Source organism: Prevotella sp. oral taxon 317 str. F0108 (assembly GCF_000162415.1).
In the GTDB taxonomy this organism is placed as follows: Bacteria; Bacteroidota; Bacteroidia; order Bacteroidales; family Bacteroidaceae; genus Prevotella; species Prevotella conceptionensis.
On sequence record NZ_GG740074.1, the window covers coordinates 17630 to 75300 of the forward strand.

A 57671-nucleotide genomic window follows, 5' to 3' on the forward strand; every position below is an offset into this window, starting at 1 on the left:
GCGTTACGAGCAACGCCGACCCGGAAGGCAAGGGCCGCGTGCAGGTGCGGATGAACTGGCAGACGGGCAACATGCACACCGACTGGATACGCGTGATGACGCCCGACGGCGGGGGCTGCCGCGACGGCGTTGAGACCAACCGCGGTTTCGTTTTCATTCCCGAGGTGGGCGACCACGTGCTGGTGGGTTTCCGCCATGGCGACCCAAACCGCCCCTACGTGATGGGCAGCCTGTTCAACGGACGGACGGGTAAGGGAGGGTTTGCCGAGAACCATCTGAAAAGTATCCGAACACGTAGTGGGCATGCCATAGAGTTGGATGACGCCCCGGAATCTTTGGGCATTACCATTAAAGACAACAAAGGGAACTCTGTGCATATTGATTCTGCCGAAGACAGTATTGTCGTCAATGCCGAAAGGGACATAACGTTCAACGCAGCCGAGACGTTTACGGTGAATGCAAAAAACTTGAATCTGAATGTAGAGGAGAATGCAATAGAACGTGTGGGGAAAGACAAAGTTTCGACCATAGGGAATAAAGTCTCTTTGGAGGCAACTGAAAAGGAAGAGGAAATTAGTAATGATTCAAGCATTAACATTGGTGGGCTCTCTTCTCAAACGGCAGGAGAAATTGTGCAATCGGCAACTTCTGGCGATGCGGCAATAACTGCAGAAGGCAAGGCTTTGCTCCAGGGAAAAGACGATGCCCGCATCTGTAAAGGATAAAAATATTATGAGTGGAAAAGCATTTAACAGTTTTGTATACGATCTCGCAGCCAGAGTTCCGGTACAGAAGACAGGAGCCAAAGTTGTCGTTCAATTCCGTACCTCTGGCAGCTATCTGGGTGAGTATGGCTTTGATTGGATTCGCATGGGCGACTCTGGACGTCGAGGGGACACATGGTATGCCGACATTATGGGCGACAAATTTATTACAGTCATAGTTAATGACAAAAAAAAGAGACTTGTATTAGTAGATAAGACTAAGAGGGTTTATAACGCGTATGCTTTTCGCTATTTTAGATCTAGGCGTTTTTCTATACCTTGGAAACGGCAGGGGGCTAATCCTTATATCTATATAGCCCCTGTTATGACATTGTGGAAAGGTGCGAGTGCAAAACTGTCCCTGAAAGTAGAGGTAAAAGAGCCTGCGGTGAAAATTGTGTATCAATGCCAAACTGATGGAATCTTTAGGCTAAGCAAGGAGTCGGTCCCAACACTAGGCAAGGGGAAACATACCCTACCAGACGAACTTGTTATTACTTGTTTAAAGGAATTTTCTAGAGATCAGGAGATAAAGGTCTACGCCTATGATGAAAACAATGTGAAACATCTTGCAGGTAAGCTCATCGTAAAAGCTAATGACAAGAAACACCAAAGAACGATCAATGTGGTTGCTGTGCAGATCAAATTTAACAAAATAGAACCTGTTCCTAACACATCAAACAGTGTAACGAAATTGAATAAAATATTAAGGCAAGCTTATGTCAACTTAAATATACGCAATGTAAAGCTAGACATTGAACAGGCGTTAAAAAATAAAGAAACAAGTAATTACTTTACCCCAGATGGAGGGATCTATGGTAGTTCGATAATTAATAATGACTTATATATGTTTCTTAATGCAGAATTTTCCAAGAAATTTCCACAGTACAATAGCTATTTTAAATTGTATTATATAAACCGAATGTGCTTTGATGATGCATCAAGGGAAGAAATGAAGATATACGGGAAAGCCCGCCACCTGCCTTCCCTTGAGGTAATTATTCCCTTTAGAGGTTTGAAAGACAATACGGCTGCTCATGAGTTGCTACATTGTATAGGTATTCCACACTGTTTTAGTGAAGAAAATCAAAAAAGGTTTCATGTTGCCTTTAAAGAGAATCTCACAGACAACATAATGGATTACTCGGATATAAACAGCCATATTCCGACAATCGCGACATGGGAATTTCAATGGAACGAGATACAGAATAAGTTGTCTCATTAATACGTAGGGAAATGATAAAATTGTTTTTAATAATCACATCGGCCTTTTTTACTGCATGCGTGTCGCGTGCACCGCAAAAGGCCACTACGAAAAAGAAGAATCGTATGACTTGTTTTGAAAGGCTTGATACGGCTGAGGCCAACAAAAGAATACTTGAATGTAGTGAAAAGGAAGAGATGGAGTTTCCCAAAGAACAATTTCTGAGTCCGTTCCGCTACTGCCAACACATCGATTCTATGGGATGTACTATATCTGTGACAAATAATATAAGGAGGCAGAGAAAAGGAAATCTATTTGGGAGATATGGACGTTGTTTTTACGAGTGACAACATTCAAGGCATGGACGAACATTACTTTGAATATGTTTGTACAATGCTTAGGAGTAAAAGACCGTTTGCGATTTTTTAATAAGGCCTATCATATAGTTAAAGAAAAGTTGGTGCGTATGGAGAAAAACATACAATACCTCAATGAGGTGCGTCTAAGGGTATATTCTGAAAAGGAAGTAGTCTCGGAAAATGCTTTCTCCATTGAGAGTTCACTTCTTATTCAGGAAGATGTTCCACAGTCTTCACTTGTGTCAAAGAGCCGGGTGTCTTTAGAAATGTCGACATCCAATGTTGTTATGGACTTAAGCAAATCTCTAGTGAAATCGACTGATTTACTTCAAAGGTGCGCCTACCGATATGATGGGTTACAGATTGGTGTAGATGATGTAGGCGGCGTTGAAATTAAGAATGGACAGGACCTAGCCAGGCAGTGGGCAGCCATACGTTCGTTGTTGCAGTCTGATTACAAAGGATGGGTTGTAGATGATTACCTCATGAGAATCAGCAACGCAATGGTTTCCCCCGAAGTATGTGGCACACCGATAAACAATTATTTCTATTACGGCCTGATGTTTGTGGGCACTCCCTATGATACGTCGGCAGGATGGAGTAGAACACAACAGGTAATGCTGTCTGATTTTGATGACGTCATATTCGAGGAGACGCTACGGCATGAGAAGAATTTAGGCAACAGCCGCTGTTTTTCCATCACAGGAAAATCTTTGGGTGAGCCAAACCATTGTAAGGTGAACAAGTATTACGGTCGGACACAAATACCCACGGGGAGTCTTTTCCCCGATTGGGTGCAACTGGAGGTTGACTATACGAAAGAAGACCGCAGTGTGTATTGGAAATACGAACTAACACGACAGGAGGAAGAATAGCTTATGGATTTCGATGTGAACAAACCTGCCAACCAAGAGAACCTCGCTGAAAACGAAAATCAGCGGCAGGAGGAGAAGGAACGCAAATGGCGCGATCCCAATGAAGATGTGAAATATGTCTGCGAGGGGGCAAAGGTTCAGTGTAGATATTGCAGCTCTCCCTTGGCCTCACTTAAGGTTACGGCAGAGAGCGTGATGCTGCAAGACAAGCCTTGGGCAACAGTAGGCGACAATAATGGGCAGGCAAACTTGGGCTTTACGGGCATTTGCACGCATCCCAAATGGGGAAACCACAAGCCACCCTGCAAAGCCGTCATCAGTTTGGGACAATGGGCGAACTGTTCGGGAACCATCATTGGCAACCATCACGCACTTTTGGTCAAATCTACCATTAGATGTATGGTTAGTGGAGAGAATTTAAAGATTGTTCATAGCGGGCAAACAGCGACTTTAAGTAAAATAAATCCTCTTGATAAAAGAAATGCTGTTATGGAAATTAAAGTTATCACTCCCCTTGACAAGGGCTCGCATAACGACGGAACAAACAAAATAACCAATTTAGGGTTTGTTTATGGAGAAACTTATACATTAGAAGCTACTGCATTTTCTAATGGAATCCCAGATGACAAGGACATAAAATGGGAAGCGGGGTTTATATTCTCCAATGGAAATACGGGAACCGTCTGTTATAAAGGAAAACCCGACAGGTGGCATGCCACAGGTAGGAAAGTGGAATTTTCTGTAACCGAATTGAGCCTGCTCGGTGGCACCATAGTTTTTTATGCCTACATAGGTAGTCCAAAGCAAGAGGCCTCCTTGGAGATATGGGTGCATTACAGATTTAGATATTTTGATTTTGCAACCGTAAGTGACGAAATAGAGAAGCGTATAGCAGATCCTTGGCTGGTAGATCAAAACAGTACGTCCCTTTGTGGAATGGCTGCCTTATTCTATGTCTTCATTAAGAACAACCCTACGATGTATAAAAGCCTCGTAACCGACATTCACCATAAAGGAGTTGCAACTTATAACGGTTACGTAGTAGAGCCTTATGGCGAATCAAAGGAATTTATGTACAACATGAACCCCTTTGGCAATGATTATCCTCACCAGATAGAGCAAGTAAAAGATAAGGGCAGTGGTAAGTTGAAAGACACGATTAAGCGAATGCCCATGGCAGATTGGCTATCTTTGGCGGTGTTACGTTCACATGAAAGTTTGCGTTGGGAAATCCTTTCCCCCAATTCATCATCTAGAGGATGCGAATATATAGAGAAAGTCATTCCATATAGTGGCGAAATGGAGCAGTCTAGCATGGACAGTCTCGCTGCAGTTAATTGGCCTTCCATGATGGAACGGCTGTGCAAGCAATTTCTCGGCTATCCTGTGGTAAATTCCGTTGGACTCTCTTTGTTTCTTTTGCTGCAAAAGAAGCATCCTTTGCGTGGTCGGCTCAATGATTGTTTCTTTGATTCAGACTTAGAGCATCTACAGGATATGGAAAATGCTTACAAGAACGGGGCAGAGATCATCATGATGATTGATTCGCAGATGTTTGACGATATTGTATCCTATTCATACAATGACTTGTTTACCACATCGCATTGGATAGTATATGAAGGAAATCTGAAATTTTATGATAAACAAGGCAGAGATACCACTAGTATTAAGGATGCGGCCAGTCTTTCATTTGATTTCTTTACGTGGGGAATGGAGCCAAATGGCATTATGGCAACACTCCATCACCCTAAGATTTCCATAGATTGCTTTAAAAGTACATTTTACGGCTATGTACGGCTATGTCGTTTGTTTTTAGCTCATAATTAAAAACAGAAGCTTATGAGAAATATATTATGGTGTCTCCTAATCCTAACGTTGATATTAGGATGCTCCAAAGATAAGTGCAGCTATGACAGAGAGATTAGCTTTATTTTCATCAATGGATGGTACGCGCCACAGGTTCCACATCACGGGATTGTCTACTCGTATGAGAAAGGCTCTGGATTTGTCAATCCCATTGATTCCGTTTCCATCACTTCGTTTGAGAAATCAACCCGACCATCAATCTTCGATAAAGACACTGCCGGCTTTTCTTGTTTGGTGTGCAGCCTAATCGAAACGGAACAAATCGACCACAACCATGAACTCCGCATAGTTGTGGATGATACTTTGTTTTATGATATTTCAAAGCAGAAGCTATCTATGGTAAAACTCTCGTATTGGACTATGGGTGGTCCGATGGAATGGAGTGTTGTGTCATCACTATCCGTTAATGGACATGATGATGAAAACCCAACACCTGAGGGTTCTTTGAGCATATCTAATAAGTACGTAAGAATACAAAGGAAATGAAAAGTCTAATCCATCAACACATACACGCATATCTGTTGCATGTTTAAAATACACTTTCTATGGGTAAATTACTGCAAGTAGTAAAAACAATTTAACACTGAGGTACGTGTAATAAGCAGTATAAAAAGAATGTAATTATGACAAAAAACCAACGACAAATAAATAATTTGAAATACGGCATAATGATACCCTTTCTCTTTTTGATAATCACTAATGCTGTAGGGCGGCAATTAAAGGGTAAGAACATGAAAGGGATAGTTCCTAAGGGATATGTTGTTACAGCGGTAAAGGTGTTACCTCAAAATCATTATTTACTAATTACTGAACAACAACAAAAGGTAAAAGATTACTTTCATTTTCAGATTCCCATTATCCTAATTAAAGATAGTGTTGGATTTGTCATCAATAAAGGTCAATATGTAACATCAGGTCTTGTCCCTTGTGGAAATGAAGGTTTTAGAGAAGTGCGTGTAAAAGGAAATGCCTTTACCATAGTAGATGATCTCTGTGGGGATGGGCTGCATATTTATTCTTATGTTACCTTTCGCTATAATTATCAATTAAAGAGTTATGTGTTGTCGGATTATAGAAAAACATTGACTTCTGGTGGAAATGATGATAGCAGCTCTTCTGTTGATGTCCTGTATATAATAAAAAAGGGTTTAAGATTTGGTAAAGTTACCGCCGATACCCTACTTTCGTTCAAATTATCTCCTCAGAGTGAGGGATTGTATAAGCGATTTGTAGGAAAGAAGTAAAGAAATGCTGTTATGGAAATTAAAGTTGTCTCTCCCCTTGACAAGGGCTCGCATAACGACGGAACAAACAAACCAACCAAATTAGGGTTTGTTTATGGGGAAACTTATAATAAATAAGTATCATTAAAAATATAATTCGAATGAAAAGATGTCTCTTTGTCTTAATTTGCTTATTGTTGCTTTCTGCATGTATAAAGAAGCAATGCAAGTATGAATACCCAATTGCCGAAATATACGTATTGAATTGGGGGGATCGACCGATACCCAACAAAGGTGTTGCTTATATATATAAGAAAGGTACGAATTTTGCAGAACTTATTGATACCGTTAGATTCTATGCGCTAGCAAGAGGGATTACAGACTCAACAAATTTGGCCTGTATCTTAAATTCTAAAAAACTAAATCATCTGAACGATATCCGGGTTGTTTTAGACGACACGTTGGTATATGACATTTCTAATATTGAAATAGAAAAATTCTTAGATACAAGACGCTGGGGAATGTGTGGACCCATAGAACGGGACATCATACCATCACTGCTTGTAAATGGATACGTCACTAGGGACACGACTGTTCCAGGCGAACTTGCTTTCCCCCAAGAATGCGGGCGTATCATTAGAAAACGCTGATGTGTATAGAAACTGGGAATGTGTTCTTAACACGAGTAACGTACAATGGTAAAGAATCGTGTGCAGGACAGAGCTTAGACGGATTTGGAATGGGCATTGTTTTTTTTGCGGAGCTGCTCTAATGAACAGTTGATTGTACATAAAGGACTACAATTAGGAATAACATAAAACCTAACGACAATGAAGAGTATAATTTTTGTTCTTATTACAATTGCTGCACTATCTTCGTGCAAGGGAGAATGTAAGTATGATGAACCAATTGAAGGTTTCTTTGTAACGCACTGGGAAGAGGCTCTTCCAAGACAAGGGAAAGTCTATTCTTTTAAAGCAGGGACAAACTTCACTGACCCCATCGATTCTTTTAATCTTCCTGTCATTGAAAGGATTCATGGATATCCAGATTGGACATCTTGCACTTTAAGAGGAAAGAAACCTACCCATAGGAACGACATTCGTTTGGTTTTAGACGATACATTAGTCTACGACATATCAGACATAACTCTTTCGTGGCTTGTCGATCAAAGGCATTGGACAATGGGAGGCCCACGAGAATACTGCATTGTTTCTTCACTAAAAGTGAACGGACGTATAGTAAGAGGCACCATTGATGTTGGTTATTTGAGGTTTCCACGTGAATATGCACGCGTACTTAAAGAATTGCTACGCCTACAAGAGCAATACAACGTTCCAATAAGGCACAAAATGGTGAAAGAGTGAAAGAGGATCGCGACTATCAACTCGTTAACTCATCCACTCGTCAACGGGTTAACTGGTCAACTGGTTAACGGGTTAACTCCTTAACTTGTCAACTTGTTCTCTTGTCAACTCAATCAACTCCGCCGCCCCCCTCTCTGCATGAAGAGAGGTTGAGGCGACGTTGGTTGTGTCTGCCGGGCAGAAATCGAAGCGACTCTTCACCGCATCAACTTCTATTGTCCGAAGCAACCAAGGAGGAAAGTTCTTTTTTCTTAACACACGTACAGCTCGTTAGAAAAGCGAACTGGGGAGCAAGCATTCGCCACAACGAGGTTAACAACACGCTTGCAATATTGCAAAAACCGTTAAGAATGCGAAAGACTGGGCGAAAAAGGCAACGGACAGCCGAAAAAAGAGAACATAAAAACAGGCTGATGCGGACAGTTTATAGAAGGCGAAGTTTCTCCGTTTTGCACATTCTGCATGAATATACACTGTAAGAACAACGCCCAAACAACATCCTTAATAATGTTAACGCGCCAATATTTATGTCCAAGCAAGAGTAACAAATGTTAATAAAAACTAACCAAAAACATTACAAATGCACCGCTCTTTCGCGTGTTACAAAGGGATTGAAGGAACAGGTCACATGTTGTTAAGCATGTTAATCAATACTGAAAAAATAGCGAAACATGATGCCGTTAGATAAAAATTCGCTATATTTGCATCGTCTTTTGATAAACACCTATCATCAACCATGCAAAAATGGTTTAACAAGCGAATGTATATACCATTATTTATTCGCCCACGTTGTACCTAAAAAAAGTAAAATGGAACTGAAAAGAACAATTAAAACGATTGCTTTTACAGCATTTCTCTCAATGTGCGCCACACCAATGGCCGCGCAAGACCTACTCGCCAGACAAGCACCTGTAGACCGAAAGATGAAATCGGTAGACACTCTTGCCCTACAAAGCATCCTAAAAAGGGAGGCGGCCCAATCGCCGGCTGCAAACCTTTACGAGACGTGGGACAACACACACACGCACCACATAACGGCTTTGCCCGACTCGTTCCTCATCAACCTACGTCATTTCTGCATGCCAACACCCAGCCGAGTTGTAACAAGTAACTTCGGAAGTCGTTGGGGCCGCCAACATAAAGGCTTAGATATAAAGGTTTATATTGGCGACACCATACGCGCAGCATTCTCTGGCAAGGTGCGCATCGTGAAATACGAGGCTGCGGGATACGGAAAGTACATCGTAATTAGGCACCCCAACGGATTGGAAACCATATATGGACACCTTTCCAAACAATTGGTAACTGAAAACGAGGAAGTAAGGGCCGGCGAACCAATTGGACTTGGCGGAAACACGGGCCGAAGCACGGGTTCGCACTTGCACTTCGAAACACGACTGTGCGGTGTGGCACTAAACCCTGCACTTTTCTTTGATTTCAGGGCACAAGACGTGGTGGCCGACAACTATATGTTCCGCCGCTCCACCTACGAAATGGCATCGTCTGAGGCCACCAGGCTACGCGGCGTATCGGGAAATGGCGGATATAACCGCGAAGACGTGTACGGAAAGGTGGGCCGAGACAGGGACGACAACCCACAAACACCTCAATACAACGCTGCCGAAAAACTCTATCATAAGGTGGCATCGGGCGAAACACTGGCATCTATCGCCGAAAAGCGTGGCGTCAGCATAGACACCATCTGCCGTCTCAACCACATGCGCCGAAACGACAAGATTAGGCCAGGCCAAATCTTACGCTATTCGTAAAGAAAGATAACACATTAGATTTAAGACACTATAAAAACGCAACAATGGCGGATAAGCAGTGATGTTTGTCCGCCATTGGCATTTCGGTCTCACCCACAGCCCCTCCCCAAGGGGAGAGGGGAGTAACATGTATGGCGTATTTAACCGCTTAAACAACAGGAATGGTTTAAACCGAAATCGGCCATTACGAATTTTCAAAAGCAAAGTGTTAGCGAAATCTCCCTCTGATATTTGAAATACGACCCGCGAGTTAACCCTTTGCGCGTGTTCAGTTATTCCTTTTCCAAAATGAAAGCAGATTTTTCTAACAACCGATTTGGGTTAAAATGCCACACCACATTCATCTTCACATCTCGCCTTTCTCCACCCTCTTTCATCTTTTGCCACCCCCATTAGCCCATCGGCTTATCTTTCGAAACACACCTTATTAATATAACGCTGCAACAGATGAAGCAACATCCAGCTTGGCCCGTCCATCAGCAGGGCTAAGGCTTTTTCGTTTTCTTTCTTGTAAAATCACTAAGTTTACACTACCTTTGCATATAGAAACACAATCGCATCAATATGGCAAAACGTAACATCGCCGTCGTTTTGGCGGGCGGAGTGGGAAAAAGATTGGGCATGACCACACCCAAACAGTTTTTCAAAGTGGCTGGAAAGATGGTTATCGAGCACACGGTAGATGTGTTCGAGCGCAATGCGCACATCCACGAAATAGCCATCGTAAGCAATGCCATGCTCATTGCAGACATCGAAAACATCGTATTGAAAAACGGATGGACCAAGGTTAAGCGCATACTTAAAGGCGGAAACGAACGCTACGAGTCGAGCCTCTCGGCCATCAAAGCCTACGAAAACGAGCCGGTAAACCTTATTTTCCACGATGCCGTGCGCCCTTTGGTTAGCCAACGCATTCTGAACGATGTGGTGGACGCGCTGCAAAGCTACTCGGCCATCGACGTGGCCATGCCGTCTGCCGACACCATTATCGAGGTGGATGGCGACTTTATCAGTCATATCCCCGACCGTTCGCGCCTTCGTCGCGGACAAACACCGCAAGCTTTCGCGCTCGAAGTCATCAAAGAGGCTTACGAAAAGGCACTGCTCGACCCCAACTTCAAGACCACCGACGACTGCGGAGTGGTGAAAAAATACCTGCCGCAAACGCCCATCTACGTTGTAGAAGGCGAAGAAAGCAACATGAAACTTACCTACAAGGAAGACACTTACATGCTAGACAAGCTTTTTCAGCTGCGCAACAACGAGGCCGAACGCATCGACCTATCCCAAGTTTCGCTTGCGGGAAAGGTGGCTATCGTGTTTGGAGGAAGTTATGGCATCGGTGCAGACACGGCTAAGATGTTAGTTGAACGAGGTGCAAAGGTGCATTGTTTCTCGCGCAGCAGCAACGGCATAGACGTTGGGAACAAAGAAGACGTGGAGCGAGTCTTTGCAGAGGTGGCGAAAGAAGAAGGACGAATAGACTACGTGGTGAACACGGCAGGATTGCTACAAAAAGAGCCTTTGGCCACGATGAACTATGCCGACATCGCTTATAGCGTGCAAACCAACTACATGGGAACGGTTAATGTGGCTCTCGCCGCCTATCCCTACCTCAAACAAAGCGGTGGGCGCTTGGTGTTTTTCACCTCTTCATCGTACACGCGCGGTCGTGCTTTTTACAGCATTTACTCGTCCACCAAGGCCGCCATCGTTAACTTTGTGCAGGCTGTAGCGCAAGAGTGGGAGGCCGACGGCATTCGCATCAACTGCATCAACCCCGAAAGAACGAAGACGCCCATGCGCGTAAAGAACTTCGGCATCGAACCAGATGACACGCTGTTGACTTCTGAAAAGGTGGCCGAGGCAACCTTGCGCACCCTGCTTTCAGACGATACGGGACTGGTGATAGACGTTAGGAGGGCGCACGATGACCGCTAACACGCCCCTCGAACGTTTCAAACAACGCCATCTTCGCGCCTGTCAGCTTAAACAACTGACCATACTCGAAGCCATACACGACATCTGCCAACGCCACACCATACCCTATTGGCTAGACGGCGGCACGCTGTTGGGGGCGGTAAGGCATGGCGGTTTCATCCCTTGGGACGACGATATAGACATAGCCATGCACAAGGCCGACTTGCTACGCTTTGTGGAAGTGGCGCAAAAGGAGTTGCCTAAGGGCCTTATTGTGCAGTCGCCACTGATAGACAAGCACCTGAAAGAGCCCATAACCAAGGTGCGCGACCTCAATTCGTTCTTCGTTGAACCAGGCGACGACTTCTCACACAACTACGAAAAGGGGCTCTTTGTAGACATTTTTCCATTTGTTGCCTACCCCACCCTTTCGCGTAAGCTTGTTAAAAAACTAACGCTTGGCATCTCGCGCAGCTATTCCATCCTGCACAAAGCCCACCATTACAGCCTCCGTTCGTTTACCGAATTCTTTTGGTTCGGCGCAAAATACGCCGTCTGCCGCTCCGTCTGGGCCCTGCTATGTGCCCTAAACCGCAACCGCGACACTTACATTTCCAACATCCTACACAACAACGGCTACGGCATCATGCACCGCCAAGACAGCATTTTCCCCCTAACCGAAATCACTTTCGAGGGCAAACGATTCATGGCTCCCTGCAATCCCGATGCCTACCTGCAAGACCTCTACCGCAATTACATGGACATTCCACCCGTAGAGAAACGCAAAATCCACGCCATTTTTGTGTTAGAAACGCTGGAAGAAGAGGGTGAAGAAGGGATATAACACCGTTCAATATATACAACACTAGCAACCAATCTCTAACTAAGGCAGGCTCAATACGCATTTAAACCATACAAAGAAACGATCTGCTACAAGCATGCCGCGTTTACAATAATTGAGTCTATGTACATCTTAATAATATACAACACAAAAGAAGTAGGAAATGGATACCCCAAAAATACAACAATACAAAAATGCCTTTGATTTAATAGCCAAAGAAATCAAAGACGATGCTAACAATACCATTGAGGTTTGGTACGCGCGTGAGCTACAACAGGTGTTAGGTTACACCCGCTGGGAGAACTTCGTTGTCGCTATTAGCAGAGCAATAGAATCTTGTAAGACATTGAAAGTCAACGTTGACGATCATTTTCGTGAGGTCACGAAAATGATACCAACAGCCAAAGGGGCGCACCGCGGGGTACAAGACTTCATGCTAACTCGTTATGCCTGCTATCTTATTGCCCAAAATGGAGACCCCAAGAAAGAAGAAATAGCCTTTGCACAAAGCTATTTTGCACTTCAAACACGAAAAACAGAGCTTATTGAAGAAAGGCTACAGCAAATTGCCCGACTAGATACCCGCGAACGTCTGCGCTCATCCGAGAAACAGCTAAGCAGGAACATATACGAACGAGGCGTTGACGAGAAGGGCTTTGCACGAATACGTTCAAAAGGAGATCATGCCTTGTTTGGTGGACTCACTACCGAACAGATGAAGCAACGATTAGGAATCAAGAGTGGTGCATTGGCTGATTATCTCCCAACACTAACTATCGCGGCTAAAAACCTTGCCACAGAAATGACCAATTACAATGTAGAGCAGAAAAACCTTCATGGCGAAAACCGTATAACAGCAGAGCACGTTCAAAACAACCGCAGTGTTCGAGGAATGCTTGGACAAAGAGGTATCAAGCCAGAAGAGCTACCACCGGCCGAAGACATTAAGAAAGTGGAGCGGCGTGTTGCAAAAGAAGAGAAGAGTATAATTAAGAAAACACCCAAGCTACCCAAAGGGAATAGTTAACACTAATGGATTGAACGCCTTGCAGTTTCTTTACCGAACAAGGCATAAACACAAAAAAATATGATCATAGAAAATATACTTCAAGTTGGAGATGCATCTGACAACGGGCAGGTAACCATTGTAGACGAAGACAGACTGTGCTATCTTGTAAGATCGGAGAGTAGAGGAGCCATTGGACTTCGCACTATTTCAAAGGCCTTACTCAATGAATATGTTGCCTTTTTCGGCGAAAATCCCGACGCGACTCCAACCGACGCAAGGGACTTATTATGTGGTAAAAGCGACATAGACAAATATGAATACGGCTATACCTCCACCTTATCTACAATGGCAAAGATGGTTATTGCCAACTCAGGAAAGACACCTTCAACCATAGACAATAGGCGGAAAGCTCCCAATGTCTATCAACAGATTTTCTATGGTGCACCTGGCACGGGTAAATCTAATACTATCAAACGGAATGTAGACAATGAAAAGAAAATCTGTTTCCGCACAACTTTCCATCCTGATAGCGACTACTCAACCTTCGTCGGAGCCTATAAGCCCTCAATGAAACCAACAGGAGCCGCTCTCGCCTCTGGCGAAAAAGAAGAGATTATCACCTACAAGTTTGTCCCCCAAGCCTTCACTAAGGCCTACGCAGCTGCGTGGAACACCACCGAAGACGTGTTCTTGGTTATCGAGGAGATAAACCGCGGCAACTGCGCACAAATATTTGGCGACCTATTTCAGTTGTTAGACCGCAAAGGGGGCAAGTCCGAATACCCCATTGAAGCCGATACCGACCTGGCCAACTACTTGAAAGAGGCCTTAGACAAAAGCCCACGCACAGACATCCCACAAGAAGTAAAGAGCGGAGAAAGGCTTATGTTGCCCCAAAATCTCTACATTTGGGCAACGATGAACACCAGCGACCAATCGCTATTCCCCATCGACTCGGCCTTCAAACGCCGCTGGGATTGGGTGTATATCCCCATCAAGCCCCATGCCGAAGAGAACTACAAGATAAAGATTGGCAACGAAACCTACGACTGGTGGGGCTTCTTACAGAAAATAAACAGCGTGATAGACGACACCACCCACTCGGAAGACAAGAATCTGGGATATTTCTTTGTGAACACCGAATCAAAGACCGTATGTGCCGAAAAGTTCGTCAGCAAGGTGTTGTTCTATCTTTGGAACGACGTGTTTAAGAACTATGGGTTCGACCACAGCATCTTTACCGACAACCTAGGTGTGAAGTTCACCTTCTCCGACTTCTTTAACGAGGATGGAACGCCCAACACAAACCGAGTTAACGACTTTCTAAAAAAGCTAGACAACGAAATAGATAAAGAACACTCTTTTATCGAAATCACCAGTACTGAAACGGAAAACCAAGGACTGCCAAACACCAACGAATGAGGATTCTAATTGAAGAACACCCCTACCAAGCCACCGAAGACATTCTCAAAGTGGTGAGCGAACTTGGCCCCACCATAGGCGTCGGCGGCAAAGTAAGCATTGGATATGTGGGCTACTACTACAATGCCAACATACAAGACTGCGTGTTTATCCTGCCAAAGGTGCTGTTAGACGAGCAGGGGCGAGCCTTCCAGAAGTACAATCCCGAAGACATCGTCCACCTTGAAGACAGAAACAACCCGCTGAACGAAGAAGAACGGCACTTTGTGTACGAACTTTCCGTGTGGATATACCGCGCCATCTGCGTTTTTAAGGAGCGAAACAAAGACACACAAATAGTGCTGCACGAACGTATGGCGCAGATTGGGCACGCACAACGCCGCATGAGCAACACCTTTTTAGACATACTGCTTTCGCTCATTCAGTTCAACCAAGACAACCAAGACTTTTTCTTCTTCACCATCAAGAACCTACATAGCGGACACAACAAGATAAACTGGACCAAGACCATCACCCACTCGCAAGCCTACTTGCAAAGCAACAGACCCGTGTATCTCCATCCAATGAACAAGCGCAGGCAAGTAAACTTCGACGAGGAACTGATGGTTATCTATTTCTCCATACTCAATTACATTCATCACGAATATGGTTTCCCTTTCGAAACCCAATGCCATTACGACACCATCAGCAACCAGCAGTTTGCCAGCTACCTCAAAGGAATGGGCAAAACGCGCCTGCAACAAATCAGATACAAGTACTTTTCAGACAAAGCCTTGGAGCTTTGGAACCTCTGCTTTGCCTTTTTCGACGAAGCCAGACAAATTGTTGTGAACACCAAGCAGCGCGAATACCTCTTGGTAAAGAGCTTCGAAATTGTGTTCGAAGACATCATCGACGAACTTATTGGCAGCAAAAACAACGAGCTGCCAACAGAATTGAAAGACCAAGCAGACGGAAAACGAGTTGACCACATCTATCGCTACAAGGCCCTTACCGAAACCAGCGCAGACAATATCTACTACATAGGCGACTCCAAATACTATAAGCGCAACACGCGCATCGGCAAAGAAGCACTCTATAAGCAATTCACCTATGCCCGAAACGTGGTGCAATGGAACCTCAACCTCTTTCTCGACGACAACCGAAAGGCAGGACAAAAGGTGGAGCTGCAAGCAGGTACGGGCATGCTCCGCGACGAAACGACCGAAGGCTACAACATCGTACCCAACTTCTTTATCTCTGCAAAGCAATGCGATTTGGAGATGCACAGCGACATTACGTGGGTAGACCGAGAGGACAAAGACTTCACTTCGCGCCAATTTCGCAACCGCCTGTTCGACCGCGACACGCTCCTTGTCTGCCATTACGATGTGAATTTCCTTTACGTAGTGGCCTTATACGGTCGAAAAAACGAAGGGATGAAAACCGCTTGGCGCGAAAAGGTGCGTGCACAGTTCAGAAAAGAGATACAATGTATGCTGGACAACCATTTCCAGTTCCACATCATGACCCCGCGAAAGTTTGTTGACGGCGAGGAAGTGCTACGCCAAAACTTCAAACAAGTGTTGGGAAAGGTGTTCAAACCCTATCCCAACGCCCCCAACCAACAATGTTTCTACTCGCTTGCCTTAGAAAGACCAGAGACCATTAACGACCCAAAACTAAGGGCAACAACCATCGAAGAGAACCAAAACATTAAACAACTGCTGGGCGAACACTTTGAGATATTGGAATGTAAGATTGGCGAAGACCGCCGCAACGAGCTGACATCGCCCACACCCAAGGCACAATGCGGCATAAGCAACAAAGACCTTGTGCTGCTCATTACCAAAGAAGGCGTGCATTTCGACAAAAACATACAACTACTTGAAACCACAAAACGCATTGGCATCGCCCTGAAAATGGATGGTGCCGTGCTACAATTGGTTGAGGGATTTACCAAGGCTCGCATCCTGATTATCCACAACAAGAGCAACAAGCACCATGCCTACCTACTGTCTGATAAGGGGCCGCGCCTTGTTCCTGCAAGTGGAGCACCAGACATGGTCGTTACCAAGCAGCATGAAGACCTCTACTTGGTGTACGATGTAGACCTTACCGAAGGCCAAACGCCATTAGATCTTGGCGAACTAAACTTAAAACCCATAACCAAAGGCGGCGATAGCTACTCGCCCCACCTGCTACCCCTATCCCGTTTGCTTGCAGAAACACCTTAGACGATGAGCAACCAACTGCTTGATAATGCTTAAAACGCATCGCCAAACCTTTCACAAAGCTTGCCGCATAGCCCCTTTATCCCAAAAAAAATAACTAACTTTGCAATGGCGTTTCGCCCAAAAAGCAAGTTGATATGCCTGCGCAAGACTTCAATCGCAAAATCATTCACATCGACATGGATGCTTTCTATGCCTCGGTGGAACAACGCGACGACCCCTCGCTGCGCGGAAAACCCGTGGGCATTGGTAGCGAAGACAGGCGCGGGGTGCTCTGTACGGCCAGCTACGAGGCACGAAAGTATGGGGTGCATTCGGCCATGTCGGGCGTGCAGGCTAAGCGATTGTGTCCCGAACTGATATTCCTACCGCCCGATTTCAAGAAATACAAGCAGGTATCGCAGCAGGTTCACGAGATATTTCACCGCTATACCGACCTGGTTGAGCCGCTATCGCTAGACGAGGCCTACCTAGACGTTACGCAAAACAAGCTGGGAATAGAGTTGGCCGTCGACATTGCGCAACGCATCCGACAGGAAATACGCAACGAGTTGCACCTAACAGCCTCGGCAGGGGTGTCGTTCAACAAGTTCCTGGCTAAGGTGGCATCCGACTTTCGCAAGCCCGACGGCATCACGGTGATACATCCCAGTCGTGCAATGCACTTCATCGACAATCTGCCCATCACCGACTTTTGGGGCGTGGGGCATAAAACAGCCGAGACGATGCACGCAATGGGCATCTTCAACGGGGCCGACTTACGCCAGCTTTCGCGACTGCGGCTGCGGCAAGTGTTCGGTAAGGCCGGCGAGATGTACTACAATTTTGCGCGTGCCATCGACCCCCGACCCGTTGAACCGCATTGGATAAGGAAGTCGGTGGGATGCGAACGCACCTTCGATGAAGACAGTTCCAACCCCACTGTGCTCTTAACCGAACTCTATCGTTTGGTGTTAGAGTTGGTGGAACGTTTGAAAAAGAACGACTTTAAGGGGCGAACGCTCACGCTAAAAGTGAAGTTTCACGACTTTACGCAAATTACGCGCAGCAGAACTGCACCTCATGTTCTCCGCAAAAAGGAAGACATCCTGCCCATTGCAAAGGCGCTATTGAGCGAGGTTAACTACTCAGGACGGCCTATAAGACTGCTCGGCGTGCAGGTTTCTAACATGAACGACGAACCTCATCGCCCACAATGGATACAACTTGAATTGCCGTTTAAGAAGGAGAGTTCTTTTTGAGGAGTTAAGGAGTTCTTTTTGAGGAGTTAAGGAGTTATGGAGTTAAGGAGTTAAGCCAATAGTCCTGCTGCAGAGTAACTACGGCTCTCGTCAACTCATTAACTCCTTAAAAGAACTCACTCCACAACTCCCTTGCATACGGCTTAACTCCTAACGAGCAAAGCGAGTGATAACTCCTTAACTCCATAACTCCTAAAAATAACTCCTAATAAAAAATGGACCCAACAAAAACATATCCCGCCCTCATGAAGGGCAAGAAAATCATGTACGTTCATGGCTTTGGCTCGTCGGGTCAGTCGGGAACAGTAACGCTCTTGCGTACACTTATGCCCGCCGCCACAGTCATCGCGCCCGACCTCCCTCTGCATCCAGCCGAAGCATTAGAACTATTGAAGCAAACGTGCGATGCAGAAAAGCCCGACCTCATCATCGGAACATCAATGGGCGGCATGTATGCCGAGATGCTTAGGGGCACAGACCGCATACTGATTAACCCCGCATTCGAGATGGGCGACACGATGGTGAAACACAATATGGTGGGCAAACAAACCTTCCAAAGTCCGCGAACAGACGGCATACAAGACTTTATCGTAACCAAGGCCTTGGTAAACGAGTACAAGGAAATTACAACACTGCTATTCAACGGCATTGACGAGGCTGAACAACAACGCGTAATAGGGCTCTTCGGCGACGAAGATACCAGCGTTGACACCTTCGACCTCTTCGCCCAACACTACCCCACGGCCATACATTTCCACGGTGGTCACAGGTTAACGGATAAGGTGGCGATGCACTATCTGATGCCGCTGATACGCCAAATAGACGATAAGCAGACAGGACGACAACGCCCCATCGTGTTTATCCACGCCAACACACTGGCCGACAGCTACCAAAAGCCGATGCCCAGCATGCACAAAGCCTACGAAATGCTCATCGAAAACTATGATGTCTACATACTTGCGCCGTCGCCAACAAATGCCCCTGAACAGATAACGGCACAGATGGCATGGGTGGAACAGTACCTCAATGCGCCTGCATTCAATCGGGTTGTGTTCTGCAACAACGCCAACCTGCTCTATGGCGACTACCTTATCTCGCGCCATGAGCACCCGAACTTCCTTGGTTCGTCCATCCTTTTCGGCGGTAACGACCTCAAAACATGGGACGATGTCATCGTGTTTTTCGACCGACTAGGCGGACAATAAGTCCGTTTACGCCTATCTCCGTCACGCGCCAACTAAGCTTTTAGCCCCCGCGTGCTAGCAATTTGCAGCGTACAATGCTGCTTGTAGCCCCGGTACAAGCCGCTTGTAGTATCGCTACAAACACCTTGTAGCCGCACTACAAGGCCTTTGTAGTCCCAGTACAAGGTATCTTGTACGCCCCCAAAATGGGTCTTAACACACTTCGTTTCGCTTAGTAAAAGGGGCAGCAGGCACACCCCTTGCCAGGCCAACGATGGCAAATACCCGCGCAACAACTGCGAGCAGCGCGCGTTTCTAGGGGGCATATACACATAAAGAATGGCGTTGCGAGCAGCCAAAGGCATACTCGCAACGCCATTCTTTATGTTTTGTGCTACATCCATGCAACGCAACAAGCACGTTGCCTAAGCCTCGCCGTTAGGGGCGGTCGGCGGCTTTCGTTCCGAACGCCGAAGGCTTTTCGCCCATCACAAATTCGAGTGTTCCACCCTTCATAATATCCTTATAGTCGATGTACGAACGGGTGTACGTCTTGCCATTAAGCTTAGCACTCTGAATATAGATGTTCTTGGCACTGTTGTTTTTGGCCTCGATGGTAAACGTTTTGCCGCCACCAACGTTCACCACAGCTTTCTTAAAGAGTGGCGAACCAAAGATATACTTGCCGCCAGCAGGCTCAACCTGATACAATCCCATAGACGAAAGGATGTACCAAGCCGACATTTGCCCCACGTCTTCGTTGCCGCTAAGTCCGTCGATGCCGTCGTTGTAAAGCGTATTCATCACTTGGCGCAACTTGGGAGCGGCCTTCCACGGCATGCCCACATAGTTGTACATATATATAATGTGGTGACTGGGTTCGTTGCCATGAGCATATTGGCCGATAAGTCCCGATATGTCGGGCGACGCATCGGCACCCATCCTGCCTTCGAGAATAAAAAGTGAGTCGAGTTTAGCCACAAATGGCTTGTCGCCACCAAAGCATTGCACCAGTCCGTGTACGTCGTGAGGCACCAACCAAGCATATTGCCAAGCGTTGCCCTCGGTGTAATCGTCTTGACGATGCACCGAATTGAAGGGGTCGAACGGCTCGCGGAACTTTCCTCCCGATGTCTTTCCACGCATAAAGCCCGTGTTCTTGTCGAAGTAATGGTCTTTATACGACTGGCTACGCTTTAAAAAGTACTTGTAATCTTCGGTTCGTCCCAGCTGTTTGGCAAGCTTGGCAATGCCGGCATCGGCCAAGGCGTACTCCAATCCCTTAGCAACGGTTTCGTATTCGGGGTCGAGGTCGCAGGGCAGATAGCCGTATTTTTTGAGCAAACTCATTCCACGCTCGTCGCGCATGGCCGATGCTTTGGCCGCTTCGAGCACCTTATTCTTATCCACATCAAATCCTTTCAGCGCAATGTCAATCAGCACGGGGATGCCCGGATTGCCCACCATGCAGTCGGTTTCGTTGCCCACAAGGTGCCAAACGGGCAGTTTGCCCTGCTGTTCGTAGATATGCAGCATGGTTTGTGCTATGTCGCGTTGCTTTTCGGGATGGATAATGGTCATCAACGGATGGGCAGCGCGATAGGTATCCCACAGCGAGAAGGTGGTGTAGTTTTTGAAATCGCCACGATACACCTTACCGTCGGCTCCGCGATAGTCGCCGTTAACATCGTTGAACACCGAGGGGGCGAACATCGAATGATACATGGCCGTGTAGAAAGTGCGGCGAGCAGCATCGTCGTCGGTGGTGATAACAATCTTGCTCAGCTCCTTATTCCATGCCTCGTTGGCCTTAGCCACCGTGCCACGGAAGTCCCAAGCGGGCAGTTCGGCAGCGATATTGGCGCGCGCATTGTCTTCGCTCACGGGCGAAATTCCCACCTTCACCAACAGCGGCTCATCGTTATTGGGGGTTGAAAGCACGGCCAAGCTGTCGCCTTGGCTCGTAGCCATTGTAACAGGCCGCGAGAATTGGGCCACGAAATACACGCGTTGGTCTTTTGCCCAACCCGTGGAATAGCGATAACCCGACAGTTCTGTGGGCGAGTTTTGCTTAAACGCGCTCTTCGTCATCTTGTCCCAACCGATGCCTTGCGCCAAGTCGAGCCTTACGAAAGCCGTTTGTGCATCGGCCGGATAGGTGTAACGGTGAAACGCAACGCGGGCAGTGGCAGTGAGATCTACCTTTACGCCCGACTTCAACATCACCGAATAATACCCCGGACGTGCGTGTTCGCCCTTGTGCGAGAACATCACATCGTGTTGCGTTGCATCGGTTGTGGGCAGCAAAGCGATGTCGCCCAAGTCGCCGATGCCTGTTCCGCTGAGGTGCATTTGGCCGAAACCGATGATAACCGAGTCGCTGTAATGGTAGCCCGAACACCAGTCCCAACCGCGTTTATATTGCGTCGGCCCAACCTGCACCAGTCCGTAAGGCACGTTTGCGCCCAAAAACACGTGTCCGTGTCCGCCTGTACCGATGTAGGGGTCTACGTATTGGGTAAGGTTTTGCGCCCATGCGCCAATCCCAACCGTGAGAAAAGCCACTAAGGCAAAGAGTTTTTTCATTGTCATGTCTGTTGTTTTATATTGTTGTTTTGTTTTAGAGGGGTTGCGGCAACCTGCCTTTTTCGGGGAGATACAGGTGCTGCCAAAGTATCGCCATCAGCGATGTTTCTCCATGCCGAGCCACATTCTTACGCGCTTAGCCACCGACTTGCCAATCTGTTTAAAGTTGCCGCGGCGCAGGTTGAGCCACAGTTCGATAAAGGCATAGCGCGTTTTAATCCACGGATGTCCCCATGCGTGGCGGCGATAAACGCGCTCTTTAAAGGCCACATGCTCGATAATGTGGGGCGGATGGGTAAGTGGAAAGCGCTGCTCGATACGCTGCATGGTGAAGATGCGGCGCAAGGGAGCAGGCATGGTGTTGAGGGTTGAGAAGTGCGTAGAATCTTCTATCACCCCGATATTGTTTATTTGGTTGCGTGTGGGCATGATGGCCACGCCCGAATTGAGCAGCATCGAGGCCCAGAAAATGGTTTCGTAATAGGCTTTTCCGCTTGCCTTATGGTCGGCACACATCTTTAAGAAGTCGGGGCGAAGTTGCCGTTGGGCGATAAGTTGGCGCAGTTGGGCAAGCGTTTGGGGGTCGTCCATAAACCGATAGTCGGCATCCCACGTGTCGATTACCCTCCGCCACGACGCCCAACCCCAAATGGAGAACACCGAAGTGAAGAAGTAGTCGCCCGCAACATCCTTTGTTTGCTCGTCGCTGTTAAAGCCCGCCACCATCCACACGCGCTCATCGTGTTCGTATCGGTCGAGCATTTCCTTGCAAAAGGGGAAGAAACTCTGCGTGGGCACGTCGTCGTCTTCCAGCACGATGCACTTATCGGCCATCGAGAAAGCCCATTTTTGCGAGATATATTCGGAGGGGTCGCAGCCGTAGTTGCGTTCTTGGTATAGGTGTTTCACGTCACATTCCCAGTCGATGTCGGCTGCAATGCGCCGGCAAGCCTCAATGCCGGGCATGTCTTTCTCGCCTCGCGGTCCGTCTTGATACAGGAAAAGCCGCGACGGGCGCGCCGCTTTCACCGCCTGGAACACCTTTTCAAAAGGTTCGGGACGGTTAAAAAACAATATCAACACGGCAACATCTATCTTTGCGGCATGCTTCATAGGGGTGGGGCAATTTAGTTTGTTTTCGGCCGCTTTTGCCTTCTCGCCGTGCACAACAGGCGCAGCAACGTGGCGGCAAACGGGCCATACGAAAGTTGTAGCGGTTAGCGGGCGGCCCTCAATGGCCGTTCCCTTGCCTTGCAAAGATAAACGTTTTTGTTGGCATAGGCAAATGTTAAAGCAGGCACTTACCGCACAACAAGTCTAAAACAAGTTAAAAATACATATCAGAATAAGCTTTGTATTGTTTTTTTACATATCTTTGCCACGAGATAATAGAGAGAATACCTTGAAAAATCTTAATGGTGCAGGCTCTGCATCATCGTATCTATTTAAATTATTGTTTACTATATCAACTGAATTGTAACAACTAGAATTATGAAAAAGATTTTATTGATGGTGCTATTATTAGCCGTCACGGTGAACGCATTTTCGCAACGTAGACGAACGGTAAGGCGCAGTTATGCGCGTTCGTCCCAATGGTACATTATGCCTAAGGGCGGTTTCAACATCGCCACGGTTACCAACTGGGGTGGAGATGTGCGCTTCGGGTTGGCCTTGGGCGGCGAACTGGGCTGCCGCGTTTCCGACGTGATAACGCTCTCTGGGTCGCTTATCTATTCGCAACAAGGAACCAACACGTGGTTTTACAGCAGGGATTTCCGCACGGACATCCATCTCGACTACCTCAACCTGCCCTTCATGGTGCACTTCAACGTGGCACCGGGGCTTGAGTTAAAGGTTGGTTTGCAGCCGGGCATCCTGGTGAACGATGCCGTGACACTAAGAACGGACGGATACAGCTACGACGAAGACTTCCACCGTTCGATGAAACGCCTACACTGGGACGACGGTTACATCGAGTCGGTAGACCTGTCTATGCCTTTCGCCATTTCGTACCAATATCGCCAATTGGTGTTCGATGCACGCTACAACCTCGGCTTAAACAACGTTACCACCCGCTCATGGTGGCGCAACGGGCACAACAGCGTGTTCCAATTCACCGTCGGGTATAAGTTCGACTTGTAACATACACAGCTCCACGAGCCCACGCTTTGCCCACGCAAGGGGTGGCATCGTGGAGCCAACTACAATGCCAGGAGGTAAGCTAAGGTTTCTTGCAGCCCTGCCCTAAACACACATCACCATATAAAACACCATAAAACAACAAATGAACATGAAAACACTTACAACCCTATGCCTATCGTTGCTGTTCGCCGCAACAACGTTCGCGCAAACCGAACCAGGCACATTCAGCCTGCTGCCCAAAGTGGGATTAAACCTGAGTAGCTTAACTAAGTCAAAGTTTGAGGTGGACACGAGAACTGGCTTCTGCGGAGGTCTTGAACTCAATTACCAACTTAACAAATCTTTCTCGCTCACCCTAGGTGCCCTTTACTCGCTACAAGGCTGTAAACAAACCGACAAAGATCATAAAACCACCGTGAAAATAGAATACCTCAACGTGCCTGTACTCTTCAATTTCCATATTACTAACGGCTTAGTTGCGAAGGTTGGCGTGCAACCTGGCCTTGTGCTGAGCGACAGAATACATCAGGAACGCAAAGGCGTATCAGGAGATATGTGTTTTAGAGACTATGTTAGGTCTCTTCCTGAGTATAAAAACACAAATATGCGTGACTATGATATAGCCATACCCATCGGTTTATCCTACGAGTTCAGCAACATCGTGCTTGACGCACGCTACTGCCCTGGCCTTGTTTCATTGTTCGATCACTGGGATTTGACCAACAAAAACTACACTTTCCAATTCACCGTTGGCTATAAATTTGAATTGTAGCGCAACGCGCAACGGCCAAAAGTCACAACCGAACACTTACGGGGAGATGTGCGAACAGTCACAAACAGCTGTTCGCCCATCTCCCTTGCCTTTTCCGTTTCGCACCCATTCTCGCCGCCCTATGCCCCAACCAACAGGCAAACGGCCTATGTTGCAGGTTTGCAAGCCCTTTCATAGCCAGCCTATCCATACGTTAAGCAATCAGCTCACCACACTTACTAACCTAAGAAACACAGACTCTAGGCACACATTACAAGTCCCAAAAGCCCATCTACCACACCTACAACGCACTAAAAGTCTGCACAAAGGAAGTTTGTTATTAACCTGCTTGTGCAATAATTCGTTAAACAGCTTTGTTAAATGTAAAACAAATCGTACCTTTGCAGCACAATATCAAAAGATTGATAACTTAATTCCTCGATAATAGATGAACATTAAAACAACCCCAAAAAGAAATCTGAAAGTTCTTGCAACCCTATTGTTGGGCATCGCTCCAATGGCGATGTTCGCCCAATTCAATCGCACAACATTTTTCATGGAAGGCGTAAGCTTTAAGCAACAGCTTAACCCCGCACTTGCACCTTCGCGCGGATATGTCACCGTTCCCTTCGTGGGCTCAATAAATATGGGCGTTAGTTCTAACGCCATCTCGTCTGAATATTTCTCTGACCTGCTGAACAGCTCAAAGACAGCCGACTACTTTACCACCGACAAATTCATCAACCAGCTGAAAGACAACAACCGCCTGAACATGTCGTTGGCCAGCGATTTGGCCGCTGCGGGCTGGTGGGCCGGCGATGGTTTCTGGAACGTTAACCTCAGCTTAAAGCTCGATTTGGATGCAAACGTTAAGCGCGACGTGTTCGAATTCATGCGAGCCTCGCGCGGAATGAGCGACCAATCGTGGGCCAATGCCAACCTGCACACCAATGGTATGCAGGCCAAAATCAACTCGTACATGGAGGCAGGCGTGGGCTACACAAGGCCTTTTGGCGACCGACTGGTGCTGGGAGCCAAGGTTAAGCTGCTCTTTGGCATCGCAGACATCAACATGAAGGTTGACGAAATTACCATGCAAACCAACCTGCGAGATATTGCAGCCAACCAAGACTGGTCGACAATTACCGAAGAACAGCTGCAAAAGGTTAAGGGAAAGGCCACCATCAAGGCGCGCGCAGAGGTGCAAGGCTCGATGGCGGGCTTGACTTTCGTTACGGATAACAACAAATACGTAGACAATATGGACTACAGCGGCAGCGGCGGCCTAGCCGGTTTTGGCGCGGCAGTAGACCTTGGAGCAGCCTATAAGCTTGGGCGCGACTTTACTTTGTCGGCAGCCTTGCTCGACCTGGGTTTCATTTCGTGGGGGCAGGGCAGCACCATTAAGGGCGTTTCAGACTTTAACCGCGTGTACGACTTCGACGGCGTACATGCAGGAGAGCATCGCCAGGAATTCAGAAAAACCATAGAAAGCGGCGAGATATTTAACTCGGACCTGTGGAACTTGAAGGCCGAAGAGAGCAAATCGCGCACCACTTCGCTACGCACCACAATGGTGTTGGGCGCACAATACAAGCTGCTCGAAGACAAGTTGACCGTTGGCGCGCTCTCCACCACACGCTTTGGCGAGGTAAATACGCAATCCGAACTGACCCTTGCAGGCAATTACAGCTTTAACCGCCATATCGGCATCGCCCTAAGCTACTCGATGATACAAAGCCAAGGCACGGGCCTGGGACTTGGTTTCAAGCTTGGCCCTGTTACACTGGCCACCGATTACATGTACTTCGGGCAAGATACGCGCACGATTAGCGGCATGATTGGCGTAAGTATTCCAATGGGAAACAGTCACTAAGAACGGCCTCATCGGCAAGGATGTGCGCCAAAAATAAAATTTAGAAGAAAGAGCTATGTCTTACTCTGATAATGAGTTGTGACATGGCTCTTTTGAGTATATCAGGGATAGGAGGGTATTTACCGAGTGATGAGGTTATTTTCAGGTTGATAAAGGCCGGAAAGTTGTATATAGAAATTGAGGCAGCCGCTAAACCTTCCATTACCCCAATGTCAAACCGACAAAAATTCAAGAGACAAAAAGTATAAAGACTGCATGAAAAGATTAACGTTAAATATGGTTTGCTTAACTTGCGTGTTTTGCAATTGCATTGCGCAAACAGCATCGTTGTGCATAAAAGACCATGCACAACAAAACAAGAATGAGATTATACAGCCTGACTCCATGAATGGGAAGAAAGTGCCAAGCTATCGTGTTACACAGGTTGAGAGCACGCATAGGTTGCGATGGACAGGCAAGACTTTTATTGGCAAGCACAAAGACAAGGCTAACACATGGCTTATAAAAGCTGTGATCAAAGGCATGGATGCCAAATGGTTGAGGCATTCTCTTTTGGTTACTGCAAAGGACGTATGGGTACTTAAAGACGGTGTACAGAAAGATTTTATAACCATCGTAGCCTTGAAGTCTGCCGAAAAAGGGTGGGACATTAGTGCCTTTAAAAGGGAGTATTTCTTGATAGCCGAAAGCAAAGCACCTTTGCATGCAGTTCCTTACTTTATAAACGGTAGTGTTTATGTAATCTGCCTTATCCCCTCGTCTCGAATTGTGGGTGATGAGGTGCAGCCAATTATTGACAGGAATGCTTTGTACGAGGATATGTTGAAACCTCTTTTGAATGAACCTTTCCTGTAAGGGAACGTTGAGGTAAGGTCAGGTTTAGGGCTTTTACCGAAAACTCTGCTAAAAATCAAAGTAAAGTATGGAGACAAACAATCGTGATGATATGCTCATCTACCAATCTAAAGACGGGAAGAATGAAGATAGATGTACGTTTCGAAGACGAAACAGTGTGGCTGTCTTAGGCTCAAATGTGCGAACTTTTTGGTCGAGACCGTAGCGTTATAACCAAGCACGTTAGAAATATATTTGAGGAAGAAGAGCTAGATGAAAATAGCAAGGTGCAAAAAAATGCACATTGCAAATTCAGACAAACCCGTTAAATCATAACCTCGACGTCATCTTCTCCGTTGGTCATCGTGTCAAGTTGCAGCAGGACATGCAGTGCCATATCGTTGTCAATCAACAATTAACGAAATTAACTAACCCACTAACTTACCAACTAAACAACTTACAAAACTCATCAACTTACCAACTAACAAACTCAACAACCTACCAGCTTACAACCTTAACAACTCACCAACTTACCAACTGCACAACTTATCAAAACTCATAAACTCACCAACTTATACCCTTAACAACTCACAAACTTACCAACTGCACAACTTATCAACTCATAAACTCACCAACTACAAACTCACAAGCTTACCAACTTATAAACCCACAAACTCACCAACTTCCCAATTAAAGCAACTTACAAACCCATCAACTCATCAACTTACAATCTTAAAAATATTTTACAAAACACACCCTATTCTCCACCCCCTTCTAGAAAGATTTAAGGGCAAAAAGCTAGAAAATGGCCGTAAATTGCCGCCTTGGGCATTTCGTATTATGTCCATTTTTAAGAACAACACCTGCATTTAGCACCATTTTGCCTTTCTATTTTGTTGTTGACTCGTCTTTTTTTCATGCCCAACAACCTGTTTTTAGCCACCCAAAAACGCGCCTAAAAGTACCTTTTTGCCCATATTCGGTACCCATTTTCAACCCAAATAGAACATTTTTGCCTCTGCATACAATGTATATTAATACATATCGACTCGCGTTTTGATGCTAAATGCCTTGCGTTTTGATGCAAAATGCACTGCGTTTTGGTGCTAATTGCACTGCGTTTTGGTGCTAATTGCACTGCGTTTTGGTGCTAATTGCACTGCGTTTTGGTGCTAATTGCACTGCGTTTTGGTGCTAATTGCACTGCGTTTTGGTGCAAAATACACTGCATTTTGGTGCTAATTGCAGTCCATTTAGCTGCAAATCGCAGTTTTTGCGCATCAAATGGCACAACAATCTGTATAATTTGCACATTTATGCAAAACAAAATGGCCGTGTCTGTATTTATACCCCACCCCCTTTTTGCACCAAATAAACCTTCGCGAGAATCGATTTTTTCGGGCCGAAGGGCAGTTTGTGGGCAAAAAAGGCACTCATAATGTTAAAATTCTTACTGAAAAGCTGACAAAAGATGGGCGGTTGACGAGATATTCAGTTGACGAGTTGACGAGTTGACAAGTTAACGAGAGGCTTAGTTGACGAGATTGGTAGTTAACGAATTAACGAGTTAAGAAGTGGACTTGCTTATTGGAATGGCTGCTAGCCATACGGCTAGCAAGAATGGTATTTATCGTTATCCCGAGCTAACGCACATAGCATAGCATCATCATTTGCCACGACTTACTTCCATCTGGCCACACGTGCAACCAAGCATCATAAAAAAGCGGGGACATCATGGCTAGTGCATGATGTCCCCGTTAAGCTTTAAAAGAGCGGGCTACAATGACCACAACACAGGCCGAAACCTGCATTGGAGGGTTTAGGATGCAACCACTTCTTTAACCAAAAGTTCTTCTTTGTCGGGGCACTTGTCTATAACGATGGTGCCACCAAGGGCCAATTCGTCTGAGAGAATGCGTTCGGCCAGCAAGTCTTCGATGTACGTTTGAATGGCTCGCTTTAAGGGACGCGCACCAAACTGCACGTCGTAGCCCTTCGATGCAACGTAACTCTTGGCCTCAGTCGTTATTTCCAGGTGGTAGCCCAGGTCTTCAACGCGCTTGTAAAGCCCCTTCAACTCGATGTCGACAATGCGATTGATGGCGTTGAGGTCTAGTTGGTCGAAGGTGATAATCTCGTCAAGACGGTTTAAGAACTCAGGCGCGAACTGCTTGCTAAGGTTCTTTTGGATAATCGAGCGGGCATACTCCTTGTCTTTCTCGTTCATGTTAAGCCCCAAGGCGCCACCTGTGTTAAAGCCTACGCCACGTCCAAACTCTTTCAGCTGGCGTGTTCCGGCGTTCGAAGTCATGATGATAACCGTGTTGCGGAAGTCTACCAAGCGGCCGTTTCCATCGGTAAGGCGCCCCTCGTCAAGCACTTGCAGCAACAGGTTGAACACATTTCCGTGCGCTTTCTCAATTTCATCGAGCAGTACAATGGAGTAAGGTTTGCGGCGAACACGCTCTGTTAGCTGTCCGCCCTCTTCGTAGCCCACGTATCCCGGAGGCGCACCCACCAAGCGCGACACATTAAAGCTCTCGGTGTACTCGCTCATATCTACACGTATAAGGGCATCGTCGCTGCCGAACATAAACTGCGCCAACTTCTTGGCCAAATAGGTTTTGCCCACGCCAGTGGGGCCAAGGAACATGAAAACACCAATGGGATGGTTGGGTTCTTTCAGTCCAACGCGGTTGCGCAGAATGGCCTTAGTCATCTTTTCGATAGCTGCATCTTGCGCCACAACCGCCTGTTTCAGTTCGTTGGCCATGCCTTTGAGCCTTACGCCTTCGGTTTCTGCCATCCGTTGCACGGGCACACCCGTCATGATCGACACAACTTCGGCCACCTCTTTCTCGGTTACGGGCTGGCGATTGTCGTTGTCGCCAAACGCCCAAGCGTAGTTCAGTGCCTCCAATTCCTTTTCCAGTCGCAGTTGCATGTCGCGGTAGTTGGCGGCCAATTCGTAGTTTTGGTTCACCACGGCGTTTTGCTTTTTCAGCTTCGCCTCGTCCAATTCTTTCTCCTTTTCGATGATGGCCGGCGGCACTTCCACGTGTTGCAAGTGCACTTTTGCGCCCACTTCGTCGAGCGCATCAATGGCTTTGTCGGGGAAAGCCCTATCTGTGACATAGCGTTCTGTCAGTTTGACACAGGCGCGCAAAGCGTCTTCGGTGTATGCCACGTGATGATGACGCTCGTACCTATCCTTAATGTTCTCTAAGATTTGCAAGGTTTCGTCGGCCGTTGTGGGTTCGACAATCACCTTTTGGAAACGTCTTTCCAACGCGCCGTCTTTCTCGATGCTGTTGCGATACTCGTCTAACGTGGTGGCTCCAACGCATTGTATGGTGCCACGGGCCAACGCCGGTTTCATGATGTTGGCGGCATCCATGCTGCCAGGCGTGCTTCCTGCGCCGATGATGGTGTGTATCTCGTCGATGAAAACGATGATGTCGGGGTTGTTCTCTATTTCTTTGAGCAATCCGCGAATACGCTCTTCAAACTGTCCGCGATACTTCGTTCCGGCCACCATACCCGCCATATCCAGGCTCACAATGCGCTTGTTAAAGAGCACGGGCGACGTTTTGCGCTTGGCGATGAGCTGCGCAAGCCCCTCGACGATGGCACTTTTGCCCACACCCGGTTCGCCAATGATGATGGGATTGTTCTTTTTACGGCGACTGAGAATTTCGGTAACGCGCAAAATTTCGCGTTCTCGACCCACCACGGGGTCGAGGTTATCCTCCATTGCGGCCTGGGTAAGGTCGGTAGAAAAGCTGTCGAGGATGGGCGTTTTGCCGTTTCCCTTAGCCGTTTGCGTAGCTTGCGCACGTTCGTTGCGTTGTGCGCCGCTGTTGCCTGGCATGGGTTCGTCTTCCTCGTCGTCGGAAAGTCCGAGGCTATCTTGCGATGGCATAGCCCGCTTTTGCAGGTAAGCCAAGGTGTCTTCGTAGTTCAAGTTGTTGCTTTCTAGCACCTGTTTGGCGGCATTGTCCACGCGGTCGTGCAGCATAGCCAACAAAAGGTGCTGCACATCCACGGTTTGCGTGTTTTGTATGCGTGCCTCCAACACGGCCAATTTCAGGATGTTGTTCGCCATTTCGTTAAGGGCCACCTCGTTGTTGGGCATGGGTACATGCTGTGCATGCGCCTTAGCCAACTCTTCCAGTTGCAAGCGCATGGCTTCGATGTCGGTGTTCTGCCGTTCGAAGAGTTCGTTTACAGGGCCGCCACTTCCTCTTAAGATGCCCAGCAGCAAATGTTCGGGCCCCACAACGTTGCTGGCCAGCCGCGTTGCCTCTTGGCGACTGAAGGCCAGAACCTCTGAAACCCTGGGTGAAAATTGGCTTTTCATATACTTTATTCCTCCTGTATTTTCGTTTAATAATTACTTAGTTGCCGTTAAGGCGCATTGATTGATGCCTTATCGGGCAACCCTATTGTAGAATGGCAAACACCGTGCCAAAATGCGATTGCGGCCTATGTGGCTTGCCATTGCCCACGGGGTGCATCCTCTCTCATGCAAATATAGTGAAAAAAGCGCAATTTACAACACGCCGAACAAATAAAAAACACAAACAGGGGCAAACTTGCCCACGTCAAGTTTTATTATTATATTTGCACGCAATTACAGAAACAATCAACACAAATGAAAGCAATCAACACAGAAAAAGCACCCAAGGCCATCGGCCCTTACAGTCAAGCCATCGAGGCTAACGGCTTTGTTTTCGCCTCAGGCCAACTCCCCGTAGACGTAACGACGGGCGAATTTGTGCCGGGCGGCGTGAAAGAACAAACCCGCCAATCGCTTACCAATGCGCGAAACGTGCTGCAAGCGGCAGGCACCGACCTGAACAACGTGGTTAAGACCACCGTTTTCCTTTCGGACATGGCCAACTTCGCCGAGATGAATGAAGTGTATGCCGAGTTTTTCTCGCAGCCTTTCCCTGCCCGTTCGGCCGTGGCCGTGAAGGCATTGCCGAAGGGCGCCTTGGTAGAAGTAGAGTGCATAGCCGCCAAATAAAGGGCAAAACGTAAAAGCGCACACAAACAAAACCTTTCACAACTTACCGCATAATGACAGCTGTAAACCAAAAAGCCATATATCGGGAACTTACCGACTACGTGATGATTGGCATCGGCATGGCTTTCTATAGCTTGGGTTGGGTGGCCTTTTACCTGCCCAACCACATCACCACAGGTGGTGTGGCCGGTCTTTCGTCCATCATCTTTTGGGGTACGCACACCCCCGTGCAGTTCACCTACTTTGGCATGAACCTGATACTTCTTGCCATTGCCCTGAAAGTTTTGGGCTTTAAGTTTTGCTTGAAAACCATCTATGGCGTAACGATGATGACGATGTTCGTTGGGTTGTTCCGCCAACTCTTCCCCCATCCCACCATCCTTCGCGACGAGCCTTTCATGGCCTGCATCATCGGGTCGTGCTTCTGCGGTATCGGTTTGGGCTTTGGACTGTCTTATCATGGCAGTTCGGGTGGGTCGGACATCGTTGCGGCCATCATCAACAAGTATCGCGACATTTCTCTTGGACGCGTTATCTTGCTGGTAGACATGATTATCGTAAGCCTTAGCTACTTGGTTTTGAAGAGTTGGGAGCAAGTTATCTATGGCTATGTGGGACTTATCGTGGTGTCGTTTGTGCTCGACCAAGTGGTGAATATGGGCAAACGCTCGGTTCAGTTTCTCATCATTTCCGAACGTTACGAAGAGATTTGCCAACGCATAACGAGCACCCCACCCCACCGCGGATGCACCATCATCGATGCCACGGGCTATTATTCGGGTAATCATCTCAAGCTGGTGGTTCTTGTGACCAAACAACGTGAGGCATCGCAAGTGTACAGTATGATTGACGAAATAGACCCGCACGCCTTTGTTACGCAATCGTCGGTGAGCGGCGTTTATGGAAATGGATTTGACAAGTTCAAGGTTAAGCGTAGCAAAAAACGGGTGGACGGTGCGCCAAAGGCTAACGCCACGCCTGCTGTGTAATACAACCGCATTACACAAGCAAACCACAACGCATAAGCAAAGAAAATGCATCATTTGAGAGATTTCTCACTTATGACGACCGCATTATATAAAAGGTGTGGTGCGCCATGAGTGAAAAATCTCTCAATTTTGTTTGCTGACGAGAGGACGAAGTGACGAGAGGGCTGCCCTGCGACAAAGAAGAAATGCGACAAAGCCTATACAATAAGGCTCCCGAAAAAAAGCGGTTGGTGGCCAACTGCTTAATCTTTACCACGCATTTAAAACGAAATACAAAACGCCGTACCGACACTTAGTTGCAACAGTTTCTTCTTTATGCGCTCGGTAATCACCTCGTTGGGCAGGTTCTTTGCATCGGGAAACTCGTGTTGTTTCCATTCCGAAGGGTTCAACGTCAAGGTAAACGTGTTGAACGAATAATTCAGATTGAGGAACGCGCGCCAGCTGTAAGCCTGCTTGTAGGCCACGGTGAACGACATGCCTGTGCCTAAACGCAGGGCCTTGTTGCCTTGGATGGTGAGGAAGTCCCATTCGGTGGTGTACTTTTGCTGCGTATCGGTGTAACTTTCAGGTGTTCCGCTCTTCACCGTCCCTTCCTTCATGGCGCGCACCGAGATGCCCTTAAAGATGTTGCGCCCAACGGTAAACTGTCCGCCCAAAGACATGCGAGGCGCAAAAGGCCATGCCAAATAAAGTCCCAAAGAGGAACAAAGTTCGTTTAGGCCTGTGCGTAAGAAGTCAAACGTAACGCCTTCGGGGAGGTTTGCCGTGGCAGAGGGTCGCCTAAACGGCTTGTCGAGGTGCTTAACATGATGTCCAACCAGTTGCCACGAGGTACCAACACCGATATAGGGATTAAAGAAATAGGCGGCCTCCACGCCCACCATCGCCCCTGTTCCAAACTGCATAAGGAACGGAACATCGCCCAATGTAGGCTTAAAGCTGTCGGGCGTGCGAAGTCGTTGCTGCCCTAGAATTCCGCTCATTCGTATGGAGAAAAACGAAGGGTGCGTGCTTAGGTCCACCAGGTTGTGCTTTTCGGGAGCAACCAATCCTTTTTTCTTAAACAACAAGTCGCTCAGCGCATAGGCCAACTCGGTAGACATGATGCCGATACCCGCCCCACAAAACACGTCGCTCATCCAATGGCGGTTGTTAAGCATGCGCATCACCCCCGTGGCAGTGGCCAGGCCATACCCCGCAAAGCTGTACCACGGGCTTACCGTGAGCCCATACTCCTTGTGAAGGATGGTTGCAGCCACGAAAGCCGTTGCCGTGTGTCCCGAGGGAAACGAGTTACGCGTGCTGTTGTCGGGGCGCATTTGGTTGACGGTGAACTTAATGGTGTTCACGATGGCAGCCATGATGGCAAACGACATGGCACTACTAGCCAAATAACGAACGGCGGAACTTTTGCCCCGAACACCCATTACCTGCAAGCCCGTGGCTAAGGCAAAGGGTGCGAACTGCACATAATCGTCGACCGACGACTTGAATTCGGGCACAAACTCTTTGTGCAAGTAGTACACGCGGTGGCGTTCGCCCCTGCCCAACACGCCTGCAAGGATGAGCGGAAGGCCCACATAGGTTAAGCTTCGGTCGAACCGAGGGTAGTCTTGGCGATGCAAGGCCGTGTCCGTAGGGTTTGTTTCGGGTTGCATGGCAGGCAGGGGTTGTGCCCAAAGGACCGAGTCCGCCACCTCGTTCTTTACGCTTACGCTATCTTCAGACATGGCAACTCGTTCCACCTCGCCGTCTTCGGCGGCAACGCGGATGGCGAACAACAAAAAGAGGACTACCCAAACGCACTGGACAATGCGCCAATGCCAAGCAAAGAAAGGCTCTGCTTGCTTGTTTTCCTGTGTTCGGCTATGTTCGTTTACATGTAGAGTTGAACTGTTTTTTGATGTCAGCATAGTGATTACGTGGTGATTGTTGGTACGGCCTTCTCGACCTGTTGCACGCAAAGATAGCAAAAAATCCACTTTCAACAAAGCCTTTATTGCAAAAAGATGGCACCAACGAGCAAGCCAACGGCCTGCCCTCAACGGGCGCAAGGCACTTTTTTACCAAAAAAGTTCACTACAAGACACATTTTAATATATAAAACATGGAAGTGTCAATTTATTGTGGTAAATTTGCAATTCAATTAGTACGATAAAGTTATATGAGTCTTAACATGCTTACAGCCATCTCGCCTATCGATGGCCGTTATCGCGGTAAAACCGAACCGTTAGCCAACTACTTCTCGGAATATGCCCTTATCCGCTATCGCGTAAGGGTTGAAATAGAATATTTTATCGCCCTTTGTGAGCTGCCTTTGCCGCAATTGGCCGGTGTGGGCAGCGAGCGTTTCGACCAACTACGCAACATATACCGCACTTTCGACGAGGCTAAGGCACAGCGTGTTAAAGACATCGAGAAGGTAACGAACCACGACGTGAAGGCCGTGGAGTATTTCATTAAGGAAGAATTCGATGCCATTGGCGGCTTGGAACCTTACAAGGAGTTCATCCACTTTGGGCTAACTTCGCAAGACATCAATAACACCAGCGTGCCACTTTCGCTGAAAGAGGCACTCGAAGAATGTTATTATCCGCTGCTGGAAGAACTGATTGGGCAGCTAAACAAATATGCCGAAGCGTGGAAAGACGTGCCCATGTTGGCTAAAACGCACGGCCAGCCAGCATCGCCCACACGTCTTGGCAAAGAGATTGGCGTGTTTGCCTATCGTTTGGAAGAGCAGTTGGCGCAGCTTAAAGCCTGCAAGATGTCGGCTAAGTTTGGCGGAGCCACGGGCAACTACAATGCCCACCACGTGGCTTACCCACAAATAGACTGGCGCGAGTTTGGCAACCGTTTCGTCAGCGATAAGCTAGGACTGGTGCGCGAGCAGCTAACCACGCAGATAAGCAACTACGACAACATGGGCGCAGCATTCGATGCCATGCGCCGCATCAACACAATAGTGCTCGATTTGGACCGCGACTTCTGGATGTACATATCTATGGACTACTTCAAACAGAAGATAAAGGCGGGCGAAGTGGGTTCGAGCGCGATGCCGCACAAGGTTAATCCCATCGACTTTGAGAACAGTGAGGGCAACCTAGGGCTGGCAAACGCCGTGTTACAGTTCTTGGCACAGAAGCTGCCTGTTAGTCGTTTGCAACGCGATCTCACCGACTCTACCGTGCTACGCAACGTGGGCGTGCCAATGGGGCATGCACTCATCGCCTTCCAAAGCACACTTAAAGGGCTTGGCAAGCTCATTCTCAACGAAGAAAAGCTAGCCGAAGACTTGGAGAACACATGGGCGGTGGTGGCCGAGGCCATACAAACCATCTTGCGCAGAGAGGCTTACCCCAACCCCTACGAGGCGTTGAAAGCCCTAACACGCACGAACGAGAAGATGACGGAACGCACCATTCACGACTTTGTTAATCAGCTGGACGTAAACGAAGACGTGAAGAAAGAGCTGCTCGCCATTAATCCCTGCAACTATACAGGGGTGTAAGCAGGGCAGCTAAGAAACAAGAGAACAAGATGAGTGATAAAAGAAAGCCAGTAAACCTATAAACGCATTAACTCGTAAACTGGTCAACTGGTTAACTCGTAAACTAAGTATTATAAACCTAACTAAACTATAAATTAAAAGAATTAAAAGTAAAGTATTAACGCAACCGTGAGGTTAAAAAAGAATTAAAATTATGGAATCAGAAATGGAAAAGACCCCTCAAGACACGTCGAAAGGACAGCAAGAGGAAAGCCGTGAAGGCTACAACGCAGGTGGAAGCTATTCCCGAACCTATGGAAATGCCGGTGCAAGAACGCAAAGGCCACGAATTCACACCCAACGCGCTTACAGTACCGACCGCAGAAGTAGCGGCGGAGAAGACGAAGGAGCGTTCCGTCCCGAAGGATTTGGAGCCAACTTGCAAACCGGCGCAGCACCACAACAAAGGCAATACCGCCCTCGTTACAACAATTACAACAACGAAGGTGGCGGCTATCAGCAACGCAGCAGCTACAACAGCAACAACCGCAGCGGATACCAACAACGTCAAGAAGGCGGATACCGTTCGCGTTACAACAACGCACAAGAGGGCGAGGGCGGCTACCAACAGCGCGCCAACTACCAACCTAGGCAAGAGGGCGGCTACCGTCCACGCCAAGAAGGCAGCTACCAAGCCAACCAAGAAGGTGGTTACCAGCAGCGTTCCAACTACCAACCACGTCAAGAAGGAGGCTATCGTCCACGTTATAACAACGAGGAAGGCGGCTATCAGCAACGCGGCGGCTACCAGCAACGCTCGTACAACAACAATAACAATCGCGGCGGATATCAACAACGCGGCGGATATCAGCAACGCGGCGGCTACCAACAAGGCGGTTATCAACAACGCGGCGGCTATCAGCAACGCGGCGGTTACCAACAAGGCAACTATCGCCAACGCACGCCCGACTACGATCCAAATGCAAAATACAGCTTGAAAAAGCGTATAGAATATAAGGAAGAGAACATCGACCCCAACGAGCCACTGCGCTTGAACAAGTTCTTAGCCAACGCCGGCGTATGCAGCAGGCGCGAGGCCGACCAGTTCATTCAGTCGGGTATGGTGAAGGTTAACGGCAATGTTGTTACCGAATTGGGTACGAAGGTACTTCGTTCAGACGAGATTATCTTCCACGACCAGCCCGTAACGCTCGAAAAGAAAGTGTACGTGCTGATTAACAAGCCCAAGGATTACGTTACAACCAGCGACGACCCACAACAACGCAAGACGGTGATGGACCTCGTTAAGGGCGTTTGTCCTGAGCGTATCTACCCCGTTGGCCGACTCGACCGCAACACAACGGGTGTGCTGCTGCTCACCAACGACGGCGACTTGGCCAGTAAGTTGGCTCATCCCAAGTTCTTGAAGAAGAAGGTGTACCACGTGTTCCTCGACAAGGAAGTTACCGAACACGACTTGCAACAGATTGCAACAGGCGTTACGCTCGACGACGGCGAAGTGCATGCAGATGCCATCGAGTATGCCAACGACAAGGACAAGACACAAGTGGGAATTGAAATCCACAGCGGAAAGAACCGCATCGTGCGCCGTATATTCGAAAGCTTAGGCTATCGCGTGGTGCGCCTTGACCGCGTTCAATTCGCCGGACTCACCAAGAAGAACCTCAAACGTGGCGACTGGCGTTTCCTTACCGAGAAGGAAGTAGACATGCTGAGAATGGGGGCTTTTGAATAATAAACATAGGAGTTAAGGAGTTAAGGAGTTAAGGAGTTAAGCCAAATGCTTTTGTTGTGCTGGCTAAACTCTTTATCGCCTGGCTTCTTAACAACTTAGCTTATGATATTAAGGCGTTAAGTCGTATGCAAACAAAACGCTTCCAAGAACTTGTCGCTTGGCAGAAGGCACATGCGTTTGTACTTGCTGTCTATCAACTGAGTAGCCATTTCCCTGCCCATGAACGTTTCGGACTTTGCTCGCAGTTTCAACGAGCAGCGGTATCCATACCCGCTAATATAGCTGAGGGATATAGGAAATTGGGGATAGCCGATAAATTGCGGTTCTTGAATATTGCGCAAGGTAGTTTGGAAGAATGCAGGTACTACGTTCTTTTGTCAAAAGACTTAGGCTACATCGACAGCAACACGTACGAAACAATGGCTATACAGATAGAGGAAGTAAGTAAAGTACTTAATGGATATTGTCGAGGAATACTGAATAACTCTCATGGCAATGAACTGTAAAAGCTTTATTTAGTAGGCCTTTTCCATGGTAATATGTGTAAGGCATAACTCAACATCTTAGTTAATGAAGGAATATAGACAGATAAAGGAGTAAGAAATAAAAAGTCGAGAATAAGACGGAGTGAAAAAAATGGCTGCGCCGTCAAAGCATTTGGCTTAACTCCTTAACTCCTTAACTCCTTTAACTCCTAATGGTGAAAAGGTGAAAAATGGCTAACGCCTTTAAAAGGCGAAAAGCGGAAAAGCATTTGGCTTAACTCCTTAACTCCATAACTCCTTTAACTACTCAACTTAACTCCTTAACTCCATTACTCCTTAACTCCTAACAAAAAAACATCAATGGAAAAAACTCGTAGAACAAAGATTGTAGACGTTCTTCAACGTACTGACTTCGGCTCAGAGGTCAACGTGAAGGGCTGGGTACGAACTCACCGCAGCAGTAAGGTGGTAGATTTCATCGCCTTAAACGACGGTTCTACCATCAACAACGTACAAATAGTTGTCGACCCAACAAAGTTCGACACCGAATTACTTAAACAAATAACCACCGGCGCATGCGTAAGCGCAACGGGCAAGCTGGTGGAAAGCCAAGGCCAAGGCCAAAACTCGGAAATTCAATGCACCGAGTTGCAACTCTTGGGCGGCTGCGGCAGCGACTATCCCATGCAAAAGAAGGGCCAAACCTTCGAGTATATGCGCCAGCACGCACACCTCCGCTTGCGCACCAACACCTTCGGAGCCGTTATGCGCATACGCCACAACATGGCCATTGCCATTCACCAATACTTTCACGAGCATGGTTTCTTCTACTTCCACACGCCCATCATCACCGCTAGCGATGCCGAAGGGGCAGGCGAAATGTTCCAGGTTACAACGAAAAAACTGGACGACTTGAAGAAAGACGAGGACGGAAAGGTTAACTATAACGACGACTTCTTCGGCAAGATGACTAGCCTTACCGTGAGCGGACAGCTTGAAGGCGAGCTTGGAGCAACGGCCTTGGGGCAGATTTACACCTTCGGGCCAACCTTCCGAGCCGAAAACAGCAACACGCCACGCCACCTTGCAGAGTTCTGGATGATTGAACCCGAAATGGCTTTCATCGACCTTGACGACCTGATGGACACCGAAGAAGACTTCATTAAGTATTGTGTGCACTGGGCATTAGACAATTGCAAGGACGACCTTGCGTTCCTCAACAAGATGATAGACAACACACTGATTGAACGTTTGCAGGGTGTTGTGAGCGAAGAGTTCGTTCGACTTGACTACACCGAGGGCATAAACATCCTCGAAGAGGCCGTAAAAGCCGGTAAAAAGTTCGAGTTCCCCGTTAGCTGGGGCATGGACTTGGCCAGCGAACACGAACGTTTCTTGGTTGAAGAGCACTTCAAAAAGCCTGTCATCATGACCCACTACCCCAAGGGTATCAAGGCTTTCTACATGAAATTAGACGAAGATGGCCGCACGGTGCAAGGCACCGACGTGCTGTTCCCGCAAATAGGCGAAATCATTGGCGGTAGTGTTCGCGAAGAAAACTACGACAAGTTGGTGGCTCAAATCGAAGAACGCCACATCCCCATGAAGGACATGTGGTGGTATCTAGACACACGTCGCTTTGGTTCATGCCCCCACGGAGGTTTCGGTTTGGGTTTCGAAAGGCTCATCCTCTTCGTTACCGGCATGCAAAACATTCGCGACGTCATCCCCTTCCCACGCACGCCGAAGTCGGCAGAGTTCTAACAACGCCGTTGCGAAAGGGATAAACCAATCCGCATACCGATAGAAAGGCAAGAAAGAAACTAGCTCCACGCCCCCAAAAGGGCAGCGCGCAGGCTCTCTCTTGCCTTTGCCTTTTCGCCAACAAAAGGTTAAAGAAACAGCCCAACACGCCATGACACGCCGTTTTTGTGCAAACGGATACCGAACAAACACACTTCGCCCACCGCGCGAAGGCACTAAGAAAACAAACCAACAAAACGATAACGATATGAAAACAATTACCTTAATGGCTTTGGCCATGTGCCTAAATCTGCTTTCGGCAATGGCACAAGTAACAGCAAGAATTGAGTATCCGCACCGCGGAGACTATGAAGACCAAGTGGTTGCACCCCTTGGCGAACGTGGACTTATTGTCTATTCGTTTGCCAAAAAGGCCGATGAAGGCAAGCGATACTTCAAAACCGAGTACCTCTCTACCGACCTCAAACCCCTTTTTACCGACTCAACGCTGATAGACGACGACTTGTATTTCTACAGTTGCACCTTCAACAACGATGTCAACTACACCGTTTTGCGCGCCCGAAGTGGGGCTTTCTCGGTGTACGCCTTCAACACGAAAGACCACAAAACAAAGGTCACCGACAGCGAATACACACGCAAAGCCAGCATGCGCGACCTTGTTATACACGATGGTAAGCTGGTTTTCAGCTCCACGCAGAAACGTTTGGAGCGCATTGGCATTGTAGATCTCAACACAGGTGAAAGCCGTTTTGCCGACATACACATACCCGGCGTAAGAGATAGAAAGGTGTTTATACTGCAAAACACCATTCTCGACAACATCATCTACGCCGTTGTAAAGGGCGAACGCGAACTTTACTTGGCACGCGTAGACTTCAACGGCACGCAGTTGGGCATTACCAACCTCACCACCGACATCGACCAAGACCTGCTTTCGGCATCGCTTTCTAAGGCCAACAACAAGTATTTCATGACTGGAACCTACACCAAGAGCAAGAAAGGCGGCGCGCAAGGCATCTATTTTGCACAGCTGGAAAACTGGCAAATTAAGAAACAGCGGTTCGTTAACTTCCTCGACTTGAAGAATTTCACCGATTATATGAGCGACAGGCGCAAGGCCAGGATAGAACGAAAGAAAGAAAAAGCCGAAAAGGCTGGTAAGGAATACAGCCTGAAATACAACATCGCATCGCACGGCATCATGACCGACGGCAAGGATTACTTTTATCTTGGCGAGGCCTTCTATCCCACTTACGTAACCTATTGGGCCGGAACGGTAATGGTAACCCAGTTTAACGGCTATGCCTACACCCACGCCGTGCTGGCCAAGTTCGATGCCGACTGCAACCTACTTTGGGACAATTGCTTTGAAATGCGCCCCCGACAAAAGCCCATGTACGTAAAGCGCTTTATCTCGGCTGGCATTAAGAAAAACGATGTAGACCTTGTTTATGCCGACGATAAGATGCTCGTTTCTAAGCTTTTCAACAACAAAACGGGCGAAGTGGCACAAGAACGCAAGTCGGAAATGATTGAAACAGACAACGAAGACGAGGATGTTAAGAAGATGAGATACTCTGGAACGCTGCACTGGTACGGCAAAAACTTCATCGTCTACGGCAGGCAAATCATCAAAAACCACAACACCGGCGAACGCCGCAAGGTATTCTCAATCACCAAATACACCATTAAATAAGCACAACACATGAAAACAACACGCAACACACAAGGGCTTGCACGTCTGTTTGCAGCCCTACTCCTTGCCTTTTGCTCGGCAACACCACTCTTTGCACAAGCATTCGACGGCAGCGACGACAGTAAGATATACCTCGGCTACACCAATGTAGGCGGCAGGCATGGAGTTGAAATAGGCTACGAAGAAGGCATCAACGACTTTCTTTCGTATGGCGCAAAGTTCACCACGCTACGCTATAAGGACGACGAAGGCGAGAAAGAGTCTAGGTTTTACGACTTTTCCGACCTCGGCATTTATCTAAACTACCATTTCATGGAAGTGTTAAAGCTACCCGATAACTTCGACATTTACGTAGGCCCGATACTTAGTACCAAAACCATGTCCTTGCAAACGGGCGTGCGCTATAACTTCGGCGAGGTGTTCGGCGTATACGGCTCAGTGCAATACAACTTCTTCGAGACCATAACCATAGGCAGCAACTTAGGCGTTTACCCCGAAAAGTTCGCTTTCTCGGCAGGTTTCACCATCAGCATATAATGGTGTAGGCCGCCGAACAGCTGTTAAAACAAAACATTAAGGCGTTGCCTTCCACGCGCAATACGTGGCATAGGCAACGCCTTTTCTTATTGTACTACCAACCGAAGGCTATCCACTTTAAGCCTTGCACGCATCCATTGGTGCAATCGTTTCTTGTCCGTTGGCGACAGTTTCCCCTTGCAGTCAACAACGGCCAATACATATTGCGTTGTGGCCGTTGTGTCAACGCGGGCCTCGGCAACGTTGCCCAGACTGATACTTGTGGTTTGCGGACAAACGGCTTGTATCTCCGTACGCATGTCGCTGGCCAATTTTGGCAGGCGTTCATACTTTCGGTTTTTGGCTTTCAACGCCTGTATTTCGTAAGCCTGCTCCAAAAGTTTCGTGTTCTTTGCCTGCGATGCACCGCCATTTACGTTGAGCATTTGGCTCAACATTAGGCTATCCGTCTGCGTACCCTGTATCACGTTCAGCTTAAACTGCTCCAACTTATACTCCTCCATACGCCTTCGGGCATCCGTTATTTCCGCCTCAGTAAGGCGTTTTCCCACGGTTACGATGTTCAGCGAACTGCTCTTATCGTCTATCTTGTGCGAGATAATTTGTGCGCCCTTCGTCTCAAACTCATCCTTAACGAACTTCAAGATGGCGTTTTCCTGCACACTCTCGCGCACAATTTGCACGGTCATGTAGGCGGCGGGCAGCATCGTAAGCACCACTGCGCCTATCATATAGCGGTTAACAACGGCCAAGCGCGCTGCATCCACACTGTCCTTACGTTTAAACCGCAACATCCGCACCCCCAAGAACGTGGCTAGGGCGATGAAAACCGTGTTGATGAAGTACAGGTAAAACGCCCCGAAGAAATACGAAAGGTTGCCAACGGCCAGTCCATAACCTGCCGTACACAGCGGCGGCATCAAGGCTGTGGCGATGGCAACACCCGGCAGTACGTTGCCTTTACCCTTTGTACAAAGCGCCAAAATACCTGCCGCACCACCGAAGAGGGCGATGAGCACATCGTAAAGCGTGGGCGACGTACGGGCAAGAAGTTCAGATTGCGCCTCGGTTAGCGGTGTAATGATGAAATAAAGCGTGGCCGTAATCACACTGATAACCGTTGCCACGAGGTAATGTGTGGCCGAACGTTTAAGCAACTCCAAGTCGGTGATGCCCACTGCCAAGCCCATACCAATGATAGGACCCATCAATGGCGAGATAAGCATGGCACCGATGATTACGGCCGTGGAGTTAACGTTCAGTCCAAGCGATGCAATGAGGATGGCAAAGATTAGCACCCAAAGGTTTGCACCGTGGAAAATAACACCGCTGTTTATCTGTTTGATGGTTTCTTTCTCGTTCTCTTTGTCGGGCAGGGCGTTGAAGTAGCCTTTCACCACCTGCCAAAGTGTATGTTCACTGTTTGTCATGTTTCTGTTATTTAGCTGCAAAATTACACGTTTAAGCTGACATTCGCAAATAGAGCGTGGGTTGACTTTGAATATTTCTACAAATGTAGGGTGTTTTATTATCTTTGTAATGCCAACACAAAACAAGCACCCTTCTCATATACAAAGTGCAGCACAAACAAACTCACTGGGTTATGAACGCACGAAAACTCAACAACTCAGCAACACATCAACGCACAAACTTACAAACTCAGAAACTCAAAAAATTATAAACTCATTTACTTACAAACTCAAAAACTTATAAACTCACAAACTTATAAACTCATCAACTTGCAAACTCAAAAACTCACAAACTGATAAACACATCAACTTACAAACTCAAAAACTTACAAACTGATAAACACATCAACTTACAAACTCAAAAACTTACAAACTCAAAAACTTAAATCGTTATTTTTTATTTTACAACTCCGCGCAAATTTTCTCTCCGTTCTAGCGCAAATATGGATCAAAAAGCAGGTAAAATGCCACTATTTTTAACCTTTCACACCTTTCTGTTTGTCTGTTTTTAAGAACACAACCTGCATTTAGCACCATTTTGCCTTTCTAGATTGGTTGCCAACTCATTATTATTAACGCCCCAAAACACGCTTTTTGCCCCTAAAACCCCACTTTTTAATGGCCATTTTGCCCTTTCTAGCCATAAAAACAGGGCTCGAAAAGGTTATGTTTATGCAATTGCAGTGTTATTTTTATGCTTAACGGCTTGCATTTAGCAGCAAATCGCACTGCATTTAGCAGCATTTTACCTTGCATTTAGCAGCAAAACGCACTGCATTTAGCACCAAAACGCACTACGTTTAGCAGCATATTACACTAAATTTAGCAACAAATAGCCCGAAAACAGCTGCAAATGGCGGTTTCTTTAAATAAAAATTCATTTCCCACATTCACTTGCCACCCCCTTTTTAGCACCAAAACCAACCTCCGCAAGAATCGTTTTTTTGCGGCAAGGTGAGCGATTGGTTGCCTGAAAGGGCACTCATAATGTTAAATTTCGCACCGAAAACTAGACAAAAACGATTGTATTGTTTACGCGAACACGGTAAACAGCATGCGAAGCACGTACGCTAACAACACGAGCGATTGCGTCACAGGCTGCTCATGGGCAACGTAGACAGCAGCATGGAAACGAAGAAGTAATCTATCATCTTCTCTTGACGTTGCCCGCTACGCCCTCAAAAATAAGGCAGGCAATATGCTCAACAACACACAAAATCTGCACAGGCTCTGATAAACTGATTGGGGTTAAAAGTGAAGACTACTTCATATTAAAGTTTCTTTTTCGTTCCTCTTAAAAGTGCGTTTTCTCGCCATGACAATGTCCGAGCAAGCTCGACATTGTTCATTTGGCTTAACGAAAACGTTCTTTTCTCGTTCCTCGAAAAGTGCGTTTTCTCGCCATGGCAATGTTCGAGCAAGCTCGACGTTGCTCATTTGGCTTAACGAAAACGTTCAAAAAACATGCTTTGGCCACTTCGCCAAACGCATTATTTTTCGTACTTTTGCATAAGTTAAGCTGCGTTCGGCAATAAGAAAAACAGGTTTTTCTTTTCAAATTAGTTGCCCAAGGCATCACATTGCCAACGCGCAACAATGAAACGCACCATTAGTTCATTAGATTTTTCAATAAAAAACAAATGAGGCAACATTATCAAAAAGAGTTAGAAAACAGACTTGTCATACCCACTTTGCAGTTTCTTCACCGCGAACGTTCAAGCGGAATTGTGCTTGGCATCTTCGTGTTGTTGGCCTTGGTGTTGGCCAATTCGCCCCTGCGCGATACCTACACCCATTTTCTTGAACATCATTTCGGGTTCTCGGTAAACGGACAAAACTATCTTGATTTCAGTTTAGAGCATTGGATTAACGACGGACTGATGTCGATGTTCTTCTTCGTTGTGGGGCTAGAACTGAAACGCGAGTTCATCGGGGGCGAGCTTCGCGACCTGCGAAAGGTTACTATTCCCGTGGTTGCAGCCCTTTGCGGCATGCTTTTCCCCGCCGCCATTTACCTTTTATTCAATGCAGGCACCCCCACTGCGCACGGCTGGGGAATACCAATGGCCACCGATATTGCCTTTGCTTTGGCCGTACTTCAACTCTTGGGCAATCGCGTTCCCATGTCGGCCAAGGTGTTTCTTACCACGCTGGCCATCGTCGACGACCTCGGTTCGGTGGTCATCATCGCCCTATTTTATACCACCGAAATTTCATTGGCCAGCTTAGTCATTGGCTTTGTGGTGCTGGCCGTGATGCTTGCAGGCAACCGCTTGGGCATAAAAAGCGTGTGGTTTTATGGTGTGTTGGGCATTGGCGGCGTGTGGGTGGCCTTCCTAACATCGGGCATTCATGCCACTATCTCAGCAGTTTTGGCCGCAATGGTTATTCCTGCCGATGCACGAATACCCGAGGCAGCCTTCATTGCACGCATTAAAAAACTGACACGACAATTCGAAAACGCCGCCCCCAACGACGTGCGAACCCTCGAACCCGAACAAGTGGAGATACTGGCACGCGTGCAAGCCGACTCGTCTAGGGCCATTCCGCCCCTGCAAAAGCTCGAACATGGCTTGCATCCCTTTGTTTCGTTCGTGGTGATGCCCATCTTCGCCCTTGCCAATGCAGGCGTTTCGTTTGTTGATTTAGATTTCGGCGCGGTGCTTTCTAATGGTGTGGCCATTGGTGTTTTGGCCGGTTTGCTGGTTGGCAAGCCTGCTGGCATTGTCTTCGCCGTATGGATTACCGAGCGATTGGGGCTTGGCAAACGTTCGCGCGGAATGACTTGGCAGCGCATTCTGGGTCTAGGATTTCTTGCGGGCATAGGTTTCACCATGTCGATGTTTGTCACCATGCTCGCCTTTACCTCGCCCGAACATGCCATACAATCTAAGATTGGCATCTTCGCGGCATCAATTCTTGGCGGAATTGTAGGCTACATCATCTTGCGAAAGCCCAGCCATAGCAGCAAGAAAAGGGCTTAATGCAAAGGCGCAGGGCAAGAAGGGGGCGTACAGCCTAACCTTGAACAAGCCGCACGCCGCCTTCTTCTATCGTTATCAAACGACGTTTGTACAAGTCGCCCACAGCCTTTTTATACACCTTTTTGCTCACCTCGAAACGGCGTTTAATGTCTTCGGCAGGGCTTTTGTCGCCCAAATCGCAAAATCCGCCGTTGTCTTTTAGGTATTGCAAAAGTGTTTCGGCAAAGTCTATTGTTTGCTTGCGTCCCTGTGGTTGCAAGCTCACGTCTATCTTTCCATCGGGTCTTACGCCCATGATATAGCCACGAAGACGGTCGCCAACATGCAATGGGCGGAACACTTGCGAACGATATACCAGTCCTGGATAGGCGTTATCGACAATCACTTTGAACCCAAGTTCGGTGGTTTGCCATACCAACAGGTCTACTTCGTCGCCCGAACAGTATGGTGGAAAGTCGGTGGCGAAGAAGTGTTCAACCTTTGCCGAGGCTGCTATGCGATAGCTTTCTTCGTCTATAAACACGGCCACCACGTAGCTTTCGCCAATCTCCATGTGCTGCTTTTGCTCCCTAAACGGACAAAAGAGGTCTTTCATCAGTCCCCAATTCAAGAAAGCACCGTGCAGGTTAACCCACGACACTTGCAAGTAAGCAAACTCGCCCACCTTGGCCAGCGGTGTTTCGGTGGTGGCCACAAGGCGTTCGTCTTGGTCTAGGTAAAGAAAAACATCAAGCTTATCGCCCAGTTTACAGCCCTTTGGCACATAACGCTTGGGCAAAAGCACCTCGCCCTCATCGCCAGCATCTAAGTACATGCCAAACTCCACTTCCTTTACAACTTCTAGTTGGTTATAATCTCCTAGTTTTATTCTTGCCATTCGCTTATTCAAAATAATTAAGTTTGCCGTTTGTGCAAATGTACGCAAAAATGCTGGAAATGTATTAACTTTGCAATGGATAACGTGCAATCGAGGTGAAGAAAGTTGCCTTGCGGTGCCGTATAAGCCAGCCCCATGCGCTGTTACAGGCCAGTTTTTGGCGACCGACAGCGCATAATCGGCGGCCATGCCGCAGCAGTGTGCAGCCCATTTCACCCTTTTTCTCTTATGCGAACAACATCAATATATAATGGAACAAATACAACTCACAGCAAGCAAACGCATAGTCGTTGGCGTTCAATTTCTCTTTGTGGCGTTCGGTGCAACGGTATTAGTGCCGTTACTTGTGGGGCTCGACCCCTCAACTGCGCTCCTCACAGCAGGCTTGGGAACATTTATCTTTCATTTCTTAACGAAAGGTAAGGTTCCCATTTTTCTTGGTTCGAGCTTTGCTTTCATCGCTCCCATCATCGCAGCCAGCAAACAATGGGGCATGCCTGGCACCTTGGCGGGCCTTGTTGGCGTTTCGTTAGTCTACTTTGTGATGAGTGCCTTGGTGCGTTGGCAAGGCAAACGCCTGCTCCGCAAGCTCTTCCCGCCCGTAGTTATCGGTCCTGTAATCATCCTTATCGGCCTTTCGCTCTCGTCGGCAGCGGTAGACATGGCCAAAACCAATTGGATTTTGGCGCTTGCATCACTGGTAACGGCCATCTTGGTGCTAACCCTTGGGCGCGGACTGCTTAAACTTGTGCCAGTGGTTAGCGGCATTGCGGTGGGCTATGTGCTGGCTTTCTTCATGGATGAGGTAGATTTTCAGCCAGTGATAGACGCCCAATGGTTCGCCCTACCTGCTAGTTTGGCTCATTTTTCGTTGCCGCAATTTAGCTGGGAACCCTTACTCTTCATGATTCCCGTGGCCATTGCGCCTGTGATAGAGCACATCGGCGACGTGTATGTGGTGGGTGCTGTGGCCGATAAAGACTTTACCAAAGACCCAGGATTGCATCGCACGCTTTTGGGCGACGGTGCTGCATGTCTTGCTAGTGCTTTATTGGCAGGCCCTCCCGTCACCACTTACTCGGAAGTTACGGGTGCAATGAGCATCACCAAAGTAACGTCGCCTGCCGTAATACGTATCTCCGCAGCCACGGCCATCGTGTTCTCAGTTATCGGTAAGCTTAGTGCGTTGTTGCGAAGTATTCCCCAAGCCGTGCTGGGTGGCATCATGTTGTTGCTCTTCGGCACCATTGCCAGCGTGGGTTTGCTCAACCTGATGCGCAATAAAGTAGACCTAAACCAAACGCGCAACATCATTATCATTGCCGTAACGCTCACTATGGGCATCGGCGGTGCCGTGCTTTCTTACGGCAACTTCGCCATTAGCGGCATCGGCTTATCGGCTATTGTGGGTATAACCCTTAACCTTTGCTTGCCGCAAGAGAAAGATAGGAAGGAGGAAGAAGAGAAAAATAACTAGGCATACGTTGGTATAAAACCTATCATGCTTATAATAAAGTTGCCTTGTTTGGTTGTAGATGGGTTGCAATTATCTTGGCTTGTCAGATTTATAATGTGTCAGATGAGAAGTGACAATTATCGAGCAATCAGCAGTCTTTATGGGGGCAGCATACATACTACTCTACGATTTTGACAACAATTATACATTTGCTCAGGTAAAAAAGCATATATGGCTATACAAAACGGTCTTTATGTGTATCTGTTAATATTCCTATCACTATGGTATGCTTACGATTACATCTAGACAAGTTTATTGCAGCATTTGGCTTGCCACACTATATACGTTTTATCATAGTATTGTTGTTCTTTTAGCTCTGCTCATTCTCGTTTTATAGCGAAAAGCTGTGTCTATGCTTATTTTTTGGAAAGGAAAGGCCCAGAACTAGCTATTTTAACTATTTATCGGGTTTTGAAAATGCTTTAAAAGCATTTTCAAAACCCGATAAAACAGACTTCCGTTGATTTATGCTCATGAAGTTTAGGTGCAATAAACTCTTGGAAGATGAAGAAGACTGCAATGAAACCTGACTAAAAGTTGATGCTTTTCCTTCTTCTGAGAGTTCTATTCTTCAGAAGATTTCTTAAATTCCACTTTCTTCCACTCATTAGGGTATATTCTTTTTACTCTGTATTCGATCTCGTCAACGCCATAACCCTTTGTTTTCTCTAAAATCTGCTCCATCCAGTCGTCCGTGTTCGATATGCTTTGCCAAAACTCATGATCATCGACATTCATGTCTAACCTAATTTCAAGTATTACGACATTAGGATTTAAAGTGTCGATTTCTGTTGAAGAATAATTGTAGAATACCACTCCCCTTGCACGTTCTGCTCCCCAAAGCCCCGATGACATAGTAGACATGTGCTTGATAGGAAATTTTCTTCTCTTAAGCTCTTTATACAAAAACTCTGCTGGCTTACCATAGAAGACTCGCCTTTCTTCAACAAGATATTTTGCTATTTCGAGTGCAGCGTTTTGTTCGCTCTTTTCTTTCTGAGCAAAAAGGTTGAATGACAAAAAGCCCAACAACCACATTATTGATATTAATCGCTTCATATCATTGGCATTTTATTGGTTTGTAAATATTTACTCCTCTTTTCGTTTTCAGTGGGCTAACATCATAAATTTGAGTTGCCTTTCCATGCTTACGCGAATGCCTTACAATGCTAATTCCACCGTCCATAAGTTTAATAACAAGGGCTAACTTTATAAGCTCTTTATCTATTTTATTGAGATTTTCATAACTGCATTTGTTCTTTGTAAGCAAATCTTGGAAGATTCCTTTTTCTACAAACGAGTTGTTGTTATCAATTTCTCCCTTTAATCTCTCACTAAGTTTTGCAGCCTTGTCCCTATCTGTAATGACAAGACTATAGAAACTAGAATCTTGTGGAATGTATACCATTGTTGCCTTATATTTTGGTCGTCCTTGAAAGTCTGCTGCAATATTGCAAATCTGTTCTAAATCTCGTGGTGATGGGGGGAGCATGTTGACATGACTGTGAACAGAGTACACCGTTGAACGACCTGAATAGGTTGTTGAATTGAAGGGATTCTTATCGGTGTGAACGGGATTTATAGATATTTCCCCATCCAAATCGTCGGCAGCAATACTATATTCATAGTTTAGATTCTTTGAAGAAATATCGACAAATTCAGAGAATGGTATGTAATGATATATAGTTCCTTTTTGTTCTTCTGCAGAAAATAAGTCACCGACCATTGTTGATACCTGATGTTTTTATGACACATGGCTCTATAAATTCATGACAATCTTCTTCGACCTCTGTGTATTATGTATATAATTCTTTTTCTTTTTTAGGTGTTTCAACTGAACCTGTTTTTGAACTATTGGTGCCATTATCCACATATCCGACCCGTGATTTGTAGGACTTGGTTCATGCTCTCTTCTTGGTTCATCAGTGTTAGTAATGCAAAGTTAGTGAAAAAACAAATAGGTTGTTATCTTTTGAGTATGTTTCTTTATAAGGAATTTACAGTCTACTTTGGTTACAAGCTGTTTAATTAGTAAACCGAATGCCTGTTGATTGGTAAATTTGTTAACTCGTCAACTCAAACATGTTGTTAAAATGAAGAGTTGACGAGTTGACCAATTAGTAGGTGCAGCCATTGTTTCATCCTTTCACCTTTCCCTTCTCTCGTCATAAACGACCTAACGAGATGGTTCGCTTTTCAGTTCGAACGTTAGGTTGCCACCCTTCAAAAGCTCTTCGTGCGACACGCGATAGCCTTTAAATGGCTTGCTGCCAAGAGTGATGGCGTTGATGAAAATGTCGGTGGGCAGTTGACGTTTTGCCTCGATAACCAACTCGTTGCGTCCCCATTGTTCCTTGTCTAAGTGAATGGTTACGCGGTTGAACACGGGCGAAGAGAGCGTGTAGGCAGGCTTGCCGGGGCAGTCGGGATAAAAGCCCATCATGTTAAACACGAGCCATGCCGACATCGTTCCTGTGTCGTCGTTGCCTGGTATGCCGTCGGGCGCGTTCTTAAAGTACTTAGCCATCAGCCGATGAAGTTCTTTTTGCGTGCGCCACTCGTCGCCTTTGAAGTACGAAAACAAGTGCGGATAAGCAATGTCGGGTTCGTTGGCAGGGTCGTATAGATCCTTATCAAACACCATTTGCAGCTTTTCCACAAAGTTTTTTTGTCCACCCATCAGCTTGGCAAGCCCCATTACGTCGTGCGGAACATAGAAAGTGTAGTTCCAAGCGTTGCCTTCGTGAAAGCCCGGACTAGGCTCGAAGTTCTCGCCTTGCTTGGGATTGAAGGGCGAATAAAACTTGCCGTTGGGCAAAATGGGCCTGAATGTGCCGTATTCTTTGCTATAATAGTGGCGATAACCCAACGAACGGTTGTAGAACAGTCGCGCATCGGCTTTCTTTCCCAAGGCGTTGGCTAGGCGCGAGAGGGAGTTGTCGGCGATATAGTACTCTAACGCGTGCGAAACAGAATTGTCGTACTGTTCGCGCAGCGGCACATAGCCCAGCGAAAGGTAGTCGTCGTTGTCTGGACGAAGCAAGTTTTGGGAGCCAGGAGTGGTTGCGCCCTTGCGCATAGCCTCGTATGCCGTGTTGATGTCGTAGCCGCGTAGCCCTTTAAGCCACGTGTCTACGATAACGGGAATGGCTGGGTCGCCCTCCATCGTATAGGTTTCGCGACCGTATAGCTCCCATTTGGGCAGCCAACCATGCTCGCGATACATGTCTATCATGGTGCGAACCATGTCGCGTTGGCGGTTGGGATAAACCAAAGTAAGCAGTTGGTGCACGTTGCGATAGGTGTCCCACAGCGAAAACACGGTGTAACGGTTGCCTTCGCGCATGGTTTTCACCTCGCCCGTTTCAAGTGTTGGGTACTGCCCGTTAACGTCTTGCAAGACGTTGGGGTGCAACAAGGCGTGGTAAAGGGCCGTGTAGAACACCGTTCGCTGGTCTTCTGTTCCGCCTTCCACCTCTATTCGCGAGAGGTCTTTGTTCCAAGCGTTGCGCGCTTCTTCCTTTATCGTGTCGAAATCTTTGCCCTTTTGTTCGGCATCGAGGTTCTCGCGGGCATTGGCCATGCTAACAAACGATACGCCCATACGTACTACAACGGGTTCGTTGCCACGGCTATCGAAGTTGAGATACACACCAACATCGTCGCCAGCTATCTCTTTCGTGTAGTTGGTGTATAGCTTATATTTGCCGTTGTCCTTATCCCATTCGGCCTCAACTCCCGTCATGGGGCGTTGTTTTTTCCAATATCCTGCTGCCGTTGGCTTGGTGTCTACGCGCATAACAAAATAAATGGGGAACACGGCTTGTGGGTTGTAACAGAACGTTCCCAGCAGTTTCACGCCCTCGTATTCGGTTTCGCTCACACGGCGAACCATCGCTCCCGACTCGTTTGTCAGTCCTTCGCCCAGGTTAAGCAAGATGTTGCTCTTGCCTTTGGGAAACCAAAAACGCGCCATCGAGGTGCGCGGGGTGGCCGTCACCTCGGTGCGCACATCGTAACGAGGTAGGAAATTGGTGTAATAACCTGGCGATGCCTTTTGCATCATCATAGGACTGCCATACGCTTTGTAGTCTACTTCGAGCTTACCTGTTGTGGGCATGAGCAGCAACGAACCCAAATCGGGACAGCCAACGCCGCTAAGGTTGACGTGAGAATAGCCTGTGAAGTAGATGTTGTGGTACTCGTAGGGTGTAGACCACCAACGCGCATCCTTATCAAACTTGTTGTTGGCGGAGCCCATCACGTTGAAAGGCACTACCGACATCAAGCCGTTTGGACACACAGCACCTGGGTTTGTGGTGCCGAAATTGGTTGTTCCGATAAAGGCGTTAACGTAATCTACCGGCTGTTTCTCGGCCTTAGCCGTGCCAGACAGCAAGAAAGCAAAAAGCAAAAGCGCCGCACAAAGGCCGTAACGACCAAGGGTACGCAGCGCAAAAGATGGTTTGAGGGAATGATTTATGGGCATGTCGCTCTATTAATAATGGTTTTTAAGTGGGCAAAGGGCAAGTTTCGGGCTCGCGCTTGCAGCCCCTACGGGCGTGGCTAGCATGCCCAATAGCACACTGCTGCCACCGTTTCTTGCCTTCGTCTTGCAAAAATACGCAAAATAAGCCATACCTACAAACATTGGTTGCGAGTTTGTTAGGAGGTGAGTTTGTGAGTTTATGGGGAGATAAGTGGCTGAGATTTATTCAAGGTGTATTAAGACTATTAACAGAAACACCATTGAAGGTTTTTCTCTCATCGTACTATTTCATATTTTGTCTTTAATGTTGTGTACAGAGAAAATCCCTTCAATGATGTTACTTTTAGATTTCTTTGATGCCTTTCGAGACAGCAGAGAAACACGTTAAATGTTCGTTTTAAGAGTCATAATGTAACCCCAGCGGCTCTATTTCTTTTGTAATAGGCGTATAGAATGATAGAGGCCAGCATCAGCATTCCTATCAATATACAATCCTTTAAGGTTGGTTCACCCTTCACATTGGCAGCAACATAGCAAGGAACAGAGATAAAACACACGATTGCCAGCACCTTTGCCCCACTAGAAAAGTAGGCCTTTCTGAAAGCCTTATCTATAATGTACCTGTCTATTCCCTCATGACTTTCTATAAAGACCTGTTTCTTGGCTTCGTAATCAATGCTGTAATGCCTGCCTATACCAAACCAGATAAGCGCCCAACCAAGGAAAAAGGCACTCGAAATAAAGCCACCTGTTTCCTCATCTACGAAATAACTAAATGGAGAATTTGTTAGATATAGATAAGAACCAAAAAGAATTACAAGGAATAACATCCATGCTATCATGGATATTATTCCGTTTTTAATATGTTTATTCATACCTGTTACTCCTTAACTTTAAGCAAACAAATGCCGAACTTATTTAGCTCGTCCAACGACATTCAAGTCCCGATGTCCTCAATTGTCGCTTAGCGGGTTTCTTCCTTCACACGAGTTTCATTCATGTTGGCTCGCGCCCTCAAACAGATTCCTCGCAATATCTTGATTCACAGCATCAACAACTTCCAGACTTGTTACAGAACTAACAGAAGAAATTCCCGATTTAGAAGAACTTAAAGAACTGCAAATGCTTGCCGAACATTCATTATGTACGTTAACAAACTTTCCTCTTGAGCAATTCATTCATCACTCTGAGAAACCGAAACTTATTTTCTTTCAAATTCTAAATAACAAGCGGCAACACTAAATGTCATGGCCGCCATAACAAAGATTGTACTCTTTTGCATAAGCAACAATTGTTTAGTTAAAGGTTAAAATAAGCCATGTATCGAATGCAAATATATTAAAAATTCAAACGCAACGAACAGAATCAAAACCAAATTATCACGATTTTAACCATATTTAGCAGCACAACCTTCAACCCTATTGTCCTTCTATACGACAAAAAGAGAAACAAATATAACACAAACTGCTTAAAGCATAAATATCAGTGGCCCACCTTTCCATAAGACATAATAAGTACACCATCTGCATATTGACTAATTCATGTGCACAAACAAAAAAACGGGGCGCACAAACGCGCCCCAATAAGTTTGCCACACTGCCATTTAGCCATGCAACAGATGTATTTTGCTATAACTTTCTGCCAAACAAAGGCGTATTATCCCTTCGTCAGCGTCTTATCATTTTTCATCAGATATTCGGCAATCTGCACGGCATTGAGTGCTGCGCCCTTGCGAATTTGGTCGCCGCTTAGCCACAACGTCAGTCCGTTTTCATCGGCCAAGTCTTTTCTGATGCGGCCAACAAAGATGTCGTCTTTACCTCCCGTCTCCAACGGCATGGGGTAAACGCCTTGCGAAGGGTCGTCTTTCAGCGTGCAACCAGGTGCGGCGGCGATGGCTTTACGTGCCTCTTCCACCGACAACGGACGTTCGGTTTCAATCCAAACACTTTCCGAATGCGACCTAAGCGAGCTCACCCTTACACACGTTGCAGAGCACTTGGCGTCGGTGTGCATAATCTTTTGCGTTTCGTGATACATCTTCATCTCTTCCTTCGTGTAGCCGTTATCGGTGAAAACGTCTACCTGCGGAATCACGTTATAGGCCAGTTGGTGCGGAAACCTGCTCACTGTGGGCTCTTCGCCGTTAACCAATTGGCTGTATTGTGTTTGCAATTCGGCCATAGCAGCAGCACCTGCGCCACTTGCGCTTTGGTAACTAGACACGCGAATGCGCTTGATGTGCGACAGCTTTTCCAGCGGTTGCAACACCACCACCATCATAATCGTGGTGCAATTGGGGTTGGCCACAATGCCGCGTGGGTGGTTCAATGCGTCTTCGGCATTGCATTCGGGTACCACCAGTGGCACTTCGGGGTCCATACGGAAGGCACTTGAATTGTCTATCATCACCGTTCCGTGTTTCGTAATGGTCTCGGCAAACTCCTTAGATGTACCTCCACCAGCCGACACGAAAGCGATATCCACGCCGCGGAAGTCGTCGTTGTGCTGCAAAAGCCTAACAACATGCTCTTTGCCGTTAAACAAATAAGTGCGCCCTGCGCTGCGTTCCGACCCGAAAAGCAATAGTTCGTCGATGGGAAAGGCACGCTCTGACAATATCCGCAAGAACTCTTGACCCACCGCGCCACTTGCGCCTACAATTGCTACTTTCATTTCCTTCTCTTTTAAAATAATGATATATTGCATTGCAAATGTACAACTTTCCACGTTTATACGCATCTTTTTGATATATTTTTTGCAACTTTGCAGTGATAAAGACAAGCAACGCCGCTGCCAAAGCATGGCGCAAGCCGTCTGGATGTACCCAAGAAAACTTAGCACAACTAGTTTTTCTAGCTACAAACGCCCCGCAGCATCAACCCCCAAAACCCCATAAGCGAAAGAAAAATGTTCTCTGCCTTCCCCATAACCGACCCCACGTTGATATTCTTCATCGTGATGCTCATCATCCTTTTTGCCCCCATCGTGATGGGCAAATTGCGCATTCCCCATATCATCGGCATGGTGTTGGCAGGCGTTGCCGTGGGCGAATATGGGTTCAACATCTTAAAACGCGACGATTCTTTTGAGCTTTTCGGGCGCGTGGGCCTTTATTACATCATGTTCTTGGCCGCTCTC

At 47.1% G+C, this 57671-nt stretch carries 42 protein-coding genes (1 of these 42 cut by a window edge); 31 read left to right on the forward strand and 11 right to left on the reverse strand.

The annotated features are described in order from the left end of the window. The 16 genes from HMPREF0670_RS17105 to HMPREF0670_RS09650 form a co-directional block, all read left to right on the forward strand. The coding region (locus HMPREF0670_RS17105) for a phage baseplate assembly protein V (RefSeq protein WP_009230957.1) at positions 1 to 725 on the forward strand (725 nt) is incomplete at its 5' end. Further along, a complete protein-coding gene (locus tag HMPREF0670_RS09575; protein ID WP_232213894.1) occupies positions 703 to 1989 on the forward strand; it encodes a hypothetical protein in 1287 nt (428 codons plus the stop codon). The genes HMPREF0670_RS17105 and HMPREF0670_RS09575, both read left to right, overlap by 23 nt. A 646-nt stretch (positions 1990 to 2635) precedes the next feature. Beyond that, positions 2636 to 3202, forward strand: a complete 567-nt coding sequence (locus HMPREF0670_RS09585; RefSeq protein WP_232213895.1) for a hypothetical protein — start codon at positions 2636 to 2638, stop codon at positions 3200 to 3202. A 3-nt stretch (positions 3203 to 3205) separates the two neighbouring features. Beyond that, a complete protein-coding gene (locus tag HMPREF0670_RS15755) occupies positions 3206 to 5029 on the forward strand; it encodes a DUF4280 domain-containing protein (protein WP_083786832.1) in 1824 nt (607 codons plus the stop codon). A 12-nt stretch (positions 5030 to 5041) separates the two neighbouring features. Beyond that, a complete protein-coding gene (locus tag HMPREF0670_RS09595) occupies positions 5042 to 5554 on the forward strand; it encodes a hypothetical protein (protein ID WP_044078095.1) in 513 nt (170 codons plus the stop codon). Between the two features lie 137 nt (positions 5555 to 5691). Further along, a complete protein-coding gene (locus HMPREF0670_RS09600; RefSeq protein WP_009230961.1) occupies positions 5692 to 6312 on the forward strand; it encodes a hypothetical protein in 621 nt (206 codons plus the stop codon). 140 nt (positions 6313 to 6452) lie between these two features. Further along, positions 6453 to 6941 carry a hypothetical protein gene (locus HMPREF0670_RS09605; protein WP_044078096.1) on the forward strand — a complete coding sequence of 163 codons (489 nt, stop codon included), beginning with the start codon at positions 6453 to 6455 and terminating at the stop codon, positions 6939 to 6941. 180 nt (positions 6942 to 7121) lie between these two features. Continuing rightward, positions 7122 to 7658 carry a hypothetical protein gene (locus tag HMPREF0670_RS09610; protein ID WP_044078097.1) on the forward strand — a complete coding sequence of 179 codons (537 nt, stop codon included), beginning with the start codon at positions 7122 to 7124 and terminating at the stop codon, positions 7656 to 7658. 809 nt (positions 7659 to 8467) lie between these two features. Then, positions 8468 to 9427 (forward strand): peptidoglycan DD-metalloendopeptidase family protein, encoded by a 960-nt coding sequence (locus HMPREF0670_RS09615; RefSeq protein WP_009230962.1) that lies wholly within the window; start codon positions 8468 to 8470, stop codon positions 9425 to 9427. A 564-nt stretch (positions 9428 to 9991) separates the two neighbouring features. After that, complete coding sequence (locus tag HMPREF0670_RS09620) at positions 9992 to 11368, forward strand: bifunctional cytidylyltransferase/SDR family oxidoreductase (RefSeq protein ID WP_009230963.1); 1377 nt, start codon at positions 9992 to 9994, stop codon at positions 11366 to 11368. Continuing rightward, positions 11358 to 12191, forward strand: a complete 834-nt coding sequence (locus tag HMPREF0670_RS09625) for a phosphorylcholine transferase LicD (protein WP_009230964.1) — start codon at positions 11358 to 11360, stop codon at positions 12189 to 12191. Before HMPREF0670_RS09620 ends, HMPREF0670_RS09625 begins: the two co-directional genes overlap by 11 nt. A gap of 160 nt (positions 12192 to 12351) precedes the next feature. Beyond that, positions 12352 to 13215, forward strand: a complete 864-nt coding sequence (dinD, locus tag HMPREF0670_RS09630) for a DNA damage-inducible protein D (RefSeq protein ID WP_009230965.1) — start codon at positions 12352 to 12354, stop codon at positions 13213 to 13215. 60 nt (positions 13216 to 13275) lie between these two features. Further along, entirely contained in the window at positions 13276 to 14619 is a 1344-nt protein-coding gene (locus HMPREF0670_RS09635; protein ID WP_009230966.1) for an AAA family ATPase, read from the forward strand. Next, entirely contained in the window at positions 14616 to 16835 is a 2220-nt protein-coding gene (locus tag HMPREF0670_RS09640) for an LlaJI family restriction endonuclease (protein ID WP_009230967.1), read from the forward strand. The genes HMPREF0670_RS09635 and HMPREF0670_RS09640 overlap by 4 nt, the downstream gene beginning before the upstream one ends. 134 nt (positions 16836 to 16969) lie before the next feature. Then, entirely contained in the window at positions 16970 to 18073 is a 1104-nt protein-coding gene (gene dinB / locus HMPREF0670_RS09645) for a DNA polymerase IV (protein ID WP_009230968.1), read from the forward strand. Between the two features lie 215 nt (positions 18074 to 18288). Continuing rightward, positions 18289 to 19278 carry a YqiA/YcfP family alpha/beta fold hydrolase gene (locus HMPREF0670_RS09650; protein WP_009230969.1) on the forward strand — a complete coding sequence of 330 codons (990 nt, stop codon included), beginning with the start codon at positions 18289 to 18291 and terminating at the stop codon, positions 19276 to 19278. Positions 19279 to 19695: 417 nt separating this feature from the next. Here the strand turns inward: HMPREF0670_RS09650 and HMPREF0670_RS09660 are convergent, their stop codons facing one another. Both HMPREF0670_RS09660 and HMPREF0670_RS09665 read right to left on the reverse strand, forming a co-directional pair. Then, complete coding sequence (locus HMPREF0670_RS09660; protein WP_044078099.1) at positions 19696 to 21843, reverse strand: GH92 family glycosyl hydrolase; 2148 nt, start codon at positions 21841 to 21843, stop codon at positions 19696 to 19698. Positions 21844 to 21939: 96 nt separating this feature from the next. Then, the gene (locus HMPREF0670_RS09665) at positions 21940 to 22956 is read right to left on the reverse strand and encodes a hypothetical protein (RefSeq protein ID WP_009230971.1); all 1017 of its coding nucleotides are present in this window, start codon (positions 22954 to 22956) and stop codon (positions 21940 to 21942) included. Between the two features lie 378 nt (positions 22957 to 23334). On the opposite strand from HMPREF0670_RS09665, the gene HMPREF0670_RS09670 reads away from it, so the two are divergent. The 4 genes from HMPREF0670_RS09670 (at position 23335) to HMPREF0670_RS09685 (ending at position 27467) form a co-directional block, all read left to right on the forward strand. Further along, the gene (locus tag HMPREF0670_RS09670; protein ID WP_009230972.1) at positions 23335 to 23985 is read left to right on the forward strand and encodes a porin family protein; all 651 of its coding nucleotides are present in this window, start codon (positions 23335 to 23337) and stop codon (positions 23983 to 23985) included. A gap of 148 nt (positions 23986 to 24133) precedes the next feature. After that, positions 24134 to 24757 carry a porin family protein gene (locus HMPREF0670_RS09675; RefSeq protein ID WP_044078185.1) on the forward strand — a complete coding sequence of 208 codons (624 nt, stop codon included), beginning with the start codon at positions 24134 to 24136 and terminating at the stop codon, positions 24755 to 24757. Between the two features lie 427 nt (positions 24758 to 25184). Beyond that, positions 25185 to 26612 (forward strand): DUF5723 family protein, encoded by a 1428-nt coding sequence (locus tag HMPREF0670_RS09680; RefSeq protein ID WP_009230974.1) that lies wholly within the window; start codon positions 25185 to 25187, stop codon positions 26610 to 26612. 384 nt (positions 26613 to 26996) lie between these two features. After that, positions 26997 to 27467, forward strand: a complete 471-nt coding sequence (locus tag HMPREF0670_RS09685) for a hypothetical protein (RefSeq protein WP_232213896.1) — start codon at positions 26997 to 26999, stop codon at positions 27465 to 27467. Between the two features lie 1798 nt (positions 27468 to 29265). Here HMPREF0670_RS09685 and HMPREF0670_RS09695 read toward each other — a convergent pair. Continuing rightward, the gene (locus HMPREF0670_RS09695) at positions 29266 to 31806 is read right to left on the reverse strand and encodes an ATP-dependent Clp protease ATP-binding subunit (protein ID WP_009230977.1); all 2541 of its coding nucleotides are present in this window, start codon (positions 31804 to 31806) and stop codon (positions 29266 to 29268) included. Positions 31807 to 32100: 294 nt separating this feature from the next. Between HMPREF0670_RS09695 and HMPREF0670_RS09700 the strand changes: the two genes are divergently transcribed. Next, positions 32101 to 32475 (forward strand): RidA family protein, encoded by a 375-nt coding sequence (locus HMPREF0670_RS09700; RefSeq protein WP_009230978.1) that lies wholly within the window; start codon positions 32101 to 32103, stop codon positions 32473 to 32475. 53 nt (positions 32476 to 32528) lie between these two features. Beyond that, a complete protein-coding gene (locus HMPREF0670_RS09705; RefSeq protein WP_009230979.1) occupies positions 32529 to 33464 on the forward strand; it encodes a YitT family protein in 936 nt (311 codons plus the stop codon). 260 nt (positions 33465 to 33724) lie between these two features. Here HMPREF0670_RS09705 and HMPREF0670_RS09710 read toward each other — a convergent pair whose 3' ends face one another. Next, positions 33725 to 35380, reverse strand: coding sequence for a phosphatase PAP2 family protein (locus HMPREF0670_RS09710; protein ID WP_083786833.1), 1656 nt, complete (start codon positions 35378 to 35380; stop codon positions 33725 to 33727). A 251-nt stretch (positions 35381 to 35631) separates the two neighbouring features. Between HMPREF0670_RS09710 and purB the strand changes: the two genes are divergently transcribed. The 6 genes from purB to HMPREF0670_RS09740 all read left to right on the forward strand — a co-directional run bounded on the left by purB (position 35632) and on the right by HMPREF0670_RS09740 (position 43195). Then, positions 35632 to 36978 (forward strand): adenylosuccinate lyase, encoded by a 1347-nt coding sequence (gene purB, locus HMPREF0670_RS09715; RefSeq protein ID WP_009230981.1) that lies wholly within the window; start codon positions 35632 to 35634, stop codon positions 36976 to 36978. A gap of 193 nt (positions 36979 to 37171) precedes the next feature. Further along, complete coding sequence (locus HMPREF0670_RS09720) at positions 37172 to 38713, forward strand: pseudouridine synthase (RefSeq protein ID WP_044078101.1); 1542 nt, start codon at positions 37172 to 37174, stop codon at positions 38711 to 38713. A gap of 125 nt (positions 38714 to 38838) precedes the next feature. Beyond that, on the forward strand, positions 38839 to 39219 hold the full coding sequence (locus HMPREF0670_RS09725; protein WP_009230983.1) for a four helix bundle protein: 381 nt from the start codon (positions 38839 to 38841) through the stop codon (positions 39217 to 39219). Positions 39220 to 39558: 339 nt separating this feature from the next. Next, positions 39559 to 40962, forward strand: a complete 1404-nt coding sequence (gene asnS / locus HMPREF0670_RS09730; protein ID WP_009230984.1) for an asparagine--tRNA ligase — start codon at positions 39559 to 39561, stop codon at positions 40960 to 40962. A gap of 247 nt (positions 40963 to 41209) precedes the next feature. Further along, complete coding sequence (locus HMPREF0670_RS15330) at positions 41210 to 42658, forward strand: hypothetical protein (RefSeq protein ID WP_052296879.1); 1449 nt, start codon at positions 41210 to 41212, stop codon at positions 42656 to 42658. A 9-nt stretch (positions 42659 to 42667) separates the two neighbouring features. After that, positions 42668 to 43195: a DUF6646 family protein gene (locus tag HMPREF0670_RS09740; protein WP_009230986.1), complete on the forward strand. Its 528-nt coding sequence runs from the start codon at positions 42668 to 42670 to the stop codon at positions 43193 to 43195. A gap of 86 nt (positions 43196 to 43281) precedes the next feature. On the opposite strand, the gene HMPREF0670_RS09745 is transcribed toward HMPREF0670_RS09740, so the two are convergent. Beyond that, entirely contained in the window at positions 43282 to 44625 is a 1344-nt protein-coding gene (locus HMPREF0670_RS09745) for a DUF389 domain-containing protein (RefSeq protein ID WP_044078102.1), read from the reverse strand. Positions 44626 to 46304: 1679 nt separating this feature from the next. Here HMPREF0670_RS09745 and nhaA point away from each other — a divergent pair. Beyond that, positions 46305 to 47648, forward strand: coding sequence for a Na+/H+ antiporter NhaA (nhaA, locus tag HMPREF0670_RS09750; protein ID WP_009230988.1), 1344 nt, complete (start codon positions 46305 to 46307; stop codon positions 47646 to 47648). A gap of 34 nt (positions 47649 to 47682) precedes the next feature. Here nhaA and HMPREF0670_RS09755 read toward each other — a convergent pair whose 3' ends face one another. Continuing rightward, entirely contained in the window at positions 47683 to 48525 is an 843-nt protein-coding gene (locus HMPREF0670_RS09755) for a S1 RNA-binding domain-containing protein (RefSeq protein ID WP_009230989.1), read from the reverse strand. Between the two features lie 250 nt (positions 48526 to 48775). Between HMPREF0670_RS09755 and HMPREF0670_RS09760 the strand changes: the two genes are divergently transcribed. Next, positions 48776 to 50002 (forward strand): uracil-xanthine permease family protein, encoded by a 1227-nt coding sequence (locus HMPREF0670_RS09760; protein WP_009230991.1) that lies wholly within the window; start codon positions 48776 to 48778, stop codon positions 50000 to 50002. A 603-nt stretch (positions 50003 to 50605) separates the two neighbouring features. Here HMPREF0670_RS09760 and HMPREF0670_RS09765 read toward each other — a convergent pair. The 5 genes from HMPREF0670_RS09765 to HMPREF0670_RS09785 form a co-directional block, all read right to left on the reverse strand. Continuing rightward, positions 50606 to 51100 carry a hypothetical protein gene (locus tag HMPREF0670_RS09765; protein WP_044078103.1) on the reverse strand — a complete coding sequence of 165 codons (495 nt, stop codon included), beginning with the start codon at positions 51098 to 51100 and terminating at the stop codon, positions 50606 to 50608. Position 51101: 1 nt separating this feature from the next. Next, positions 51102 to 51767 (reverse strand): hypothetical protein, encoded by a 666-nt coding sequence (locus tag HMPREF0670_RS09770; RefSeq protein WP_009230993.1) that lies wholly within the window; start codon positions 51765 to 51767, stop codon positions 51102 to 51104. Positions 51768 to 52217: 450 nt separating this feature from the next. Continuing rightward, the gene (locus HMPREF0670_RS09775; protein WP_232213897.1) at positions 52218 to 54530 is read right to left on the reverse strand and encodes a GH92 family glycosyl hydrolase; all 2313 of its coding nucleotides are present in this window, start codon (positions 54528 to 54530) and stop codon (positions 52218 to 52220) included. A gap of 404 nt (positions 54531 to 54934) precedes the next feature. After that, a complete protein-coding gene (locus tag HMPREF0670_RS09780; RefSeq protein ID WP_044078104.1) occupies positions 54935 to 55405 on the reverse strand; it encodes a hypothetical protein in 471 nt (156 codons plus the stop codon). Positions 55406 to 56186: 781 nt separating this feature from the next. Continuing rightward, positions 56187 to 57206 (reverse strand): aspartate-semialdehyde dehydrogenase, encoded by a 1020-nt coding sequence (locus HMPREF0670_RS09785; RefSeq protein ID WP_009230996.1) that lies wholly within the window; start codon positions 57204 to 57206, stop codon positions 56187 to 56189. A 234-nt stretch (positions 57207 to 57440) separates the two neighbouring features. On the opposite strand from HMPREF0670_RS09785, the gene HMPREF0670_RS09795 reads away from it, so the two are divergent. Next, positions 57441 to 57671: the 5' portion of a cation:proton antiporter gene (locus tag HMPREF0670_RS09795; RefSeq protein ID WP_009230998.1), read on the forward strand. 1884 nt of this gene lie beyond the right edge of the window; 231 of the gene's 2115 nt are visible here — the first part of the coding sequence; it begins with the start codon at positions 57441 to 57443; its stop codon lies off the right edge, out of view.

What these genes read in the sequence shown, in the direction of transcription:
- HMPREF0670_RS09575 (WP_232213894.1), top strand. Translation starts at nt 703, where the DNA reads ATGCCCGCATCTGTAAAGGATAAAAATATTATGAGTGGAAAAGCATTT.
- HMPREF0670_RS15755 (WP_083786832.1), top strand. Translation starts at nt 3,206, where the DNA reads ATGGATTTCGATGTGAACAAACCTGCCAACCAAGAGAACCTCGCTGAA.
- HMPREF0670_RS09595 (WP_044078095.1), top strand. Translation starts at nt 5,042, where the DNA reads ATGAGAAATATATTATGGTGTCTCCTAATCCTAACGTTGATATTAGGA.
- HMPREF0670_RS09600 (WP_009230961.1), top strand. Translation starts at nt 5,692, where the DNA reads ATGACAAAAAACCAACGACAAATAAATAATTTGAAATACGGCATAATG.
- HMPREF0670_RS09605 (WP_044078096.1), top strand. Translation starts at nt 6,453, where the DNA reads ATGAAAAGATGTCTCTTTGTCTTAATTTGCTTATTGTTGCTTTCTGCA.
- HMPREF0670_RS09610 (WP_044078097.1), top strand. Translation starts at nt 7,122, where the DNA reads ATGAAGAGTATAATTTTTGTTCTTATTACAATTGCTGCACTATCTTCG.
- HMPREF0670_RS09615 (WP_009230962.1), top strand. Translation starts at nt 8,468, where the DNA reads ATGGAACTGAAAAGAACAATTAAAACGATTGCTTTTACAGCATTTCTC.
- HMPREF0670_RS09620 (WP_009230963.1), top strand. Translation starts at nt 9,992, where the DNA reads ATGGCAAAACGTAACATCGCCGTCGTTTTGGCGGGCGGAGTGGGAAAA.
- HMPREF0670_RS09625 (WP_009230964.1), top strand. Translation starts at nt 11,358, where the DNA reads ATGACCGCTAACACGCCCCTCGAACGTTTCAAACAACGCCATCTTCGC.
- dinD (WP_009230965.1), top strand. Translation starts at nt 12,352, where the DNA reads ATGGATACCCCAAAAATACAACAATACAAAAATGCCTTTGATTTAATA.
- HMPREF0670_RS09635 (WP_009230966.1), top strand. Translation starts at nt 13,276, where the DNA reads ATGATCATAGAAAATATACTTCAAGTTGGAGATGCATCTGACAACGGG.
- HMPREF0670_RS09640 (WP_009230967.1), top strand. Translation starts at nt 14,616, where the DNA reads ATGAGGATTCTAATTGAAGAACACCCCTACCAAGCCACCGAAGACATT.
- dinB (WP_009230968.1), top strand. Translation starts at nt 16,970, where the DNA reads ATGCCTGCGCAAGACTTCAATCGCAAAATCATTCACATCGACATGGAT.
- HMPREF0670_RS09650 (WP_009230969.1), top strand. Translation starts at nt 18,289, where the DNA reads ATGGACCCAACAAAAACATATCCCGCCCTCATGAAGGGCAAGAAAATC.
- HMPREF0670_RS09660 (WP_044078099.1), bottom strand. Translation starts at nt 21,843, where the DNA reads ATGAAAAAACTCTTTGCCTTAGTGGCTTTTCTCACGGTTGGGATTGGC.
- HMPREF0670_RS09665 (WP_009230971.1), bottom strand. Translation starts at nt 22,956, where the DNA reads ATGAAGCATGCCGCAAAGATAGATGTTGCCGTGTTGATATTGTTTTTT.
- HMPREF0670_RS09670 (WP_009230972.1), top strand. Translation starts at nt 23,335, where the DNA reads ATGAAAAAGATTTTATTGATGGTGCTATTATTAGCCGTCACGGTGAAC.
- HMPREF0670_RS09675 (WP_044078185.1), top strand. Translation starts at nt 24,134, where the DNA reads ATGAAAACACTTACAACCCTATGCCTATCGTTGCTGTTCGCCGCAACA.
- HMPREF0670_RS09680 (WP_009230974.1), top strand. Translation starts at nt 25,185, where the DNA reads ATGAACATTAAAACAACCCCAAAAAGAAATCTGAAAGTTCTTGCAACC.
- HMPREF0670_RS09685 (WP_232213896.1), top strand. Translation starts at nt 26,997, where the DNA reads ATGAATGGGAAGAAAGTGCCAAGCTATCGTGTTACACAGGTTGAGAGC.
- HMPREF0670_RS09695 (WP_009230977.1), bottom strand. Translation starts at nt 31,806, where the DNA reads ATGAAAAGCCAATTTTCACCCAGGGTTTCAGAGGTTCTGGCCTTCAGT.
- HMPREF0670_RS09700 (WP_009230978.1), top strand. Translation starts at nt 32,101, where the DNA reads ATGAAAGCAATCAACACAGAAAAAGCACCCAAGGCCATCGGCCCTTAC.
- HMPREF0670_RS09705 (WP_009230979.1), top strand. Translation starts at nt 32,529, where the DNA reads ATGACAGCTGTAAACCAAAAAGCCATATATCGGGAACTTACCGACTAC.
- HMPREF0670_RS09710 (WP_083786833.1), bottom strand. Translation starts at nt 35,380, where the DNA reads ATGCTGACATCAAAAAACAGTTCAACTCTACATGTAAACGAACATAGC.
- purB (WP_009230981.1), top strand. Translation starts at nt 35,632, where the DNA reads ATGAGTCTTAACATGCTTACAGCCATCTCGCCTATCGATGGCCGTTAT.
- HMPREF0670_RS09720 (WP_044078101.1), top strand. Translation starts at nt 37,172, where the DNA reads ATGGAATCAGAAATGGAAAAGACCCCTCAAGACACGTCGAAAGGACAG.
- HMPREF0670_RS09725 (WP_009230983.1), top strand. Translation starts at nt 38,839, where the DNA reads ATGCAAACAAAACGCTTCCAAGAACTTGTCGCTTGGCAGAAGGCACAT.
- asnS (WP_009230984.1), top strand. Translation starts at nt 39,559, where the DNA reads ATGGAAAAAACTCGTAGAACAAAGATTGTAGACGTTCTTCAACGTACT.
- HMPREF0670_RS15330 (WP_052296879.1), top strand. Translation starts at nt 41,210, where the DNA reads ATGAAAACAATTACCTTAATGGCTTTGGCCATGTGCCTAAATCTGCTT.
- HMPREF0670_RS09740 (WP_009230986.1), top strand. Translation starts at nt 42,668, where the DNA reads ATGAAAACAACACGCAACACACAAGGGCTTGCACGTCTGTTTGCAGCC.
- HMPREF0670_RS09745 (WP_044078102.1), bottom strand. Translation starts at nt 44,625, where the DNA reads ATGACAAACAGTGAACATACACTTTGGCAGGTGGTGAAAGGCTACTTC.
- nhaA (WP_009230988.1), top strand. Translation starts at nt 46,305, where the DNA reads ATGAGGCAACATTATCAAAAAGAGTTAGAAAACAGACTTGTCATACCC.
- HMPREF0670_RS09755 (WP_009230989.1), bottom strand. Translation starts at nt 48,525, where the DNA reads ATGGCAAGAATAAAACTAGGAGATTATAACCAACTAGAAGTTGTAAAG.
- HMPREF0670_RS09760 (WP_009230991.1), top strand. Translation starts at nt 48,776, where the DNA reads ATGGAACAAATACAACTCACAGCAAGCAAACGCATAGTCGTTGGCGTT.
- HMPREF0670_RS09765 (WP_044078103.1), bottom strand. Translation starts at nt 51,100, where the DNA reads ATGAAGCGATTAATATCAATAATGTGGTTGTTGGGCTTTTTGTCATTC.
- HMPREF0670_RS09770 (WP_009230993.1), bottom strand. Translation starts at nt 51,767, where the DNA reads ATGGTCGGTGACTTATTTTCTGCAGAAGAACAAAAAGGAACTATATAT.
- HMPREF0670_RS09775 (WP_232213897.1), bottom strand. Translation starts at nt 54,530, where the DNA reads ATGCCCATAAATCATTCCCTCAAACCATCTTTTGCGCTGCGTACCCTT.
- HMPREF0670_RS09780 (WP_044078104.1), bottom strand. Translation starts at nt 55,405, where the DNA reads ATGAATAAACATATTAAAAACGGAATAATATCCATGATAGCATGGATG.
- HMPREF0670_RS09785 (WP_009230996.1), bottom strand. Translation starts at nt 57,206, where the DNA reads ATGAAAGTAGCAATTGTAGGCGCAAGTGGCGCGGTGGGTCAAGAGTTC.